This is a genomic window from Terrabacter sp. Ter38, assembly GCF_024519435.1.
Taxonomy (GTDB): domain Bacteria; phylum Actinomycetota; class Actinomycetes; order Actinomycetales; family Dermatophilaceae; genus Terrabacter.
Genome location: NZ_JALJRZ010000008.1, coordinates 57,187 through 114,857 on the forward strand (window position 1 = coordinate 57,187; position 57,671 = coordinate 114,857).

A 57,671-nucleotide genomic window follows, 5' to 3' on the forward strand; every position below is an offset into this window, starting at 1 on the left:
CGGCAGCGGGTTCGCCCAGGGCCCGGGCGGCCGCCGCCATCCGGGAGATCCGCTCGCGGTCGGTGGCGAGCCCGAGCAGCACGGCGTCGACCCACTCGGGGGTGAGGTCGGCGTCGTCGACGAGGAGGCCACCCCCGGCGGTCACGACGTCGGCGGCGTTGACGCGCTGCTCGCCGTTGCCGACGGGCAGCGGGACGTAGACGGCCGGCAGGCCGACGGCCGTCAGCTCGCACACCGTGTTGGCGCCCGATCGTGCGACGACGAGGTCGGCGGCGGCATACGCCAGCTCCATCCGGTCGGCGTACGGCACGACGACGTACGGAGCCCCCTCGGCCGGTGGCTCGGGGACGAACTCCTTGCCGAGCCCGGTCACGTGCAGCACCTGCACCCCCCCGCGGCTCAGCTCGGCCACGCGGGCCCGGAAGGCGTCGTTGAGGCGCTGGGCGCCGAGCGAGCCGCCGGTGACGAGGACGGTGGGCCAGTGCGACTGGAGCCCGAAGTGCTCGAGGGCCTCGGCACGGACGGCTTCGCGGTCGAGCGTCGCGACCTCACGGCGCAGCGGCATGCCGATCCGCTGGGCGTGCGGCAGGGAGGTGACGGTGAAGGTCGTCGCCACGGCACTCGCCCAGCGGGCGCCGAGACGGTTGGCCAGGCCCGCACGCGCGTTCTGCTCGTGGACGACGATGGGGACGTGCCGGCGCCGCGCGGCGAGGTAGGCAGGGGTGCTGACGTAGCCCCCGAAGCCGACGACGACCTCCGCACCGGTCTCGTCGATGGCGGCGCCGGCCGCGTCGACGGCCGCCTTCAGACGACCCGGGAGCCGGAGCAGGTCGGCGCTCGGGCGACGCGGCAACGGCACCTTGGGCACGACCCTGAGGTCGTAGCCCCGGGCCGGGACGAGGCGGGCCTCGAGACCCTCCTGCGTGCCGAGCGCCGTCACCCGCAGGTCGGGGTGGCGCCGACGAAGGGCGTCCGCGAGGGCGAGCAGCGGCGACACGTGGCCGGCACTGCCTCCCCCGGCGAGCAGGACGGAGGTGGGCGAGGACAGGGGGATCACCGGCTTCTGCGACGTTGCGGGACGGACCTGACGCGGGACGGAAGCACCGCGAGCGACCGACGGACGAGACTCGGGCGAGCGTCGAGCAGGGCCTTGCAGCCCGGTTCGTGGCGCGCGAAGGACAGCAGGATGCCGAGGGCCAGGAGGGTCGTCACGAGGGAGGACCCTCCGGCCGAGACGAGCGGCAGCGGGACACCGATGACCGGGAAGAGCCCGATGACGGCACCGATGTTGATGATGGCCTGGCCGAGCAGCCACGCCATGATGCCGAAACCGGCGATGCGCACGAACCGGTCCTGCGTGCGACTGACGAGCCGGAAGCAGGCCCAGGCGAGGATGCCGAAGAGCAGCAGCACCATGAGCGTGCCCGGCAGCCCGAGCTCCTCGCCGATGATCGCGAAGATGAAGTCGTTGTGCGCCTCGGAGAGCCACTCCCACTTCTCCTTGGAGGCACCGAGACCCACGCCCCACCATCCGCCGTCGGCGAGGGCGTAGAGCCCGTGGACCGACTGGCCGCACCAGCCGTCGGGGTCGGCGTTGCAGGAGGGGCTCAGCCAGTTCGCGATGCGGCTCGTGCGGTTGTTGCTGCCGGTCACCATGAGGGCGACCCCGAGGACGGCGAAGCCCCCCGCGATGGCGAACACGCGCTTCGGAGCGCCTGCGACCAGGAGGACCGCGGCGACGATCACGAGCACGACCATCGCCGTGCCGAGGTCGTGCCCGGCGAGGATCAGGCCGATGACGATGGTGGCGATGGGCACGAGATAGGGCAGCACGACGTGGAGCATGCTCGCCATCCGCGACGACTTGTTGGCGAAGATGACGGCACCGACGAGCACGAGGCCCACCTTGGCGAGCTCGGCGGGCTGGAACTGGACTGGTCCGACGGCGAGCCAGTTGCGGTTGCCGTTGACGCTCCGCCCGAACGGGATGACGGCCGCGAGCAGCAGGACGGAGACGATGATCGTCGGGAAGGCGAGGCGCTTCCACGTGGCCACCGCGACGCGGCTCGCGACACCGGCCGCGACGGCGCCGATGGCGGCGAAGAGCAGCTGGCGCAGGAACACGGTGTACGAGGCCTCGTCGGCGAGCAGCTGCTCGACGCTGGAGGCCGAGAAGACCATGATCAGCCCGAAGACCACGAGCGTCGAGGTGGCGCCGAGGATGAGGTAGTACGTCGTGAGCGGCGACTCGAGCTTGCCGATGACCGGCAGCGACCGGTGCGTCGTCGCGGTGTCGGCCGCACCCTTGGTGCCTGCGGCCGTCTTGTCGCCGGCGGTGGTCGCGCTCACTCCAGCCCCCCGTGTGCCTCGAGGTGCCGCCGGACCGCCTCCTCGAAGGCGTCGCCGCGGGCTCCGTAGTTGGTGAACATGTCCATCGACGCGGCGGCAGGGGCGAGGAGCACGACGTCGCCCGGCTGGGCGAGTCGGGCAGCCTCCCTGACGACACGGTCCATGACTCCAGTGTCGGTGTCGGACACGTCGACGACCGGGACATCGGGCGCGTGTCGGGAAAGGGCCTGGGCGATCTGGTCGCGGTCGGCGCCGATGAGCACGACGCCCCGAAGGCGCGAGGCCATCTCCTCGACGAGGCTGTCGACGTCGGCTCCCTTGAGCAGGCCGCCCGCGACCCACACGACGGAGTCGAACGACCGGATGGCCGCAGCGGCCGCGTGCGGGTTGGTGGCCTTGGAGTCGTTGACGAAGCGCACGCCCTTGACCGTCGCGAGCTCGGCGATCCGGTGCCGGTCGGGCCGGAAGGCCCGCAGGCCGTCGCGCACGGCGATGGGACCGACGCCGTACGCACGGGCCAGCGCAGCGGCCGCGAGGGCGTTGGCGACGTAGTGCGGCGCCACCGACGGGGCGTCACCTCGCAGGTCGGCGATGGTGCACAGCTCGGCGGCGGAACGCTGGCGCTGCTCGACGAAGGCGCGGTCGGCGAGGACGTCCTCGACGACGCCGACCATCGAGGGCGCCGGGATGCCTGTCGTGAACCCGATCGCACGGCACCCCTCGACGACGTTGGCCTCCATGACGAGCTGCTCGGTCTGGATGTCGGCGACGTTGTAGATGCACGCCAGGTGGGTGTTCTCGTAGATCTTGCCCTTGGCCCGGAGGTACTCGGCGTAGCTGCCGTGCCAGTCGATGTGGTCGGGGGCGACGTTGAGCACGGCGGACGCGACGGCCGAGACCGAGCGCTGCCAGTGCAGCTGGAAGCTCGAGAGCTCGACGGCCAGCACGTCGTAGGGCTCCGGGTGGAGCACCGCCTCCAGCAGGGGCGTGCCGACGTTGCCGGCCGACGTGGCGCGCAGGCCTGCGGCGCGCAGGATCGAGGCGAGCATCTTGACGGTCGTCGTCTTGCCGTTGGTGCCGGTGACCGTGAGCCACGGGGCGGCGCCCTCCTGGGCGCGCATGCGCCAGGCGAGCTCGACCTCTCCCCACACGGGTATGCCGGCCGTCGCCGCCGCGAGCATGAGCGGGTCGTGCGGAGGGACCCCGGGCGAGGTGACGACGAGCTCGGTGCCGGGCGGCGGCTCGACGACGTGCTCGGGGCCCAGGCGCACGTCGACGTCGAGGATCTCGAGGATCGTCGCGCGCTCGCGGATCGCCTCGGTCTCGTCGCGGGAGACCGCCGTGACGCGCGCGCCGCGGTCGGCGAGGGCGTCGGCCGCCGCGAAGCCGGAGACCCCGAGGCCGACGACGAGGACGGTGATCCCGGACCAGTCGGCGTCGCGGTGGGTCAGGCCCTCGCGCGGCTCGTAGAGCGGGTCGAAGCTCACTGGGACCCCACCACCCACTCGGCGTAGAAGACGCCGAGGCCGAAGGCGACGAAGAGCCCGGCGATGATCCAGAAGCGGACGACGACCGTCACCTCGTTCCACCCGACCATCTCGAAGTGGTGGTGCAGCGGTGCCATCCTCAGCACCCGTTTACCGGTGGTCTTGAACGAGGCGACCTGGGCGACCACCGACAGCGTCTCGAGGACGAACATGCCGCCGAGGATGATGAGGAGCAGCTCGGTGTGGGTCGTGATGGCGAGGCCGGCGAGCGCGCCTCCGAGGGCGAGGGAGCCGGTGTCGCCCATGAAGATCTTTGCGGGCGTCGCGTTCCACCAGAGGAAGCCGAAGCACGCGCCCATGCCTGCAGCAGCCACGAGGGCGAGGTCGTGGGAGTCGCGCACCTCGTAGCACTTGATGCCCGGGTTGGTCTGGCAGTTCTGGTTGAAGGTCCAGATGCTGATGAGGACGTAGGCGCCGAAGACCATCGTCGAGACGCCCGTCGCGAGACCGTCGAGACCGTCGGTGAGGTTCACGCCGTTGGACGCGCCCGCGATCATGACGTTGGCGAAGACGACGAAGAGGATGACCCCGACGACGGTGCTGCCACCGAGCGCGAGGCTGATGTTCGTGTCGCGCACGAACGACACGAGCAGTGAGGCGGGATTGCGGTACTGCTCGTTGGGGAACTGGAGCGCCAGGCCGGCGAAGGTGATGCCGACGAGGGCCTGCCCGAGGAGCTTCTGCTTCGAGCGGAGGCCGAGGCTGCGTTGCTTGCTGATCTTGATGAAGTCGTCGAGGAAGCCGACGAAGCCGAGACCTGCGGCGAGGAAGAGCACGAGCAGCCCACTGGCCGTCGGTGGGTTGAGGGTCAGCAGGTGCGCGAGGAAGTAGGCGCCGAGCATCGCCGCGAGGATGACGGCTCCGCCCATCGTCGGCGTGCCGCGCTTCGTGTGGTGCGACGTGGGCCCGTCGTCGCGGATGAACTGGCCGTAGCCGCGCTTGACGAGGTACTTGATGAACAGCGGGGTGCCGAACAACGAGATGAGCAGCGAGATCGATGCTGCGAGAAGGACACCCTTCACCGCGAGACCGCCTCTCCGGAGGTCGTGGGGACGGGTGTGGTGGTGCTCGCGCCGCCCTCGGAGGCGAGACGGTCGCCGAGCCAGCGCAGTCCGCTGTCGCGGCTCGACTTGAGCAGGACGACGTCGCCGGCGCGGACGCGCGTGGCGAGCAGGTCGTGGGCAGCGTCGGTGTCGGGCACCCACTCCGAGCCGGGGACGGCCTCGGCGAGCGGACGGGCGCCCTCGCCGACGGCCACGACGTGCTCGAAACCGCGGGACGCGGCATACGCCCCGACGGCTGCGTGCTCGGCATCGCTGTCGGGCCCGAGCTCGAGCATGCCCCCGAGGACGGCCCAGCGCTCCCCCGTCACGTGCATGGCCGCGACGGCGTCGAGGGCGGCACGCATGGAGTCGGGGTTCGCGTTGTAGGCGTCGTTGACGACGACCACGCCGTCGGGCCGGTCGGTGATCTCCATCCGCCAGCGGCTCACGGCCTCGGCAGCGCCGAGCCCGGCCACGACCTGGTCGAGCGACAGCCCGAGCTCGAGTGCCGCCGCGGCGACGGCGAGAGAGTTGCCGACGTGGTGGGCACCGCTCTGGCGGAGGGAGACCCGGGCCGAGCCCTGCGGGCTGACGAGGGTGTATGCCGCCCTCCCGCGCTCGTCGAGGGTCACCTCCTCGGCACGCACGTTCGCCTCGGGCGACAGGCCGACGAGCTGGACCCGGGAGGCGACGCCGGAGGCCATGGCGGCCACGACGGTGTCGTCGGCGTTGAGGATCGACAGCCCCTCGGCGGGGACCGCCCGGGGCAGCTCCGACTTGGCGTGGGCGATGTTCTCGCGCGACCCGAACTCGCCGATGTGGGCGGTGCCGACGTTGAGGACGATGGCGACCTGCGGCGGTGCGATGCGCGTGAGGTAGTCGATGTGGCCGATGCCACGGGCGCCCATCTCGGCGACGAGGAAGCGGGTGGTCGGGGTGACACGGCACACCGTGAGCGGCACGCCGATCTCGCCGTTGAGCGAGTTGACCGGCGCGACCGTCTCGGCCACCGACGACAGCACGGACGCGAGGAGGTCCTTGACGCTGGTCTTGCCCGACGACCCGGTGATGCCCACGATCCGCAGCTCGGGAGCACGGTCGACGACTCCGCGGGCGATCCGGCCGAAGGCCGTCTGGACGTCGTCGACGACGACGCACGGCACACCGTCGACCGGACGCTCGGTGAGGGCTGCGACGGCTCCTGCCGAGACGGCTGCAGCGACGAAGTCGTGCCCGTCGGCGGTCTCGCCGACCCGCGCGACGAAGAGGCTCCCCGGCCCGCAGTCACGGGAGTCCGTGGTCACGGGGCCGTCGACGACGACGGCCTCAGGCGTGTCGGTGCCGTGGATGGTGCCTCCGGTGAGGTCGCGGATCTCGTTGAGGGACAAGGCGATCACGACGTCACCCCCGACGAGCTGACGGCTGCGAGGGCGGCGCGCACGGCGTCGCGGTCGTCGAACGGGTGCTTCACTCCGTGGATCTCCTGACCCTTCTCGTGTCCCTTGCCGAGCACCACGACGGTGTCGACTGGGCGGTCCTTCCCCATGCCCACGACCGCGAGGGCGATGGCCTCGGAGATCGCGCTCGAGCGCGTGCCGCCGTCGATGATCTCGGATGCTCGCGCCGAACCGGCACCGACCTCCTCGCGCGCCCCGGCGATGACGGCCGCACGGATCTCGGCGGGGTCCTCGGACCGGGGGTTGTCGTCGGTGACGACGACGACGTCGGCGCGGCGGGCAGCGGCAGCCCCCATGGCCGGTCGCTTGCCCCGGTCCCGGTCTCCCCCGGCACCGAGGACGGCGATGAGGCGACCGCCGGTCGAGGCACGCAGCGCTGCGAGGGCGGCGTCGACGGCGTCGGGTGTGTGCGCGAAGTCGACGACGCAGCGGGGCCCTTCAGGGCCGCCGGGCGCGACGACCTCCATGCGGCCCGGCACGTCCGGGGCCACGGACATGGCGGCCTCGACCTCGCTCGGCTCGAGGCCGATGCGCAGCAGTGCGAGGGCTGCGAGCGCCGTGTTGGCGACGTTGAAGTGACCGGGCAGGTGCGAGACGAGGCGCAGGGCGCGGCCCGTGGACCGCTCCCGCAGGGTGAACCTGCCGTCGTCGCCCTCCTCGGCGCCCCAGTCGGCGTCACCGGCGCCCTCGGTCGTCGTCGCGAGGGTCGTCATCGGCACGGTGGCCTCGACCGCGAGGCGCCGCCCCCAGGCGTCGTCGACGCAGACGACGGCGGCCCGGGAGCGCTGCGGTGTGAAGAGGGAGGCCTTGGCCCCGAAGTAGTCGTCCATCGAGGCGTGGAAGTCGAGGTGGTCCTGCGAGAGGTTCGTGAAGAGCGCGACGTCGTAGACGACTCCGTCGACCCGGTGCAGCTCGAGGGCGTGGCTCGAGACCTCCATGATGCAGGCGTCGATGCCCCGCTCCCGCATGAGCCCGAGGAGGGCGTGCAGGTCGGTCGCCTCGGGCGTCGTGCGCACCGACTCGAAGAGCTCGTCACCGATGCGCGTCTCGACCGTGCCGATGAGCCCTGTCCGCTGACCGTGCGCCCGCAGCGCCGACTCGACGAGGTAGGCCGTCGTCGTCTTGCCGTTGGTGCCCGTGACCCCGAGCATCGTCAGCGACTCGGAGGGCCGGCCGTAGACCTGCGCCGCGACGTCTCCGAGCACGCTCCGGGGCTCCTGCGTGACGACGACGGGCACTGCGAGATCCGTCAGCTCGGCAAGGCCGGCCGTGTCGGTGAGGACCGCGACGGCTCCGGCGGCCACGGCGTCGGCGGCGAAGCGCGCGCCGTGCACGTTGAAGCCCGGGAGGGCCGCGTACAGGTCGCCCGGGAGCACGGCTCGGCTGTCGAGCGTGACCCCTGTCACGACGGCGTCGACGGCTCCGGAAGCAACGTCGGCCCGGATCCAGGGCGTCAGGTCGCAGAGGCGTACACCCGATGTTGCGGGTCGAAGGGGGGAAGGTGACACGTCATCCCAACTTACAGGCCATCCCGCTTCGCCCGCGCATTGCTGATGACCTCGGGGTCGTCGGACGACAGGGGCTTGTCGGCCCAGACGTGGTAGTCGAGGGCCGACTTGGGGCTGGGCGGGGCACCGGTGCGCTCGAGCAGGTAGGACATGACCTGGTTGAAGACCGGTCCGGCCAGCGCGCCACCGAACATGCCGGCGCTGGGCTTCTGGATGAAGACGGCCACGACGTACTTGGGCGCCTCAGCCGGTGCGAACCCGATGAACGAGGCGGTGAAGCCGTTGTAGCGTCCCAGCTTCTCGTCGTAGCGGTCGGCCGTGCCGGTCTTGCCGGCGACGCGGTAGCCCTTGATGCGGGCCGCGCTCGCGGTGCCGTTCTCGCCGGTGACCTCCTCCATCATCCGCGACAGCTTGACCGCGGTGTCCTCGGTGACGACCCGGCTCGGCGTCGTCGGTGTGGACGGGATGAGGGTGCCGCTGTCGTTGACGGTGCCCTCGACGAGCGACGGGGGCACGCGGACACCCTTGTTGGCGATGGTCTGGAAGACGCCGGCCTGCTGGATCGCCGTGACGGCGTAGCCCTGACCGAAGAGGATGGTGTAGCGGCGCGTCGAGACCCAGTCCTTGGCGCCGGCGAGCAGGCCCGCAGACTCCCCGGGGAAGCCGACCGGGGTCTTCGAGCCGATGCCGAACTTGCGGTAGTAGGCCTCCATGACGGCCGGCGGGACGCGCTCGCCGATGAGCATGGTCCCCATGTTCGACGACTTCGCGAGCACGCCCGTGGCCGTCATGTTCTCGACGCCGTGCGGCTCGTTGTCCTTGAAGGACGTGCCGGCCCGGGGCAGGCGCGGGGGCACGATGACCCCGGTGTCGGGCGTGATGACGCCCTGCTCGAGAGCGGCGGCCATCGTCATGAGCTTGCCCGTCGAGCCGGGCTCGAACGCGTCGTTGAAGGCGTAGTTGCCGAGGGAGGACTTCGAGGCGTCGCCGAGGTCGTTAGGGTCGAACGTCGGGTAGCTCGCGGCGGCGCGCACCTTGCCCGTGGCCACCTCGAGGACGACCGCGGTGCCGGACTCGGCCCCGACGGCGGTGACCTGCTTCGCGAGGGCGTTCTGGGCGTACCACTGGAGGTCGGCGTCGATCGTCAGCTTGACGTCGCGCCCGTTGGAGACGGGGGTGTCGACCCGCTGCGATCCCGGGATGATGTAGCCGTCCCGGGCCCGCTCGGCGACGCTGACTCCGGGGGTTCCCTTGAGCGCCTTGTCGAGCATCTGCTCGATGCCGCCCGCACCGCTCTGGTCGGAGGGGCGCACGAAGCCGACGAGCTGGCCGAGCGCCATGGAGGTCGGGTAGATCCGCTGGGCCGTGCGCTCCCCCGTGATGCCGGGGATGCCCAGAGCCCGGATCTCACGGTAGATGGCGGGGTTGACCTCCTTCTTCACCACGACGTAGCGCGTGTTCGAGCGGGTGAACAGCTTCGTCAGCGCCGACGGCGTCATGCCGAGGAGCGGCGCGAGGTCAGCAGCGGCGCGGGTGACACCGACCTCCTGCCGCACGCCGTCGATCTTCACGGTGTAGAGCGGGACGATCTTCGGGTCTGCGGCGATGGTGAAGCGCTCGACGGAGTCGGCGAGGACCTGTCCGTTCGTGTCGAGGATCTGGCCACGCATGGCCGGCGTCGTCGTCTTGACCGACCGCTTGAACAGCGCGGCCTGCTGGGTGGCCGAGGCGTCGAAGGCCTGGATGCGCAGCAGCTGACCGGCGAAGATCGTGAAGACGAAGAGGATGGCGACGAACATGACGCGCGCCCGGCGACGCGGGTTGGCGCGCGAGATCTTGAGCGGGCGACGAGGCCCGCGCGGTCCCCGGGGGCCTCGAGGACCCCGAAGTGCCGCGGCACGCTGTGCTGCGGGCCCGCGACCGCGGCTCGAGGCGGTCTGGGTCCGGGGAGCGCTCGTCCGCGACGCGGCTCGGGCGCTGCCGGACGGGCTGCCACTGCGGCTGCGAGGCGGCGCTGCGCCCCGCGCCGCCGGGGTCGCGCGCACCGACGTGCTCGCGCGGGCGCTCGCGGACGAGCCCGGCTTCGGGCCCGACCTCTGTCCGGACTTCTGGCCCTGGGAGCCGGCTGGACCGGTCTGCCGCACGGAGCCCGGCTGGGCGGACCGCCCCTGGCCGGTCCGACCCTGAGGGGGCCGGCCCTGGCCCGCGCGCGCCTGGCCCGCACGGCTCGTGCCCGTCGCGGAGGAGGCGCCACGGGCGTCCCCCGCGGGCGCAGCACCGCGACCGGTCCGTCGTGGATCGGTCGCTCGGTTCTGCGTCACGGGGTCACCTCACCGTCGTGTGCTGGGCCTGCCCTGCCTGGCCCGCCCCGGTGCCCGTGGCCTGCCCGGACGCTCCGGGCGTCGTGCCCAGTGTGGGTGCTGCGGGGGTCTCCGGCGTGGCACCGGGCGTCGTCGGCGTGGCGGCCTCGGACGGGGTGGCGGCCGTGGCCGAGGCCGCCTTGCTGGCCTTCGTCGCCGAGGACAGGACCTTCTTGACCTTGGCCGTCACGGCGGGCGGCGTCGGGCTGGTGACGATCGGGAAGGCGTTGTTCTTCGTCGCCGGCTCCGGCTCGCCCGACACGGTACCCGTGGAGAGGTCGATGTAGCCGCGGGTGTTCATCCGCACCATGCCGATCTCGGCGGCGCTGCGGGCGAGCGCGCCCGTGGCCGAGGCGCGGTCGATGTCCTCCTGGAGGTTGCCGGCCGTGTCGCTGAGGCGCGCGGACTCGCGCTGGAGGTCGCCGACCGCCAGCGAGCCCTGGGCGAGTGCCGTGTTGAGCAGGAGCAGGGCGATGAGCCCGGCCGTGAGCAGCCCGATGCAGATCGTCACGAAGGCGCCGTTGCCGGTGCGCGCGATGCTGCTCGGGATGACCCGGAGCGGCGTGGGGGCAGGGCCGCGCCGCGGCGCGCGGAGCGGCCGGGCCGTGGCGGTCATCTGGCTCATCGGGTGGGTCCCTTCCTGGTCCTGCTGGCTGAGGTGTGCGTGGAGGTGTCGCGCACGCGCTCTGCGACGCGAAGTCGGGCCGAGGCGGCCCGCGGGTTCGTGGTGACCTCGTCGTCGCCGGGCGCCTCGGCGCCGCGGGTGACGAGGGAGAGGTATGCCGCATGCTCGGCGAGCTCGACCGGCAGGCCTGCCGGGGTGCTGGAGGTGGCGCCGGCCGCGAAGGCCCGCTTCGTCGCCCGGTCCTCGAGCGAGTGGTACGAGAGGACCGCGATCCGGCCGCCGACCGCGAGGACGTCGATCGCCTCGTCGATGGCGCGGCGCCAGACCTCGAGCTCGTCGTTGACCTCGATCCGCAGGGCCTGGAAGGTGCGCTTGGCCGGGTGGCCGCTCTGTCGCTGCGAGGCGGCCGGGATGACGCGACGCAGCATGTCGACGAGGCGACCGGACGAGGTGTAGGGCTCGATCGCGCGGTCCTGCACGACGGCCTTGGCGATCTTGCGCGCGTAGCGCTCCTCGCCGTAGTCGCGCAGGATCCGCGTGAGGTCATCGGCCGAGTAGGTGTTGAGCACGTCGGCGGCGGTCTGCCCCGTCGACTGGTCCATCCGCATGTCGAGCGGCGCGTCGACGCGGTAGGCGAAGCCACGGTCGGCCTCGTCGAGCTGGAGCGAGCTGACGCCGAGGTCGAAGAGGATGCCGTCGACCGCGGGCACGTCGAGGTCGCCGACGACGTCCTTGATGTCGTCGTAGACGGCGTGCACCGGGCGGAAGCGGTCGCCGAACCGGGCGAGTCGCTCCCCCGCGAGAGCCAGGGCCTCACGGTCGCGGTCGATGCCGACCACGGTGCAGTCGCGGAAGCGCTCGAGGACGCCCTCGGCGTGGCCACCCATGCCGAGCGTGCCGTCGATGTGCACCGCCCCCGGCCGCTCCAGCGCGGGGGCGAGCAGCTCGAGGATCCGGTCGCGCATGACGGGGACGTGACGCTCCTGCGCCTGTCCTCGATCGCTCATGGTGCGTCCCTCTCACGCTCGTGCTGCGGGCCCTGAGTGGTGCGCCTGTGGCGTACGGGGCTGGTGTGACTCGTGTGACCTGTCGGCGGATAGAGATCCGCCGTGTCGGTGATGCGGTGGTGGTGGCCGGTCGGCCGGAATGGCAGCGAACAGGTGGAGGGAGCTGGTCGCGTGCCGGTCGGACGTCGTGCGGTCGGTGCTGCTCTGCGGGTGCCCGTCGACCTGGGCGCGGGTCCCCATCCGCTGCCTCGCCCGGGACGGGGGAAGTCGTCCCGGGTGTGGAGCGGCTGGAGGCCGGCGCTCAGGTGCTGGTCGGTCGTGGTGCGGCTGGTGTGGGTGATGCCGTCTCGGTCGTCGTCGGCGATGGTGGTCGTCCGGACTCAGAAGAGCCCGGGGATCACCTCCTCCGCCGTGTCGGCGAAGCTCTGCTCGGTCTGCTCGAGGTAGGCGTTCCAGACCGCGCTGTCCCAGACCTCGAGGCGCGCACCAGCACCGATGACCGTGACCTCGCGGTCGAGGCCCGCGTACTGGCGCAGGTTGGCCGGGATCGTGAACCGGCCCTGCTTGTCGGGGATCTCGTCGGACGCACCGGAGAGGAAGACGCGCATGTAGTCGCGGGCGACCTTGCTCGTCGTAGGGGCCTGGCGCATCTGGTCGGCGACCTTGACGAACTCGTCCATCGGGTAGATGAACAGGCTGCGCTCCTGGCCGCGCGTGACGACGAGGCCGCCGGCCATCCGCTCGCGGAACTTCGCGGGCAGGAAGAGCCGACCCTTCTCGTCGAGCCGGGGCGTGTGCGTCCCGAGAAACATGGTCCGCCACCTCCCCTTTGTCGACCCGAAGGCGTCCCCATTCCCTACCTTGTGGCTCCACGATACTCCACTTTGCTCCACCGTCAACGAACCTTGACCCTTTTTGGTCCGGCGCGTCCCGCGTTTGTGCAGGTCAGACGCAGTGGAGTGAAGTGGAGTAGATGGCGCACCACCGCCCTGTCGGACGCCCCACGGGCGGTGGGACGACGCCGGCCGGGCCATCCGGCCCACGCCGGCGTTCCTGCGGATCGTGCTCGGCAGCGGGTTCCGCACCACCGGGAGCACCACGAAACCGAACCGAACGGCCACCCCGGACGTCGGTGGTGGAGGAAAGTGGAGGTGGTGCCGGGAGCCCTCCCGGGGCCGTCGACCAACATGCCCACGGCCAAGGTCTCCATCCGGTCACGACCGGGGCAGCCCTACCGGTGTCGAGGGTCCATGGGAGAAGATCACCTGACGGTGTGCACAGCCCGCCACGAGCAGCGCTGCGCCACGACATGGGGACGACGACGGAGGACAGTGTGACGACGACGGACACGGGGCTCGGGACCACCGCATCGCCGGGCGCGGGCGCGGGCGCGACCTCGACCACGGGGGCGGCCGACCTCGACCTCATCCACGACGTGGCGGAGCGGCTCATGGGCGCCATGACGAGCGTCATCGAGGGCAAGCCTGAGGTCGTCCGCACGACCGTGACGGTCCTCTTCGCCGGTGGTCACCTGCTCATCGAGGACGTGCCCGGCGTCGGCAAGACGATGCTCGCCAAGACACTCGCCCGATCGATCGACGCGACGGTGCGCCGCATCCAGTTCACCCCTGACCTGTTGCCGAGTGACGTCACGGGCGTCAGCATCTTCAACCAGGACGCCCGCCGCTTCGAGTTCCGGCCGGGCGCCATCTTCGCCAACGTCGTCGTCGGCGACGAGATCAACCGCGCGTCCCCGAAGACGCAGTCGGCCCTGCTCGAGTCGATGGAGGAGCGTCAGGTCACCGTCGATGGGACGACCTACACGCTGCAGGCCCCGTTCATCGTCATGGCGACCCAGAACCCCATCGAGATGGAGGGCACCTATCCTCTCCCCGAGGCCCAGCGTGACCGCTTCATGGCCCGTATCTCGATGGGCTATCCGGCACCCAGCGCCGAGCTCGACCTGCTCGAGACGCACGGTTCGAGCTCACCGCTCGATGCCCTGACCCCCGTGACCGACGCGGAGACGATCAACCGCGTCGTGCACGCCGTCAGCCAGGTCCACGCGAGTCCCGCCATCCGCCAGTACATCGTCGACCTCGTGACGCGGTCCCGGTCGACGACCGCGTTGCGGCTCGGAGCGTCGCCGCGGGCCGCCTTGCACCTGCTGCGTGCGTCCCGCGCCTTTGCCGCGCTCGAGGGTCGCGACCACGTGATCCCCGACGACGTCCAGGTGCTCGCGGGGCCGGTCCTCGCCCACCGTCTCATGCCGTCGAGCGAGACCCAGCTCGCCCGCCGCACCACCGCCGAGGTGGTCACCGACCTGCTGCGCCAGGTGCCGGTGCCGCCCGCAGCGCGCTGAGCGGGAGCAGGCGCCCATGCGCTCGCTGCGCAGTGTCCTGACGACGAGGGGTAGGGCCTTCATGGGCTCGGGCGCGGTCCTCGTCCTCGCCGGTGTCATCTTCGGGTTCCGCGACCTCACCCGCTTCGGGGTGCTCCTCGTCGCGCTCCCCCTCATCTCCGCCGTCCTCGTGCGCACCCGCAAGACGCGGATGCGCATCGAGCGGCACAGCCACCCCGAGCGCATCAGCGTCGGCCAGGACGCACACGTCACGTTGTCGTTCGAGAACGTCTCGACGAACACGACGCCGATCTTCCTCGCCGAGGAGCGGCTCGACTACGTCCTCGGCGACCGGCCGCGCTTCGTCGTCGGCCGGATCCCGCCGGGCCGCGTCCGCGCCATCGACTACGCCGTCCGCTCGCACCTGCGCGGACGCCACCACCTCGGGCCCCTCGGGGTCCAGGTGCAGGACCCGTTCGGCCTCGCCAACCGCAACGCGGTGCTCGAGGGCACCGCCGACCTCGTCGTGCTGCCGGCCGTGCACCCGCTGTCGTCGAACCGCCAGCCGAGCGCGGGCGTCGGCTCCGAGGGCGAACAGGCTCATCTCATCGCGCTGCACGGCGAGGACGACGTCACGATCCGCGAGTACCGCGACGGCGACGACCTGCGCCGCATCCACTGGCCCGCGACCGCACGCACCGGCGACCTCATGGTGCGCCAGGAGGACCGCCCCGCGCAGCGTCGGGCCGTCGTGCTCATCGACCCGCGGCCCTCCGCGCACGGTGGCACGGGAGTGAGCAGCTCGTTCGAGTGGGCGATCACCGCGGCTGCGTCCGTCGCCGTGCACCTGTGCGACTCGGGGTATGCCGTGCACCTCGTCTGCGCCGAGACGGTCGAGACCTCCCGCGCAGCCGAGACCATGACGCCCGAGGAGATCCTCGACGTCCTCGCCGTGGCGACACCGCGCGACGACACGGGCGAGGACGAGATCCTGCGCGCCGGCCAGGCCCTCGCCGCCGCCGGCGGCTTCCTCGTGGCCCTCGTCGGACCGTCAGGACGCGACATCACGTCCCGGCTTGCGAGCCTGCGCCAGCCGGGCACCACCGGCCTGGCGCTCGTCCTCGACGCCCGCAGCTTCGGCACGACCGATGCCGAGGAGGCCGGCCCGCACGTCGACACGCTGCGCCTCGCGGGGTGGCGTGCCGTCTCGGTCCAGCGCGACGAGGACGTCGCGCACGTCTGGGCCGTCCTGACGGCCGCCACCGTGGGAGGCAGCCGATGACCCGCCGTCGCTGGAGGATCACCCTCCTGGGCGCCCTCGCCACCCTGGCCGCGGTCTACCCCATCACGAGCCTCTTCGTCGAGACCACCTGGCTGCCTCAGGCGGCCTTCGTCGTCGCCCTCGTCGCCGGCCTCGGCCTCGTCGCCCGTGGCCTCACCCGCTCGCGCGGACTCGTCGTCATGGTCCAGGTGCTCGTGACGGCCTACGTCATCCTCGCCCGCTACACCGGTGAGTCGTTCACCCTGTTCGTGCCGACACCCGCGACGCTCGAAGCGGCCAACAGTCTTGGTCTGCAGGCCCTCGAGACGATCAACCGCTACTCGGCCCCCGCGCCGATCAACGACGGCATCACGTTCTGTCTCATCATCGCCGTCGCTCTCGTCGCCATCGCGGTCGACGCCATGGCCGCCACCTGGCGGAGCCCGGCTGCCGCGGGACTGCCACTGCTGACGGCATACCTCATCACGGCGGCCAACGGCGATGCCGCGCTCGCGCTGCGCTTCTTCGTCGTGCCGGTCGTGCTCTGGCTCGTCATGCTGCACACGACCGCCCGGGCCCAGTTCGGGCGCTGGGGCACGGCCAGCGCGGCCGACGAGAGCGAGATCGACGAGGCGGCCCACGACCGCGACGCCCTGCGCTCGTTCACGGCGGGGGCGCTCAAGCTCGGCGCCGTCGGCGTGGTCGTCGCCCTCCTCGTGCCGGCCGTCATCCCGCACTTCCCACCGCGCTACCTCACCGAGGGGCTCGGCAGGTCGGGCGGCGGCGCCGGCGAGGGGTCCGTCGGGTTCAACGACACGCTCGACCTCTCACGCAGCCTGAACAACCAGGACCAGTCGCCCGTCCTGACGTACACGACGACGGCCTTCACGCGGTCTCCACTGCGAGTGCTCGCGACCTCGTACTACTCCCGCGGGCAGTGGAGCGTCGCCGGAGCCACCGGCGATCGACCCGACAACCCGTCTCCCCTGCCGCCGCTGGACAAGCGACGCGACTACGTCATCACTGTCACGGACAACACCCTCGCCGCGCCCCGCATCGCGGCGCCCTACCCCGTCGTCGCCGTCGCGATGGAGGGCACGCCGTGGAGCATCGACCCCGTCACGCGCGACGTGCGCGTCGACCGCGCGGTGAGCAGCTACCGGGTGACGTATGCCGATCTCGCGCCCTCCCCGCCGGAGCTGCGCGAGTCGGGAGCCCCGGACTCGCCGGACATCACCGACGACGACCTCAGCATCCCGGACCGGTCGCGCGACCTGATCCAGCAGTGGTCCGACCAGGTGACCCGCGGTGCGGACAACCCGCTCGACAAGGCGATCGCGATCCAGGACCACCTGCGCGACCCGAGCCGCTACACCTACTCCCTCGACCTCGGAGAGCAGCTGCGCGACAGCCAAGGGCGCCTGCTCGAGCCGATCCAGAACTTCTACCAGACCCGTCGCGGCTACTGCGTCCAGTTCGCGACGGCGATGATCATGCTCGCTCGGGCCCAGGGGATCCCGGCCCGCATGGCGATCGGCTTCCTGCCCGGCCAGCTCTCGGGCGAGCGCTACATCGTCCGCGCCAGTGACGCCCACGCGTGGCCCGAGCTCTACTTCCAGGGCTACGGCTGGCTGCGCTTCGAGCCGACCCCGGGTGCCCGGGCCGGCTCGCCGCCACCGTATGCCGTCCTCGGTGCGGGCTCGGGCCCGACGGGCGGCGGGCGCGCGGTGAGCGAGACGAACACCGCGAGCGGCACGGCCTCGGCCACGAGCTCGACCACGGCGGCGACGGCGGCCCCCGTGCAGACGGAGCAGACGTTCCTCGACTCCGTCGGGCACGTGTTCAGCGTGCGCAACGTCGTGCTGGCCCTCGCGCTGGTGCTCGGCCTGCTCGCGGCGTTCGCGATGCCGATCACCGCGTGGCTGCTCCGGCTGCGTCGCCGACGCGCCGCCGTGACCCAGCAGGATCTCATCGAGGCCGAGTGGGACGACCTCACCTCGCACTTCGGCGACCTCGGGCTCAGTGCGCCCGAGGGCGTCACCCTGCGCCAGCTGCGCGAGCGCTACGTCGTCGACGGCCACCTCGACGAGGAGAACACCACCGCCATGCGACGGGTCACGGCGACTCTCGAGAAGTCCCGTTACGACCGGCCCGAGCGCACGACGCCGCAGGAGGCCTTCCGGCTGCACCACGACATCCGGTCGATCCGGCGTCAGGTCGGCCGCACCCGGGCGTGGCAGGCCCGGGCACGGTCCTTCTTCTGGCCCGAGGCGGGCGTCTCGTTCTGGCGATCCCTCCCGGACCGCCTGCTCCCCCGGCGCCGCTGAGCCCGGCACACGGCATACGCAGGAACGGGGACACCGCAACGCGAAGGGAGCCCACGGCGACGGTCCTGCGGCGCTACGACGTCCCCGCACAGCTCGGGACACGTTTGTGGGCTTGCCCGGATTCACCGTGCCCGAAGTGGCCGTGCGGTCTCAGCGGTCAGGACGGCGAGCCGGCTGCCCTCGGCATCAGGACCGCACGCGCACCCACGTCACGAGGCCGGCCGGATGTTCTGGTTGACGTGGAAGAGGTTCGCGGGGTCGTAGGTCGCCTTGACCCTGGTCAGCCGATCGTAGTTGCCGCGGTATGAGGCCTGGATCCGGTCGTCGCCCTCGTCGTCCATCATGAAGTTGACGTAGGCTCCGCCGGCGGAGGTCGGGTGCAGTGCCTGCCAGTAACGTCGCGCCCACTCGGTCATGACCGGAATGTTGGCGGGATCCGGATCGATCCCGACGATGACGCCGGCCCAGCCGCCGTCGCGGTAGGCGAATGCCGTGTCCGACTGACCGACACGCATCGCCGCCCCGTCGATGGGGTAGAGGTGCATCGTCGAGGCGGCCGTCGGCAGCTGGCTGCCGAACGTGACGTGCGTCTCGATGGCGGCGTCAGTGATCTCCGTGAAGAAGTCTGCCTTCCAATACCAGTGCAGCCCGGCGGGGAACAGCGCATCAAACGCCTGCTGGAGCACGCTGAACGGCATGGGCCCGAGCCCGACGAGCAACGGCGAACCGAAGGCCTTGACCGGTGCGAGCACGTCGTCGGCCTGGGCATGCGGCCCGGTGTAGCACCACACGATCGCGCACGCCTTTTTGCCCCAGAGGTCCTCGGGGAACGGCGGCCCACCGGGGACGGTGATCAGGCCGAACCACCCGGACAGCTCCTCGGGAAGGGACGGCAGCAGCGCGCGATACCACTCGAGCACCTTCGTCGTGTCGGCGATGTCATAGATCACCGGCCCGCCGATCACGGTGCCGTGCTCGCCGATGTCGTGGCACGCGAACGTGAACGACGTGACGACCCCGAAGTTGCCGCCGCCGCCGCGCAACCCCCAGAAGAGGTCGGGGTGCGAGTCGGCGCTGGCCGTGACGAACCTGCCGTCGGCGAGCACCACATCGGCGCTCAACAGGTTGTCCACGGTGAGCCCGAAGCGTCGAGTCAGGTACCCGATACCGCCTCCGAGGGTCAGTCCGCCGACCCCCGTCGAGGACAGGAACCCGGATGGGGTGGCCATCCCGAACGCGACCGTGGCGTGGTCGATGTCGCCCCACGTGCAGCCCCCGTCGGCCCGCACCGTGTGCGCTCCGGGGTCGACCGTCGTGCTCCGCAGGCCGGAGAGGTCGATGACGAGCCCGTCGTCGACCACTCCCAGCCCGCCGGCGTTGTGGCCCCCGCTGCGGACGGCCAGGTCGACGCCGTGCTCGCGGGCGAAGTTGACGCACGCGATGACGTCGGCGACGTCGGCGACCCGGGCCATTGCGGCGGGGTGGCGGTCGATCATCCCGTTGTACACGGCACGCGCCGAGTCGTATCCCGGGTCTCCGGGTCTCGTCAGCGGCCCCCGCAGCGCTCCCGCGAGGTCCTCGTACGGGGCCGCCGTCGTGGCGGACCTGGTGATGGTGTCGGACATCGTCCCTCCTCAGGTGAAACGTCGAATGGAAGGACGCTAGGCAGTCGAGCGTTCGCGAACCGTTCGGCGCTCAGCGCTCGGCGAGGTCGTGCTCAGAGCGCTGTGCCAGTGCCTCCGCGCCCTGACGCCGCGCGAGCTCGAGGGCCGCCAGCAGCTTGTCGGTGCCTCGCTCGCTCGGGTCGAGGGCCGCGCTCATCCGGAGCACCTCGGGCAGCCACCACATGTCCTCCCGCGCATAGGCGTACGCCTCTGCCGCGCCGAGCACAGCCGCTGCCGCCCCGCGCGAGCCGGTGCGAGCGAGCACATCGGCCTCGAGAGAGAGCCAGAACGGTGTGCGCGCCCGGGACCCTCGCGCGGCGAGCCGGGCGATCGCGCCGTGGATGCGGCGTGCCCCGGCAGCGTCCTGCTGCGCCCACCCGCGGAGCATCTCGGCCCACTCGCCGTAGTAGGCGAACCGATGCCGCTCGACCAGGTCAGCCAGCTCGGAGGCGGCGTCGAGCAGGGCGGGGACGTCGCCGAGCAGGTGCTGGGTCAGACCGTCGTAGGCCAGCGCGACCGCGAGCGAGTACGGGTGGTCACGGGTCCGGGCGCGCTCCACCGCTGCGGCGGCTTCCGAGCGGGCGTCGTCGGCACGACCCATGAGCCACAGCGCGTGGGCGAGCCAGGCCTGAGCGTGCACCTCGGGTCGGGTGCCGACCATGAGCGACAGGGGTGCGTCCTGCGTCAGGGCGACGGCCGCACGGAGGTGCGTGGCTCCGACGCGCGGCCGCCCTGCCGAGAGCTCGACGCTGCCCATGGCGAAGTGGGCCTGGCCGGCCAGCGGGGTACCGGGTCGGGCCAGTGCCAGCGCCCTGACCGCGGGCTCCCTGCTTCGCGCCTGCTCTCCCTGGACGTACTTGACGGCCCAGAGCCCTACGAGGCTCTGGACGAGGGTTTCCTCCTCGCCCAGCCGTTTCGCGAGGGAGATGGTGCGCTCGAGCATGCTCTCGAGGCGTTTCGAGGAGTACCCGAAGGCGGCGTTGAGCGGTGGCGCCAGTGTCACGAGCAGGTCGAGCACCTCGCGGTCGCGGCTGCGTGTGTCTGGGCCGGCCTCGACGATCGCGAGCGCGCGCTCGTAGTGCCGGACCGCGTCGGTGTTCGCGAACACCGACGCCTCGGTCGCCGCCGCCCGCAGGTAGTGCTCGATGGCCCGATCGGGCTGACCGCCACGCTCGTACTGTTCCGCCAGCTGGGCGGCGATCACGTCGAGCGTGTTTCCTGTCGACTGCTCGAGGCCTTGGGCGATCCGCCGGTGGGTGAGCCAGCGTCTAGGTGGTGTCACCCGTGCGTAGGCCGCATCGCGGAGCAGGTCGTGCGTGAAGTCGTAGCCCGCCCGCTGCTCGCGGACGATCCGGTGCTGCCAGAGCTCGTCGACCGCGCTCACGACGGTGTCCGCGTCGAGGTCGCTTGCCCGGGTGAGAAGGTCCAGGGTGAAGTCGCGCCCGACGGCGGCCGCGAGACCAGCGACCTCGCGTGCCGTGGGAGACAGCTGGGCGAGTCGGTCGTCCAGGACCTTGCCGACCCTGGCCGCCTCAATGGACGGATATGCGCCGGCGGCGAGTGTCGCCTGGATGACGAAGAAGGGCAAGCCGGCCGTCGTGTCGTTGAGGAGGGAGCGTTCACCGGCCGCAAGGTGGCGCCCGAGCAGCGCCTCGGCGAGAGCGATGGTCTCTTGTGGTGGCAGGGGCAGGAGTGCCACCTCGAGCAGGGCCTTCCACGACCTGATCCCACGGACCAGTTCGAGCACCACCGCGTTCTCGCTCAGCTCCTCGGCCCGGGCCGTGCACACGACGAGGACGGGTTCGGTGCGCGCGAGCTGGAGGAAGAAGGCCAGCCACGTCGCCGTCTCGTCGTCGCACCACTGCATGTCGTCGAGCACGAGCAGCGTGGGCCGGCCGGTATTGAGGACGGCTCGAGAGAGACCCTCGTAGAACCGGTGTCGGCGCCAGGACTCGACGACGGCGTCCCCGGGACTGATCTGCCGGGCAGGGAGGCCACCGCGAGCACGCCCCGGCAGCAGACGCGCCACCTCCGACTGCCACACCGGGTCCAGGCCGCCGAGCGCGCCCTGTCGGTCGAGCTCTCGGAGCCAGTCCGCGACCGGCGCCAAGGCCACCCGGGCGGACTGGCCGAAACAGCGCGTCGACACGACGACGCACCCCTGCGCACGGACCGTGCTCGCGAGCTCACGGACGAGGCGCGACTTGCCCACACCTGACTCTCCGAGGACCAGGGCCAGCCCGCTCTCGCCCGCTGCCGCCTCGTGCCATCGGGACGTGATGGCCTCCATCTCCGTTCCGCGGCCGGTGAAGGGCGCCCCCCGAGCGCGGTCTCGGCGCACGGCGTTGAGGCCGTCGCGCTCGCGACCTGGCACCAGGTCCTCGATGAGCGACGTCGTCGCGTCGTCCGGTGCCACCCCGAGCTCGTGGTCGAGCGTCTCGACGCAGCGGTGGTACGTCGTCAGTGCTGAGGCGCGATCCCCCGCCTCGAGCTCGAGCGCGATGAGAGCCTGGTAGCCGACCTCCTCCAGCGGGGCCAGATGGACGCGCCGACGGGCGACCGTGCGAGCGGCCTCCAGCTCCCCCGCCTCCCGAAGGCCTTGCGCTGCAACGTCGCAGAGCTCGACACAGTCACGGTGCAGGTCACCCCTCGGGCCGACGACACACTCGTCGAAGATCCCGGGAAGGAGCTCCCCGACGTAGGCTGCGAGAGCCCCGAGGGCGTGCTGGACGGCCTGTGCGACCTCGCCGGCCGCGAGTGCCGCGCGGGCCGCGTCCCTCTCGTGGTAGAAGATCCGCAGGTCCACCAGACACACGGGGTTGTCCTCCCAGGTCAACGTCCGGTTGCCGACCACGAGGGCCGGACAGTCCAGCTGCAGCCGCAGGTCGTGGAGCTCACGACGGAGGTTGGTTCGCGCTTGGCTGTCCGTGGATGTCGGCCAGAGTGCTGCCGCGAGCCGCTCCCGGGGCTGGGGGACACCGGCCTGGATCACGAGCAGGGCGAGGAGCTCGAGGCACCGCACGGAGACCGGTCGGGCACTCCGGTCGGAGGTGTTCAGAAGGCGACGGTCACCGAGGAGATGGAGTTCCCACATCCGCGCTCCTTCCGACGTCGGGCACCGCTCTGATCCAGTCTGGCCCCGTCGGGCGGGAGCGCCATGGTGAGCGACGAATGTGCCCTTCGTCCGGTGGTGTCCGCGCGTCCCTGCCTGGCGGCACGGCCACGTGCGCACAGCGCCCGGAAACCACCCCGGGAACGACGAAGTGGGGTCCCTCCGGCCAGAGAGGACCCCACTTCACCCTGCCCACGTGACAGGAACGCCTATCTGTCAGTCGAGGTAGTCGCGCAGCACCTGGCTGCGACTCGGGTGACGCAGCTTGCTCATCGTCTTGGACTCGATCTGGCGGATGCGCTCGCGCGTGACGCCGTAGACCTTGCCGATCTCGTCGAGTGTCTTCGGCTGACCGTCGGTCAGACCGAAGCGCATCGAGACGACGCCGGCCTCCCGTTCGGACAGGGTGTCGAGCACCGAGTGCAGCTGCTCCTGCAGGAGCGTGAAGCTGACGGCATCGGCCGGGACGACCGCCTCGGAGTCCTCGATGAGGTCACCGAACTCGCTGTCGCCGTCCTCACCGAGGGGCGTGTGCAGGGAGATGGGCTCGCGGCCGTACTTCTGGACCTCGACGACCTTCTCGGGCGTCATGTCGAGCTCCTTGGCCAGCTCCTCCGGGGTGGGCTCGCGGCCCAGGTCCTGGAGCATCTGACGCTGCACGCGGGCGAGCTTGTTGATGACCTCGACCATGTGCACCGGGATGCGGATGGTGCGAGCCTGGTCGGCCATGGCGCGGGTGATCGCCTGGCGGATCCACCACGTCGCGTAGGTCGAGAACTTGTAGCCCTTGGTGTAGTCGAACTTCTCGACCGCACGGATGAGGCCGAGGTTGCCTTCCTGGATGAGGTCGAGGAAGAGCATGCCGCGGCCGGTGTAGCGCTTGGCGAGCGACACGACGAGACGCAGGTTGGCCTCGAGCAGGTGGTTCTTGGCCTTCTTGCCGTCCTGGGCGATCCACCACAGCTCACGCTTGAGCTTCATGTCGATCTTGTCGCCGGAGTTGAGCTTCTCCTCCGCGAACAGCCCGGCCTCGATGCGCTTCGCGAGCTCGACCTCCTGCTCGGCGTTGAGGAGGGCGACCTTGCCGATCTGCTTGAGGTAGTCCTTGACGGGGTCGGCCGTGGCGCCGGCGGTGACGACCTGCTGGGCCGGGGCGTCGTCCTCGTCGTCGTCACGGATGACGAAGCCGGACTCCTCGGTCTCCTCGGTCTTCGCCGCGGCGGGGGTGGCCTCGTCACCGTCCTCGGCGTCGTCGTCCACGTCGACGGGCTCGACGACGACCTCCTCCAGCTCGCCGACCGGCGCGTCGTCGGGCTCGGCGGCGTCGCCGGCGACGACGGTGCCGTCGGCCGACGCCGTGGCCTTCTTCGCCGCGGTCTTGCGGGTGGCGGTCTTCTTGGCGGCGGGCTTCGCAGCTGCCGCCTTGGCGACACCGGCGTTCGTGGCAGCCTTCTTCGCCGTGCGGGCCGCGGCCGCCTTGGGGGCGCTGGCCGCGTCGTCGTCGGTGGCTGCAGCAGCCCCGGCCGGCGCCGCCTTCGCCGTCGTCTTCTTGGCGGCGGTCTTCGTCGTCGCGGTCGTCGTCCGCGTCGCGGACTTCGTCGCCGCGGCGGTGGTGCTGCGTGCGGTGGCCACAGTGCCTCCCTTGGTCCCTGTTCGGGTCTTCTTCGTCGTGCTGGAGTGCGGCGCGTCGACGACGATCTCGATGTCGTGGGCCTCGAGGGTCGTGAGGACCGGCTTCATCTGCTTGAGGTCGAGTCCTGCATCGACCTGGGCACGCGCGATCTCCGTCCCGGTGATGGTGCCGCTGGTGCTGCCCTTGACCAGGAGCTGCATGATCGCCTCGTGCTGGAACACCTTCGGCAGGGTTTTGGGAGCTCCAGCGGTTGTTGCCTTAGGCACGGATGCAGTCGCCTTTCGTCGCAGGTCTCGTCAGATGGTCGACCCGAATCCGGGCATGCACCATCACAACGAACGAGAGTGGGGGTTGGTGCCGGAAGAGCTTGGCCTGTCGGAGTCGATCCCTGTTTCGAGCTCTCGGTGCGCCTCGTGCGATCCGGTACTCGGACATTATAAAACGGCGCACGCCCTCCGGGCGAACGCGCGTCCAACCCCGCGTGCCGCGCACGGTCGTCCGGCCCGCACGAACCGGGCCGGACGAAGGGCCGGAAGGGCTCAGTCGCCCTTGACCGCGAGCACCGGACAGCTCGCGTCGAGCAGGATGCGCTGCGCGTTGGACCCGAGGATGAGCTTGCCGACAGGGCTGCGGCGACGCAGGCCGATGACGATGAAGTCGGCCTTCTCCTCCTCGGCGACGGAGATGAGGTCCTCGGCGGGGTCGTTGCCCCGGACGAGCTGGCGCACCTCGTGCTCCAGACCCTGCTCCTCGAGGAGCGTCTGGACCCGGGCGAGCTCGCTCTCGAACTGGCTGGCCTCGTTCGCGTCGAAGTCCTTGCCGCCCCGGTGGGAGCTGATGACGACGAGCTTCGCTCCACGCAGGACGCACTCCTCGGCGGCTCGCTTGAGCGCCGCACGACCTTCTTTGGTGGCGACATAACCAACGACGATGGCCACTTTCCCGGACCTCCTTGGGACGGAAACAACCAGTGCTCGCACCGTACCCGATTACCAGGCCTCCGGCTCGTCCCGAGCGAAGTATCGGCGCGACGTCGGCGACGCGGACGACGACCCCCGACAGCACCGAGGACCGGCGAGCCTCCCCGGCTCGCCGACGGGCTCAGTCCAGACGCCGCTCGAGCGCGTCGCGGACGATGCGACCCACCTGGTCCTCCTCGATGAGGAAGCCGTCGTGCCCGAACTCCGAGGTGATGTGCGCACGCCGGGAATGCGGCAGGGCGGCGTGCAGCTCGTCGGAGAGCCGGGGCGGGTAGAGGCGGTCGGTGTCGACCGAGACGATGGTGCACTCGGCGCGGACGCGTTGCAGGGCGGCCTCGAGCCCACCGCGGTCGCGCCCGACGTCGTGCGAGTTCATCGCCTCGGTCAGCACGACGTAGGAGTTGGCGTCGAAGCGCCGGGCCAGCTTGCCCGCGTGGTGGTCGAGGTAGGACTCGACCGCGAAGCGGCCGCGGTCGCCGGAGCGCAGCGGGTCCTCACCGAGCTGGGGCTCGCGTCCGAAGCGGGTGCCGAGCTCGGTCTCGGTGCGGTACGTGATGTGGGCGATCCGGCGGGCCAGGCCCAACCCGGTGTCGGGACGCGTGTGGCCCTCGTAGTAGTCGCCGCCCGCGAAGTCGGGGTCGTTGCGGATCGCCAGCAGCTGCGGCTGGCACCAGGCGATCTGGTCGGCGGTCGCGTACGCCGTCGACGCGAGCACGATGCAGCGGTCGACGTCGTCGGGGTGGGTCACGGCCCATTCCACCGCACGCATCCCACCCATCGAGCCCCCGACGACGGCCGCGAGGCGGCGGATGCCGAGCCCGTCGAGGAGGCGTCGCTCGACGGCGACCTGGTCGCGGACCGTGACGTAGGGGAAACGGCTGCCCCAGGGACGACCGTCGGGCGCAGGGCTCGCGGGGCCGGTGCTGCCCTGGCACCCGCCGAGGACGTTGGACGCGATGACGAACCACCGCTCCGGGTCGACCGGTCCGCCGGGCCCGATGAGGGCGTTCCACCAGCCGGGCGAGGCGTGTCCGTCGTCGGCCTCACCGATGACGTGGCTGTCGCCGGTCAGCGCGTGTTCGACGAGGATGACGTTGTCGCCGGCCTCGTTGAGCCGGCCCCACGTCTCGTAGGCGATGCGGACGTCGGGCAGCACTCCCCCGCGCTCGAGCTCGACGTCCCCGATGTGGGCGAACTGCCGCCGGCCGACCGGGTCGCCGTCACGCCAGGCGCCGTCGGGCCGGCGGGTCCCCGGCGTCGTCGGGTCGACGTGGCTCGTCACCGCGCGGTCCCTCGTCGCCGTGTCGCCGGTCTGGCCCGGGCCAGCGGTCCCGGGCCGCGGACGGCGGCGGGTGCTCTGCGTCCGGTGGGTGACGGTCATCGGGGTACTCCTCGGTCCTCGCGCTTGCACGCACCCGGGGACGGGGCGGCCTGGTCTTCACCCGGGGCACCCCACCGCGAAGGAGGGTTGCCGACCAGCGAGCCGGGGCTTGTCGCTGGTACTCATGACCTGCTCCAACCATACGCGAGGCCTCACGGAGAGGCCGCGGGCCGTTCCACGACATGGACTGGCGGAGCCGCCGCCCGAGACGCTCAGGCGCATTTCCGGGGCCGGAGTCCGACGTCGAGGGCCTGCCGCAGCAGCCGCCCGAGCCCGTCCTCGGGCTCCAGCTCGAGCGCACGGTCGACCGCGACCCCGGCCCGCGCACCGTCGCCGCACCACCACGCGACCGACGCGAGGAGCGAGAGGAGGGGGGCCGCCTGATCCGCAGGAGTGAGGCGGCAGACCTGCTCGAGGCGGGACAGGACGAGTCGTGGCGTCGCGGCGTCGTCCCACTCCTCCCAGCCGCTCGGCACGGCGTCGTCGCCGGGCCACGACCCGGGAGCCGCGTCAGGGGCTGCGGCGGGGACGGCCCCAAGGTCGTGCGAGCCCTGGTCGTCCCGGTCAACCGACGCCCCGAGCGCCTCCAGGATCCCCACGGCGTCCAGCTCGTCGAGCAGACGTCGTGCCTCGAACACGTCGCGCGGCAGCTCGTCGTCGGCCTCGTCGTCGCCGTCGGCGTTGGCGTCGTCGTCCTCGTTGTCGTCGTCGTCCTCGTCGTCCTCGTCGTCCTCGTCGTCCTCGTCGTCCTCGTCGTCCTCGTCGTCGGCCTCGCCCGGGACAGACGAGGGCGGTCCCGCAGCCAGCAGCCGGAGCAGGGCCCGGAGCGCGTCGGGGTCGCCGTCCTCGAGGTGTTCCTGCACCGCGGTCCCCGACCCCTCGTCGGGGTCGGGGTCGCCCGGGTCCTCTCGTGGTCCCCGGGAGCGACCCGGCTCGGTGACGTCGGGCGTCCGGACGCCGGCCGCCTCGCGCTCGCCCGCGGCGGGGGCGAGCCGGAGGTCAGGACCGAGCAGGACCCCGAGGGGTGCCGCGAGGTCGTCGGACAGGACGTCGGCCGGGGCCATCCCGGGGCAGAGCCACGCCAGCAGGGCGTCATGGAAGCGCGGGTCGCGGAGCGGACCGACGAGGGACGGGAGCCAGTGCTCGACGCCGTACCCCTCGATCTCGCCGTGCAGCACCCCTCCCCAGGCCACGAGGGAGTCGTGGACGAGGAACTGGCGGGCCGTCGGGTCGCCGCCGTCGAGGACTCCGAGCGCCGCGCCGGGACGGCGCGCCCGTCGTGCCGGTCGGCGACGCCCCACCCGGCCGTGCTGCCCGTCCGTGAGGCTCACCCGGCCGGCCGGCCTCCTGAGAGACCCGCCGGCTGCGACGTAGCGGCGTTGCCAGTCCTCGATCGCGGCTACCGCGAGGTCGTGCCGGGGCTCCGTGGGGGCGAGCGGCTCGACGAGCCGCTCCAGCCCCTCTCGGTCCGGCAGGACGGAGTGCCCGAGGGCCACGTAGCACGCGACGGCCGGCACGTCCGCCTGCTCCGGGAGGAGCCAGCCCTCCGAGGGGCAGCAGTCGCACCCGACCGAGCGCCAGCGGCCCTCGAGGACCGCGAGTCGCTCCCGCACGACGACCCTGTGGTCCTCGACGCCCATGGCGAGAGCCTCGAGCAGCGGCAGCGATTCGTCGCGCACCTGCTCGAAACCCACGAGCGCCACCGAGGACGGGGAACCCTGGAGCAGGGTCGGCACCGTCTGGGCGGCGGCCTCGGCGGCCAGGGTCTCGTCGACGAGGTCGAGCCGCGCGACGAGCCCGAGCCGTTTGCCGTGGAAGCACACCACGACGACGCTGCGCTCCGGCTGGAAGCCCAGGTGGAAGGGGATGATGGTCAGCAGCTCGGCCGGCCCGGACAGTGAGATCTTCGGCATGTCCCGAGACTCGCCGTACGCACCGGGGACCGGGAGACCCCGATCGGCACCTGTGGAACGAGTGCCTGTCGGGTCAGGGGGTGTGGATCGCGGACCCAGCGACGGGGTCCCTCACGCAGCAGGACGCCGTGCGGCCGGCGAGGGCCGGGCTCAGCGCTCGAGGCGCTTGCGCACCGACTCGAGCACGTAGTCGGTCGCGGCCTGGCGCGTCCCTTCCGGGAGTCGAGCACGGTCGTCCGAACCGGAGTCGCCGGTGGCGGACCTGCCCCTGACGCGCGTGACCCGACTGACGAAGCGGCCCGGTGCGGCAGCGCCCGTGGCGTCACGGTCGCGGCGCAGCCCGTCCTCCGCCCCTCCGGCCCACGTAGAGGTCGCCGGATCGCGCGGCACGGCGACCGGCTCACCCCGCACCGTCGTGCGCGACGCCTCGGTCGCGCGGTCTCCAGTCGGCGCCCGGCTCGCAGAGTCACGCCGGGGCCGCGGGCGGTGCCGACCCTCACCGACCTCCCAGGCGATGAAGCGCTCGGTCTCCTCGAAGAAGGCCTTGACAGCCCACGAGATGACGACGGCGTCGTCGGCCGCACCGATGACCGGCAGGACCGCCTCGGGCAGCAGATCGACGGGCGACGCGACGTAGGCGACCGCGCCGGCGACGAGGCCGAGGCGCTTGAGGGTCGTGCCGGCATACGTCCCGTCCACCGTGGCGCGCACGAGGCGCGGCACGGCCTGCAGCCGCTCCGGCAGGCTGGGCGAGCCGGGGCGCGTGGAGGCGCGCACGACCGACGCGACGGTCGCGGCCATCTTGATCCGGGATGCGGGCTTCATGCCCGGCCCAACGAACGGGCGTGGCGTGCGATTCCCCGGTCCGGTCGGCGACGCGCGACGGTGATCTGCGTGTTCCCCACGGTCAGCCCTGCCCAGCCGGTCGGTCAGCGACCGAACGTCTCGACGGGTGGGAACTCCTTGGCCGCCTGCTTGCCGATGCGGTTCAGCATGTAGACGTCGACCACGGCGCCGATGAGGCCCCCGACCACGGGCACGAGGCGCCCGAGCCGGGCGAAGGTCCCCTGCCCGATGCGCCCGAGCAGGCGGAAGCCGACGGCCTTGTTGAGCACCATGAGCGCCGGGGCGGGCAGCCGGTCGAAGGCGACGGACGACAGCTTGCCTCCGCCTGCCTGCAGACCGGCCTTCTTGAGGAGGTCGTCGCTGTCGGCGCCGGCGAGGGTCAGCAGGATCGCGGAACGGATCTCGGGCTGGTCGATGTCGTAGCCGCGCACCTTGGCCGTCGCCGCCGTCATGCGGGTGGCCAGCAGGTAGAACTCGAGCACGTTGGCCGGCAGGGACAGGGGCATCGTGAAGAAGCCACCGAGGCCGGTGACGAAGCCGCCGATGGCGCCGAGCTGCCGGTGGTCGCGGACGATGATCCGCAGCGCCTGGTCGCTGTCGCCCCTGGCGTGCTTGAGCGCGTTGGCGGCGATCTCGTGGGCGGGGTCGAACGGTCCCTTGCCGTCGATGCCGACGTCGAGGAGACGCTCGACGAGTCGGGTCGCGGCTCCCGTGAGACCTCCCTCGGCCGGCATGGCAGCCCGCTCGAGCGCGCCGGCGTCCTTGGCCGTGCGCAGCTTCACCGCGGTCGCGTCCGATGCCTCGACGGTCTCGTCCCTGCCGTAACCCAAGATGCCCACCGGCTCCACCCCTTCGTCCGTCGTCCCTGCGTGGCGGCTGTCGGTTCGCCGCCGACGACACCGTATGCCGCCCGGGTCGCTCGTGGCACTCACGTACCCAGTCGAGCCGGCCGGGGGACCCCGGGAGACGACGTCGCCCCCCTCTCGTAGGGTCGCTCCCATGGGTGAGAGGCACGAAGACAGCGCGACGATCCTCGGTGTCCCGCTGGCCGACCTCCGGCGCGACCGCACGTCGGTGAAGTGGGGGCGCTACGAGCCCGACGTCATCCCGATGTGGATCGCCGAGATGGACTGCGCGCCGTGCCCCGCCGTCGTGGACGCCGTGAGCGCCGCCGTGGCCCGGGGCGACACGGGCTACGCCCTGACGCAGGAGTATGCCGCCGAGGTCGCCGCGTTCGCCGACGCCGAGTGGGACTGGCGCTTCGACCACGACCGCACGACCCGCGTGGCCGACGTGCTGACCGGCGTGACCCACCTGCTCGGGCTCCTCACCGACCCCGGTGGCCCGGTGGTCGTCAGCCCGCCCGTCTACAACGCCTTCTACGAGGTCATCGAGGCGTGTGGACGGCGGGTCATCGAGGCGCCGCTCGGTCCAGACCACCGGCTCGACCTCGACCGCCTCGCCGACGTCTTCGCCGAGGTGACCGCTAGGGGCGACCGCGCGGCATACCTGCTCTCCAACCCGCACAACCCGACCGGCACGGTGCACACCCGCGACGAGCTGGCGGCCCTCGCCCGGGTCGCCGACGAGCACGGCGTCCGGGTCGTCTCCGACGAGATCCACGGTCCACTCGTGCTGCCGACGAGCACGTTCACGCCCTACCTCTCCGTCGCGGGGACCGAGCGCGGCATCACCGTGACATCGGCCTCCAAGGCGTGGAACCTCGCAGGACTCAAGGCCGCGATCATCGTCCCGGGGGACGATGCCGTCGACGACGTGCGCCACCTCCACCCCTGGGTCACGTTCGGCGCGAGCCAACTGGGCGTCATCGCGCAGACGGCTGCCTTCCGCGACGGGCGCGAGTGGGTGCACCGCCTCGTCCGCGAGCTCGACTCCAACCGGCGTCTGCTCGCCGAGCTCGTCGCAGCGCAGCTGCCCGGAGCCCGTCTCGTCGTGCCCGAGGCGACCTACCTCGCGTGGATCGACCTCTCCGGGCTGGGCCTCGGCGACGACCCCACCGGCGAGGTGCTGCGCCGCGCACGCGTCGCGCTCTCCCCCGGTCCGATCTTCGGCTCCGGCGGCGCGGGGCACGCGAGGCTCAACTACGCGACCTCCCCCGACATCCTCCGCGAGGCCATCGAGCGGATCGCGGGCTGCCTTGACTGACAAGGCTTCCGGTCCACCGCTCGTCGCGCTCGTGGTCGGCTCCCGAGGGGCGTATGCCGTCGGGCCGGACGTCGACGAGGCGTGGCCGCTCGGCGACGTGGTGCGCCGGTTCGTCGACACGACGACCAGGCTCGGTCCGCGCTGGGTCGTGTGGTCGGCCGCCTCGACCCTGCGGCCCGTCGTCGGGGCCGGTGTCGACGTCTCCCGCACGTGGGACCTCGCCGAGGCCCACCGCATCGTCCACGGCGGCTGGTGGGCGACGCCCGGTCATGTCGTGGCCGGGTGCCTCGGGCTCGACGAGGCCGAGGTGCCCGCACCACGCGCGCCGCGGCTGAGCGGCTTCGACGGCGATCTCTTCGACGTCGTTGCCGGCGAGGACGCGTCCCTGCTGACGGATGCGGGTCACCTCCGTGCGGACGCCCTCGCGTGGGCGACCGACGAGGCTCGGCTGCGGGAGCTGGCGGTGCTGGCCCTCGACTGCCGGTCGGCGCAGCTCGAGGCCCTCCTGCGCATCGGCGGCGCCCACGCGAACCGCCTCGAGCGCACCGTGTGGTCCGAGTCCGCCGCGGCCGTGCTCTGCCTCGAGCTCGAGCGCGACGGGCTCCCCGTCGACCGGCCCGCCGCCGAGGACCTCATCGCGGCGTCCGCCGGTGCGCGACCCCGCGACGAGGCCGACGCGGCGCACATCCGGGCCGAGCGCGACGCCGCCGTGCTGCGCCTCGCCCCGGGCCGTGAGCGCACCGACCTGCGCAACCCGGGCCAGGTGCGCGACCTGCTCCTCTCGGTCGGTGTCGACGTCCCCAACACGCGAGCCTGGGTGCTCGAGCCCTACCGGCACACCCACCCCCTCGTCGACGCACTGCTCCGGTGGCGCAAGGACGAGCGGATCGCGACGACCTACGGCTACCGCTGGCTCGACGACCACGTCGGCGCCGACGACCGGCTCCGTGGCGGGTGGACGGCGTGCGACGGAGCGGCCGGGCGCATGACCGCTCAGAACGGGCTCCACAACCTGCCGGCTCCCCTGCGGCCGGCCATCTGCGCTGCCCCCGGCCACGTCTTCGTCCGCGCCGACCTCGGCCAGATCGAGCCACGCGTGCTCGCCGTCGTCAGCGCCGACCGGGCGTTCGCCGAGGCCACCCGTGCCGACGACCTCTACGCTCCCGTCGCCGCCAAGCTCGGCGCCGACCGGCCCAAGGCGAAGGTGGCGGTACTCGCCGCGATGTACGGCCAGCGGTCGGGCGCTGCGGGCGAGGCCCTCAAGGACCTCGAGCGCGCCTACCCCGTGGCCATGGGGTTGCTCGACCGGGCGTACGCCGACGGGGTCGCCCGCCGGCCGGTGCGGACGTGGGGCGGGCGGCTGATCCGCTTCGGCGGCGTGCCCGTGCCCGCCCTCGAGCCCGGTGCGCCGGAGCCCTCCGGGAGCGCCGAGTTCTCGGCGACGGGCGCCGACGGCGCCCGCGGCCGTTACGCCCGCAACGCCATCATCCAGGGCTCGGCGGCCGAGCTCTTCAAGGCCTGGGCGGCAACGGTCCGGCACGCGGTGCGACCGCTCGGCGGCCAGATCGTCCTGTGCCTGCACGACGAGCTGCTCGTCCACGTGCCCGAGGAGCACGCCGCGGCCGCGGCCGCCGCCGTCGAGGGCACCCTGTCGAGCGCCGCTCGCACATGGGCGGGCACCGACGAGGTCCGCTTCGTCGCTGACACCTCGGTCGTGCGGCGCTGGAGCGAGGCCAAGGCCTGACCCGAGAAGGCGGGCCCGAGGAGTGCTCGGACCCGCCGTGGTCAGCGTGGTTCAGCCGCGGTCGTCGCCCGGCTCGTCCTCGGTGACGTCCTTGAGGAACGCCTCGAACTCGGCGCCGATCTCGTCGGCCGTCGGCAGGTCAGAAAGGTCCGTGGCGAGCAGGTTGCGCTGCTGTCGACCCTCGAGGAACGTGTCGTACTGCTGCTCGAGCGCGTGCACCACCGCGGAGATCTCGTCGGACTCCTCCATCTGGCGGGTGATCTCGGCCCGGTTGAGTCCGGCCGTCGCGGCGAGCTCGCGCAGGTCGAGGTCGAGCCCCGTCGCTGCGCGCACCCGCTCGAGTCCGAGCACGGCCGCATCGGCGAACTCGCTCTGACCGAGGTAGTGCGGCACGTGGACGGCGAAACCGATGGCGTCGAGACCCGCCTCGCCGAGCCGCAGCTCGAGCAGCGACGAGAAGCTCGCCGGCACCTGGATCGTGCCGAACGCCGGGTCGTTGCCGGTCACGAGGCGCGGATTCGTTCCGTGAGCGGTCACGCCGAGCGGTCGGGTGTGCGGGACGGCCATGGGGATACCGTGGACGCTCACGGTGAGGTCGACGCCGAACGCCTTGACGAGCATCGTGGTCGCCTCGACCATCCGGTTCCACTGGTAGTCGGGCTCGGGGCCGACGAGGAGCAGGAACGGCACCCCCTCCTTGTCCACGACGCGGTGCAGCAGCAGGCTCGGGTCGTCGTAGCTGCTCCAGTGGTCGCGGTCGAAGACCATGACGGGACGGCGGCCGCGGTAGTCGAGCAGCTGGTCGACGTCGAAGGAGGCGATGACGCGCGACTCGTGCGTCTCGAGGATGTGGTCGGCCATGAGTCGCTGGGTGTGGCCGGCGTCGATGAATCCGCCGAGGGCGACCACGAGCACCGACGCCTGCAGCTGCTGGAGCTGGCTCGGTGAGGTGTCGCTCTCGAACTGGAAGAGCTCGGTCGGGTCCTGCACGGGTCTGGCCTTTCGTCGTACGGGGTCCTTCGTGCAACGCCCGGCTTCGTCCCATGATTCCCCACGTCCGGGCGCGGCAGGGGTCAGGCGTCCACCTTGGCGATCGCCTTGAGGATGCGCTGCGGCGAGACGCTGTATGCCGTCCCGACCGTCTGCGCGAAGAGCGAGACCCGCAGCTCCTCGATCATCCAGCCGATGTCGACGACGTCGGCGGCGCCGCGCTGGGCAGGCCGCAGCGTGTCGAGCAGATCGGCGTACCGTCCCTCGACGAGGTCGACCTGTTCGAGGGCCTGGGCGTCGCGCGCCAGGTTGGCCGGCGCCTTGTCGAGGCGGTGCGTGATGCCCCGCAGGTAGCGGTCGAGGTCGGGCAGGCGGCGCAGCCCGGTGTCGGCGACGAAGCCGGGGCGCACCAGCTCGCGCAGCTGCGCCCGGACGTCGGCGAGCATCGGCCGGATGGCCGGGTTGCTCGACCGGTCGAGCTCGGCGAGCCGGTTCGTCAGGGCCAGGTGCTTGGCGAGGATCGGCTCGACGAGCCCCACGACCTGCACGACCTTGGCGGTCGTGTGGGTGCGCACGGCAGACAGGGCCCACTCGAAGTCCTCGCGGGTGCGCACCGTGTGGTCCGCCCGGTCGGTGACGGCGTCGTCGCGGATCGCGTCGACGGCCGCGGCGAGGCAGTCGTCGAGCAGCGCCGGAACGCTGCCGTGCGGGTTGTGGCCGAGGGCGAGCTTCTGGGTGTTCGTCAGGCGGGCGAGGATCTGCTTCCACGGAGGCGAGATGCCGAGCAGGAGGAGTCGCCGGACCCCGAGCCGATGCTCGGCGTCGGCCTCGGCGCGCGTCGGGAGCACCCGGACGTCGACGGCCGCGCCCGTGTCGACGAGGGCGGGGTAGCCGTGGACGCCCTGCGCGCTCTCGAACGACTCGGCCACGCCTTCGTCGGGGAACGACGTGAGGCCTGCTCGCTCGAGTCCGGAGCCGGCGCGGCTGACCTGACGGCGCAGCTGCGGCGCAGCGGTGTCACGGACCGCCTCGAGGTCCTTGCCGGTGGCGACCGGTCGGCCGTCGGCGCCGTCGACGCTGAAGGTCACCTGCAGGTGCGGCGGGATGCGCTCGACGTCGAAGTCCGCAGGACTGACGGCGACACCCGCCCGGCGCCGCAGGACGGTCGCGAGCGCCACGAGGAGCGGTCCCGACGTCGGCTCGAGCTCGGGCAGCACGGCCCGGGCGTGGTCGGGCGCCGGAACGAGGTGGCGGCGGATCCCCTTGGGCAGGCTGCGGATCAGCGCGGTGACCAGCTCCTCGCGGAAGCCCGGGACCTGCCAGTCGAAGCCGTCGGGTGTCACCTGGTTGAGTCGCTCGACGGGGATGTGCACGGTCACGCCGTCCTGTGCCGATCCCGGCTCGAACTGGTAGGTCACCGACAGGACGTTCTCGCCCTGGGTCCATGTCGTCGGGTGGTCCTCGTCGGCGATGCTGCCCGCGCTCTCGCGCAGGAGCAGCTCCTCGGTGAAGGTCAGCAGGTCCGGTGTCTGGCGCCGTGCCTTTCTCCACCACGAGTCGAAGTGACGTCCCGAGACGACGTCGGCGGGAATCCGCTTGTCGTAGAAAGCGATCAAGGTGCTGTCGTCGACGACGATGTCGCGGCGCCGGGTGCGGGCCTCGAGCTCGCCGAGGCGCTCGACGAGGGCGGCGTTCTCGCGCAGGAAGGCGTGCTCGGTGTGCCAGTCGCCCTCGACGAGCGCGTGCCGGACGAAGAGGTCGCGGGCGAGCTCGGGGTCGATGCGGCCGAGGCCGACGACGCGCCCGACGACGAGCGGCACGCCGTAAAGCGTGACCCGCTCGGTCGCCACGGCCGAGCCCCGCTTGCCCGACCATCGCGGCTCGGAGTACTGCCGCTTCACGAGGTGCTCGCCGAGCTGTTCGGCCCAGATGGGGTCGATGCGGGCGTTGACCCGGGCCCACAGGCGGCTCGTCTCGACGAGCTCCTCGGCCATGACGAACTGGGGCTGCTTGCGGAAGAGCGCCGACCCCGGACTGATGCCGAAACGCGTGCCGCGCGCACCGGCATACTCCCGCTTCTGCTCGTCCCGGACGCCGACGTGCGAGAGGAGTCCGGCGAGCAGCGACTGGTGGATCGCGTCGACGTCGATCTCGCCCTGGGCCACGTGGGTGCTCCCGCGGCTCAGGTCGAGACCGGCCTGCTTGGCCGCCTGCTTGACCTGGCTGTGGAGGTCCTGCCACTCACGGATGCGCAGGTAGTGGAGGAACTCGGCCTTGCAGAGGCGGCGGAAGGCGCTGCTGCTCAGCTCGTGCTGCTGCTCCCTGAGGTAGGCCCAGAGGTTGAGCCACGTGACGAAGTCACTCGTCTCGTCCGCGAAGCGCTTGTGCGAGGCGTTGGCGAGCTCCTGCTTGTCCTGCGGTCGCTCTCGCGGGTCCTGGATCGAGAGGGCCGCGACGATGACGAGCACCTCGCGGAGCACGCCACGCTGGTCGGCCTCGATGACCATGCGCGCGTGCCGCGGGTCGATCGGCAGCGTCGCGATGGTGCGGCCGTATGCCGTCAGGCGGCGTCCCGGACGTCTCCTCCCCCGGGCGGCCGGCTCGTCGTCCTCGGGGGCGAAGGCCTGGAGCTCCTCGAGGAGCCGGACGCCGTCGGTGATCTGGCGGCTGTCCGGCGGGTCGACGAAGGGAAAGCGTGCGATGTCACCGAGCCCGAGGCTCGTCATCTGGAGGATGACCGAGGCGAGGTTGGTGCGCAGGATCTCGGGGTCGGTGAACTCGGGGCGGCTGTCGTAGTCGTCCTCGGAGTAGAGGCGGATGGCGATGCCGTCGGAGACGCGCCCGCAGCGACCGGACCGCTGGTTGGCGGACGCCTGGCTGACCGGTTCGATGGGCAGGCGCTGGACCTTGGTGCGCTGGCTGTAGCGGCTGATGCGCGCCGTGCCGGTGTCGATGACGTAGCGGATGCCCGGGACGGTCAGCGAGGTCTCGGCGACGTTGGTGGCCAGCACGATCCGGCGGCCGGTGTGCGGCGAGAAGACGCGGTGCTGCTCCGCCGCGGAGAGCCGTCCGTAGAGCGGGACGACCTCGGTCACGGGCAGCTTCAGGCCATTGAGCGCGTCGGCGGCGTCGCGGATCTCCCGCTCGCCGGAGAAGAAGACGAGGATGTCGCTGCTCGTGCCGGAGTGGCGCTCGGTCCACAGCTCCTCGACGGCCTCGCAGACGCCCGTCACCATGTCGCGCTCCTCGGCGTCGGGGCGGTCGGGGTCGACGAGGGGTCGGTAGCGGATCTCGACGGGGAAGGTGCGGCCCGAGACCTCGATGATCGGGGCTGGCTCGCCCGTCGCCGGGTCGGCGAAGTGCTCGGCGAAGCGCTGCGGGTCGATCGTCGCCGAGGTGATGATGACCTTGAGGTCGGGGCGCCGAGGCAGCAGCTGCTTGAGGTAGCCGAGGATGAAGTCGATGTTGAGGCTGCGCTCGTGGGCCTCGTCGATGATGATCGTGTCGTAGCGGCGCAGCTCGCGGTCACGCTGCATCTCGGCGAGCAGAATGCCGTCGGTCATGACCTTGACGAGCGTGTCGCGGCTGCTCTGGTCGGTGAAGCGCACCTGGTAGCCGACAGCGGTGCCCAGCTCGACGGCGAGCTCCTCGGAGAGCCGCTCGGCAACGGCTCGCGCCGCGATGCGTCGCGGTTGGGTGTGCCCGATGACGCCGTCGAGGCCGCGACCGAGCTCGAGGCAGATCTTCGGGATCTGGGTCGTCTTGCCCGACCCCGTCTCACCGGCGATGACGACGACCTGATGGTCCCGGATCGCCGCGGCGATGTCGTCGCGGCGCTCGACGACCGGCAGGTGCTCCGGATAGGTGATGGTCGGGACGGTCGCCGCCCGGGCGGCGCGGCGGGCTTCCCGCTGCTCGGGTGTCAGGGTGCGGCCGCCCTGACGGCGCGCCGGCGTCGTGCGGCCGTGGTCGCGCCGATCACGCTCCGTTGTCCTCTCGCGCTGGGGCGGCCGGTCGGTCGGGCCCTGGGCGGCTGGGGGCGTCGAGGGTGCGGTGGTGGCCGGGGGCGCGGTGGTGGCCGAGGGGGTCTGCGCCGAAGACGACTCGGTGCCTGCCGGCCGACGACGTCCGCGTCGACGGGGTGGCCGCGAGCGCGCGGGTGCGTTCGCAGGCTCGTCGGACATGCTCGACAGGATAGGCGGGCGGCGAGGATGACTCCGAACGGATATCCCCGGCCGCCCCGTGCGGTGTCGGTGAAGACCTCGTCGAGGTCTCGCGGGGCTCGGGTCGACGCACCCGTGACTCGCCTAGCGTGGAGCCATGAGGGGAACGGGCGTGCACAACGAGGCCGGCAGGACGCGGACCGGGTCCGTCGTGTCCGCCGCATCCCTTGCGCTCCTCGCCCTCCTCGCCGGCGGCTGCGCGAGCCCGCCACCTGACTCCATCACCGATGCGGACGTCCCACCGGCCTCGTCGGCCCCGACCGAGCAGACGCCGACGGCTCTGCCCACCGAACCTCCGCTCGTGCTGCCGCCCAGTCGGAACGCCGGGACGCCGACGGGGCCGGTCGACCCGGCGGCGCCGCTCTTCCCGGACGGACCGTGCCAGCCGAGCCAGCTGGACGTCTCGGCGAGCCCGGTCGACCCCGCACTGGGCTACCGGCAGATGCGGGTGCGGGTCACCAACTCCAGCCGGGTCCCGTGCGTGCTCACCGGGTATGCCGTGGTGTCCGCCCGAGGACCCTCTGGGACCGTGTTCGCCAACCCTCGCGGTCGCCTGCACGATCCGGAGACCTCGAGCGCGCGGACGGTGCCCCTCGATCCCGGTGACATCGCCCATGTCGACCTCGGGTGGCGGGGCGACCTCGCCGCCGCCGGTGTCGAGCAGACCGCGTCGATGACGATCGTCGTGAGCGAGGGGTCGTCACCGGTGGCCGTCCCGCTGGACCCGACCTCGCCGGTCGACATCGTCGACGGCACCGAGATCCGGGTCGGCGGTTGGCGGCCCGGTGCCGACTGACGGCTCCGGGTGGGTCACCCGTCCGTCGACCGCTCCCCGACCCACTGGACGTGGAGCCGTGTCCGCCGAGCCCGAGCCCGGGCCCAAGGCTCCCGGGTCGGGACTCGGCAGCTGCACGGAACGCGCCGAGGCCCGGGACGGTCAGAGGTGCGACGACTGCGGCACTCGAGGACCTACCGTGGTCCCACCCGTCTGAAGCGAGGCATCGTTGTCCGATCCCGACCACACGCGCCCGGCCCTCCCGGACCCCCAGCGGGACCGGCACGTCTCCTTCCCGGACGACGCGCCCGGCGCCGGCCCCGCACCGTCGGGGCCGTCCCTGCCCCCGGAGGCATGGGCGCCTCGGTCGTCGGCCACCGCTGCGCCGTCACCGGCGCCGTCCTCGTGGCAGGCCCCCGTGCCGCCGGTCCTCACCACCTCGCCGGTCCGGCGACCGCCCCGGCGACGCCTGCCCGGCTGGGCCGCGTTCTTCCTCGTCGGACCGCTGCTCCTCGGTCTCTCGAACCACGACGCCGCCGCCGAGAGCTACGAGTGCTGGACCTACGACTCGGGCGCAGGACCTGGCGTCCAGGACTGCGACAGCACGATGGACGGGACGCTCGACGGCACGTCCGACGGGACGTCCGACGGCAGCGCAGACGCCCCCGGATCCGTGATCGGCGTCTACGCCCGGGACATCACGGCCTCCACGGCCTTCGCCCCGATGCTCGGTGGGACGCCCGAGGTGTTCCCGGTGCCGGCGGACGCCACCTCACTGACCGTCGAGGTGGTGTCGACGCCGAGCTCGCCCGGTGCGGGGCTCGTCGCGGGCGTCGACATCACCTCGGGCGGCGACGTCCTCGACGGGCACCAGGGGCCCGGCCCATACGCCGCCAGGATCAGGCTCGACACGCGGCCGTCCGAGCTGCGGGTCACGGCGACCGTGATGACCGGGCTGGGCACGATCCAGTGCCGGGTCTACGCCGGCCGGCAGCTCGTGGCCGTCGACACCTCCGATCATCAGGTCGTGTGCAGCCCCTCCCTGTGACCGGGGTCAGGGATGGTCAGCCGCACTAGATTGGGCCGAACGCACGAGACGAGGGGACTGCGTGTCCGAGACTCCGCCGCACCAGCCCGACCCGACCCGCGACACGACGGGAGATCGGACACCCGGGCCGACCGACCCTTCGGCCGGGTGGACCGGCGCCGGCGGCATCGACCAGGTCGGGTCCGTCGACCCCACAGACCTGCCCACCGGGGCCGGGGCGCCCGCGGACACGACGGCATACGACACGACGTTCGGTCTCGAGCCACCGCCGGCGACGAGCTGGGTGCCGCAGAAGGTCGGGGCCGGCCACGCGACGCCGCCACCGCCGCCGGCCGCTCCCACCCCTCCCCCAGTAACCGAGCGGCTGCGGACCGTGACCCTGCCGGGGGCCGCGGGACGCTCGCTCGGCGGGCGCCTCCGGGCCTGGCACGTCGTGGCGATCCTCGTCGGGCTGCTCGTCCCCCTCGGGTTCTGGGCGTCGACGAGCCTCGTCGACGATCTCGACCCGGTCGCCCGACCTGCCATCAGCATCACCCGCAACCGGCCCGTCGTGACCCGCACGCTCCAGGCCCCGACGATCACGCCCGTGGCGCCCGGCGCCAGCCCGACCCCGTCGGTCCCCGGTGCGACCGCGAAGCCGACCGCCCCGACCCGCGGCGTCCTGACCTCGCCCCCCACGCTCCTCCCGGTCCCGGCCGTCCCCGTGACCCCCGTACCTTCGGACGCCCGGACCATCCGCTTCGAGGCGTATGCCGAGACGGGCGCCCGCATCGAGGTGTCCCTGTCGGACGCGACGCACCAGCGCTACGACTACCCCGCGCAGATCGCGCCGCTCGCCTTCGAGGTGCCGGTCAGGCCGGGCGCGACGAGCAACGACTACTTCAGCCTCCGGGTGCGCACGAGCGACCCGACCGGGTCAGGTGTCCGCGGCGCCGTGTCGTGCCGGGTGCTCGTCGACGGGATCGTCGTCACGGCGCAGCAGGGGCAGGGCTATGCCACCTGCTACATCAGCCCGTACTTCGACATCCAGCGCCGCTGAGCCGCGGTCGGCGGGCCACTCACACCGCGGTCGGTCAGATGTCGGCGGCGTCGGCCGAGGCGCGGGCCGCCTTGCGGCGCTTGTTGATCGCGATCCGGGCAGCCATGGCCTTCTCGAAGGCGAGGTGCCAGAACCTGCTGATGACGAGCTCGCGCTCCCCCACCATCTCGACGACGTCGGCGCCGGCGCCGAGCTTGAAGAGCAGCAGGCCAGTGAGCGGGCTCGTGGCACCGAGGGAGGTGTTGAAACCCCTGAAGTCATAGGACTCGCACCCGGCCGCGGCGGCGTCACGCATCGCCTGCCACTGCAGCGCGTTGGAGGCCCGGGCGTCGCGGTTGCGCTCGGTCGAACCGCCGTAGAGGTAGGAGAACGTCCGACCGAAGCGGATCATCAGCGCCGAGGCGAGCACGTCGCCGTCGACGTGGGCCTCGTAGAAGCGCGCCGACACCGGGCCGTCACCGTCCGTGCCGTCCGACGCGAACGAGCGGGCCATGACGTCGAAGTACGCCTTGGGTCGGGGCAGGAAGTTGTCGCGGTCGGCCGACTCGACGTAGAGCGCGTGGAAGGTGTCGAGCCCCTCGGGCCCGACCGCGCGCACCTGGACGCCGGCCTTCTCGGCCTTCTTGACGTTGCGCCGCCACTGCTGGTTCATGCCCTTGAGCAGCTCGGCGTCGGAGCGGCCACGCAGGTCGACGATGCAGAGCAGGCGGGGCTGACCCACCGCGACGCCGTCGGCGCCGAGCGGGAGCCAGTGGTTGCGGTCGAGCCACGCCTCGAGGGTGCGGGCGGCCGGGTTGTCGACCGCCGCGGGGAGGGTGGTGAAACTGAGCAGGCCGTTGTCGACGACCTGCTTCTTGACCGGCTCGCGGTCCCAGACGCGGGAGACGACGGGGTAGCCGAGCCGGAGCGCGAACGCCTTGTTGGCCCTGGCCCAGGCGACGAGCGGGTCGAGCCACGCCGCCGGGTCGGTCGCCACGACGTCCCACGGCAGGCCCGGGCCCTCGGGCAGGTAGGCGTAGGACCGGGACAGGCGCGGGATGGTCCGCGAGAGGACGAGACCGGCACCGATGCGGGCCCCGGAGGCGTCGAACCAGCCTAGGTGCGTGCGCCGCCAGCCTGCCTTGGCCCGTCCCCAGGCGGGCGTCTGGAGGAAGCTGCCCCCGACCTCGAGGAGCGTCTCGACGGCCTCGTCGGCGCTGATCTCGCGCACCGTCAGCGGGCCGGCGGCCGGGGTCACCGGTGGGGTCGGCGCAGGGGCAGGGGTCTGCTCGGTCATGGCGGCAACCCTATCGGCGGCGCGTCACTCCACCGACCGCGCCACCTCGGCGTCGGAGGCGGCGGTGGCCCGGGCCGTGCGACGGATCCACCACAGGCCGACGAGCGGGAGCACGAGTGGGACGTAGCCGTAGCCTGCACCGAAGTGGGACCAGACGGTCTTCTCGGGGAACGCCTCCGGCCGCAGGACGCTCCAGGTCCCGACCACGAGCACGCCCACGAGCTCGACCGTGAGGGCGAGGGTCGCGAGGCGCACGGACGCCCGGTCGCCGCGGGCCAGGCCGATGGTCGCCACGAGGTAGATGAGCGCCGCGAGCGCCGAGAGGAGGAACGGGACGGGGGCCCGGTCGAAGTACTCGGTGATCTGCAGGATCGACCGTCCCGTCGCGGCGAGGGCGAGGAGACCGTAGACGGCGACGAGCACGCGACCGAAGCCGTGCCCGGTGTGCGGCCGCTCCGTGACCGGCGGCTCCGACGAGGTCGCAGGGGTGGGTGGTGGCTCAGACATTGAGGCTCCAGACCTGCTGCAGGCGGGCGACGAGGATCGCGACCACGAGGGCGCCACCGAGTACGACGGCCATGGCCCACTGCGTCTTCTCCTTGACGGCGATGACGATCGTCGCGGGGATGACGAGCAGGACGGTGAAGAGGTAGGCGATGAAGGTGGCCCGCTCGGCGCCGTCGTCGATCGCGGACGCCTTCGTGAGCCCGACGACGAGCTGCACGACGAGCGCGAGCTCGATGGCGGCGCCCACGATGATGAGCGGGTCGTCGACGAGATGGCCCCGGAGCAGGTGGTGGGCGGCCAGCAGGCCGAGCAGGCCGCTCGCGACGAGCAGCACGACGGTCAGGGGTTGGAGCACGCGAGAAGCCTACGGCGTCCATCCGTGCCCCCGACGCGGCACCGACGGTTGGACCGGGCGGTCAGCCGTGCCGGCGCGGACGGTAGTTTCGTCCCGAAGCACCCACCGCACCGCCCCGAGCGTCCAGACCTCCAGACCCTCCAGACCCGTCCAGAAGGAGCCGTCGTGTTGATCCGCCCCATCGCCGTCGACCGCGCGGCGGGGGTGCTGCTCGGCGAGGCTTGCGGCGACGCCCTCGGCGTGCCCTACGAGATGGCGGCGCCCCCGGTCGGCGAGGCCGTCATGAAGGGCGGTGGCCTCGGGCCGTACGAGCCGGGTGAATGGAGCGATGACACCCAGATGACGCTCTGCGTCGCGCGCATCGCTGCCCAGGGCATCGACCTCGCCTCGCCCGAGGGCCTCGACGGCGTGGCCGACGCGTTCACGGCCTGGCTCGACGGCGGCGCCACGGACGTCGGCATCCAGACGCACTCGGTGCTCACCGAGGCGAAGGAGCTGACCGGACGCTCCCACGAACGCCTGACCCGGGCGAGCGAGGCGCTGCACGCCCGCACCGGGCTGACTGCCGGCAACGGCGCGTTGATGCGGACACCCATCGTCGGCCTGTCGGCGCTCGACGACCGAGACGCGACGGCCCGCGCGGCGCGCGCCATCGCCCTGCTCACCCACGCCGACCCGCTCGCCGGCGACTCGGCGGTGCTGTGGTCGGAGGCCATCCGCGTCGCCGTCACCGAGGGGCGTCTCGACCTCGCGGCCGGTCTCGACCTCGTGAGCGCCGCGCACGTCGGGCGCTGGGGTGACTGGATCGAGGCGGCGACCGGCGCCGAGCCGGGGCAGTTCGGCAACAACGGCTTCACGGTGACGGCGCTACAGGACGCCTGGGCCGCCATCACGACGACCGACCGAGGCGACGGCTCGGCGATGCATCTCCAGCGGGGACTGCAGGCTGCCGTCCGGGCGGGCCACGACACCGACACGGTGGCCGCCATCGCGGGCTCGCTGCTCGGCGCCCGCTACGGCGCGTCCGCGGTGCCGACCCAGTGGCGTCGCATGGTGCACGGGTGGCCGGGGCTCCGCGCCCACGACCTCGTCGAGCTCGCCGTGTCGACCTCGGCAGGCGGACGGCGCGTCGGCGAGTGGCCGTCGGTCGTCACGATGGGCGATGCGCGGATCCCGACGTTGGGCATCCCTCACCCCATCGACCCCGACATCGTGCTGGGCACCATCAGCGACCTCGGACGCGTGCCCGAGCTCGACGTGCAGGCGATCGTCTCCCTCTGCGCCCTCGGCCTGGAGGACATCCCCGCCGGCGGCATGACGGCCCGCGACCACATCGAGTTCTGGATCAACGACGAGGAGCAGGAGGAGAGCAACCCCCACCTCGACTTCGTCCTCGACGACGCCTCGTCAGCGCTGCGACAGTTCCGTGCCGAGGGCAAGCGGGTGCTCGTCCACTGCCGACAGGGGGTTCAGCGCACCCCGGCGGTCGCACTGCGGTATGCCGTCGACCTCGGTGTCGCTCCCGAGCTCGCCGAGCGGTCGATCCGGGACGCCCTCCCGGGCATCCGCGGGGAGGGACGGCTCTGGGACGTCGCCGCCCACGGGGCCTGAACCCGGACCGGGCCGCGGTCTACAGTGCCGCCATGAGCGAGCTCGACCACCGCCGCCTCGGCGTGGACCTCTACAACGCGACATGGGAGCTGCTCGAGCAGACCGAGCGGTCGCCGGAGGACGACGACGAGATGCTGGCCCGCGCGCATGCGTCGATGTACCACTGGGGGAGGTTCGAGGGGGTGCAGCCGGAGAACATGGGCCGGGGTCACTGGCTCGTCTCCCGCGTGCATGCCGTGCTCGGGCAACCCGATGCCGCTGCGTACCATGCACGGCGGTACGTCACGATCGCGCGCGCCGGTGCCGGCGAGGGCTGGGACCTCGCGGCCGCCCTCGAGGCATCCGCGCGGGCTGCGGCGGTCGGCGGCGACTTCGACGCCGCCGAGCGCTTCGAGGCCGAGGCCCGCGAGGTGCTCGCCACGATGGACGACCCGGAGGACCGCGCGGTCGTCGAGAAGGACCTCGCCTCGCTCCCTCGCCGCGTCTGACGCCCGAGGCGCGGGGTCGCTGCGATCGACGCAGGCCCCGCACCGGTCGCCACAGGGCCGCGGGCTCACGGCTCAGACGCTCTTGGCCTCGTCGACGTAGCGGCACAGCGCGTTGACGGCGCGCAGCTCCTCCGGCGTGTGGACCTCGGCGTCGGTGAGCAGGGGGCTCCCCACGATGACCGCCATCGCCTTGGCGCGGGAGATGGCGACGTTGAGCCGGTGCAGGTCGTAGAGGAACGACACGCCACGCGGCGCGAGAGCCGCCGTGGTGCTCGCCATCGAGTAGATGACGACCGCGCCCTGCTGGCCCTGGAACTTGTCGACCGTGCCGACCCGGGCGCCGTCGGGCAGCTCGGCCGCGAGGGTCGCGACGTGCGCGTTGTAGGGCGCGACGACGAGGACGTCGGCGAGACCGATCGGACGTGAGTCGCCGTCTGCGGTGGTCCAGCTTCCGCGCAGCAGGTCGTCGACGAGGGCACGGACGACCCGCGCCTCCTGGAGGCTCGACTGTTCGCACAGCGTGTCGTGCTCGACGGGGACCCAGCGCAGCCCGTCGCCCGACAGGGCGCCGGGCGCCTCGACGCGGAGCTGATCGCGACCGGGCGCCGACTCGAGCCGGCCTTCGTAGGCGAGCTGCGAGACGAATGCCGTCAGGCTCGGGTGCATCCGGTGCGTACGGTCGAGGAAGACACCGCGCTCGGCCGGGATGACGTCGTGGACGAGCCCGTCGTCACCGGCGCGGAGGTGGTCGAGCGCCGAGACACCGGAGCCGTAGGGGTGGACCGCCTTGGTGGGCTGGGTCAGCTGTTGCGGGTCACCGAGCAGGACGAGCGAGCGCGCGGCCGGGGCGACGGCCACGGCGTTGGCCAGCGAGAACTGACCGGCCTCGTCGATGACGAGCACGTCGACGGCATCGACCATGTCGTCGCGCGACCAGAGCCAGGCGGTGCCCCCGACGAGGGTCGCCTCCCCGCTGACGAGCGCGGCCGCGATGGCGGCGTTGTCGGACGTGTGGCGGATGAGGGTGTTCGGGTCGTCCGGCTCGTCGCCCTCCTCGACGTTGGTGCCGTCCTTGTGCCAGGCGGGACGGGCCACCTCGTCGAGGAGGTTGAGCACGACGGCATGGGACTGCGCGGTGACGCCGACGCGCAGGCCGGCGTCGAGCAGCTCGCGGATCAGCGCCGACCCGGCATACGTCTTGCCGGTGCCGGGGGGCCCCTGGACGGCCAGTACCTCGCCGCGCAGGCTGCGACCGACGCGGACGACGACGTCTTTCGGCGACTCTCCGGCACGGGGCGCGAGCAGGTCGGTGGCCGGGACGACCCGCTCGACGAGCCGCGTCGCGAGGTTGGACCCCCCGGCCAGCGCAATCTCGCCGGTGCGGGCGATGCTGGCCCGGAGCGCCTGGTCCATGACCGGCCCGGGTCCGCCGAGGCCGCGCGGACGCGGCGGCTCCAGCGACTTCTTCATCGACAGCTCGACCCAGCCCTCGATCGGGTCGAGGTCGACGACCTTGCCGACGGGTGCGTGGGTGTCGACATCGGGGACGTACTTGCCGACCGACACCTTGCAGTCCTGAGGCGGGAAGGGGTAGCGCCAGACCTTGGAGAGCTTGACGATCCGCATCTCCTCGGGCTCGCCGAGATCGCCGATCGCGGTGCCGTCCTCGACGAGCTCGGCCGTCTCGAGCTCCTTGTAGCGGAAGAAGTCCCACCACTCCGGGCGCTTCTCGCGCCGGTGCCACCCGGCGAGGCCTGCGAGGAGCAGGTGACCGTCGGCGACCAGCCGCTCGGAGAGCGCGATCTCAGCACGCTCCTCGTCGCTGATCTCGCGCAGCTGCTCGGGAACGGGTCGGCTCAGCGTGTGCCCCGCTCGGGCGAGCTCGGCGCGTCGCTCCTCGAGCCACTCGTGCAGCGCGAGCGTCGAGCGGACGTCCTCCTCGTTGTAGCGCCGGATGTCGTCGAGGATCGCCTGGTCGGCCGACCCGTCGTCGCGACCGGCGAGCCAGCGTTCGTACTCGACGACCGACGAGAGACCGTCGGCGACACCGGCGCCGTCGGCGGATCGCGTGTGGCCCCAGTAGAACTCCTCGAGCTTCTTGATGGAGTAGGAGCCCTTGCTGATGCGCACGCCCTGGCGCACGACGGCGTAGAGGTCGACGAAGACCTCGTGGCGCAGCAGCTGGTCGAGCTCGGCCTCGCGCGTCGCGTGCTGGCCGACGAGCCTCTTGAGAGCGGTCGTCTCGTAGGGGGCGTAGTGGTAGACGTGGAGGCCCGGGAAGCGCCGCCACCGCTCCGTGAGCCAGTCGACGAGATCGGTCGTCAGGCGCCCTTCCTCGGCGAGGTCGTGGGCCCAGAACTCGACGAACTCCCCCTGCCGTGTCCAGATGCCCGCGAGGTACTCGCGCCCCCCACCGCCCTCGGCCCACGGGTCCCCCTCGAAGTCGAGGTAGACGTCGCCCTCGTCGGGCTCGGGCAGCATCTGCAGACCCCGGGCCGGCTCGGGGTCGAGCAGCTCGTACTGCGCCTGGCCCGTCTCGCGCTCGGCGAGCTGGAGGCGGGCCTGCTGCAGCAACCGACGCCGGCTGGCGATGGACAGGGCCGGGGCCAGCCGCTCCTCGCTGGACTCGGCCAGCGAACGAAGGGTCGGGATGCCGAGGTCGATGAGCGCGGCGCGGTGGTCGGCGCGCATGCCCGCGACCTGGATGAGGTCGTCGCGGTCGAGCCACTCCTGGGCACACCGCTCCTTCCAGCGGCACTGACCGCAGTGCTGGACGCGCGCGGACTCCGTCTGTCGCGGGTTGGCGATGGCGTCGAGCAGCTCGGCACGGCGTCGGCGGGCGTAGGGGGCCACGTCGACGAGCCGCCACGGGTGCGACTCGGTGTCGCCGGTGACGACGGTCAGCCACTGGGGCGGGACGCCCTGGAGCAGCTCGAGCCGGGCGGCATACGTCGCCATCTGGAGCAGCGCGGGGACCTTGAGCCGCCGCGCCAGCTTGGTGTCGGCGATGTCGTAGCGCCACGGGCCGAGGTCGCTCGGCTCGTCGACGCGCAGGAGGAAGTCCGCCAGCCCCACCCAGTGCCCGTCGAAGAACGTCGCCTGGTAGATGACGTCGACGCCCCGGCGCATGGCCTCGAGCGTCGCCGCCTCGGCCTCGACACCCCGGACCCCCAGGGCCGCGATGTCCTCGACGACGTGTCCCTCGGCGACGAGACGCTCGAGGTAGGCGCGCTCGTGCTCGAGCCCCTTGGCGAAGACGAGGTTGAGCGAGTCGTCGGCGCCGCTCGCCGCGCCGCCGGTCCCGGCGCTCGTCCCGTGGCCGGCGTCGAGGGCCTCGAGGTCGAGCGTCGTGATGTGCGCACAGGCCACGTGCTTCGTCAGGTCCGTGGGACTCAGGACGAGGTGACCGTCGATGCGCTGCATGGCGCCGAGTATGCCGTCCGGCACCGACACCCTCGACACCCCGCGAATCAGTTTGCCCGGAATGCGCACCAGCGGCTCGAACGGGGATAGGTTGCATCCGGCGTGGCAGGCAAGTTCGGGGGCGAGCGTCCCTGCGCCCGCGGTGCGCAGGTGCATCGCGGGCGAATGGAGCCACGCAAGGAGGATCAGTTGTCCGACAACACTCGGGGACCATGGCGCTCGCGCCGTGGCGTGATGAGCTCGGTGAGCGCAGGAGCCATCGCGGCCCTGGCCGCCACCACCCTCGGGGCCACGCCGGTGTCGGCGAGCCCTGACCCGTCCGTCAAGCACCGCAGCAACGCCTCGGTGCCCGACGGCCTCACGAGCGCCGGCTCCCTCGGCCTCGGCACCCAGCGCGTGGCCGCTGGCGACAAGGTGGACGCCGGCCTGCGCAAGGCCACCGGCCCCGTCGACGTCATGATCGAGCTCGACGCCGCGCCCGCGACGACGGCGTTCGGCCAGGCTCGCGGACGCGGCCTCGCTGCCGCCAAGAGCGCGGCACGCACCCAGACCTCGACGGTCAAGGCAGCCCAGAAGGGCGTCGAGTCCCGTTTCGCGGCCACGGCGACGAAGGCACGGACGCTCTACAAGGTGCACGCGGCCTACGCCGGAATCGCGGTTCGTACCGACGCGACGAAGCTCACGGCCCTCGCCGGGCTCCCCGGTGTCAAGGCGATCCACCGGCTGACGCCCAAGGCGCCGACCAACTCCTCGTCCGTGCCGCTCATCGGCGCGCCGAAGGTGTGGCAGGCGATGTCGCAGACGGGCAAGGGCGTCCGCGTCGGCATCATCGACACCGGCATCGACTACACCCACGCCGACTTCGGCGGCCCCGGCACGGTCGACGCGTTCACGGCTGCCGGCGCCTCCAACACCTTCACGCCGACCGCCAAGGTGGTCGGTGGCTACGACTTCGCGGGCGACGCCTACAACGCCGACCCGGCCTCGGACACCTACGACCCGAACCCGCAGCCCGACCCCAACCCGCTCGACTGCAACGGCCACGGCTCGCACGTCGCCGGCACGACCGCCGGGTTCGGCGTCGCGTCCGACGGCACGACGTGGACGGGTGGCTACAGCTCGAACATCGACCCGTCCAGCCTCGACATCGGCCCCGGTGTCGCCCCCGAGGCGAGCCTCTACGCCCTCAAGGTCTTCGGCTGCGACGGCTCGACCAACGTCGTCGGGGAGGCCCTCGACTGGGCGGCCGACCCCAACGGTGACGGTGACCTGTCCGACCGCCTCGACGTCGTCAACATGTCGCTCGGCAGCTCCTACGGCTCGCCCGAGGACCCCGACGCCGTGGCCGCGAACAACCTCGCCGCGCTCGGCACCGTCGTCGTCGCCTCGATGGGCAACTCCGGCGACGTCTACGAGGTCGGCGGCTCCCCGGGCGACGCGCCCCGCGTGCTCGCGGTCGCCGCGTCCGACGACGGCAACGACGTCGTCGACGGCCTCAAGGTCGACTCCCCCGCCGGCATCGAGCCGGCCGACACCGTCGACGGCACACAGGACAACGTCTTCGCGGCCCTCAAGTCCGTCGCCTACGACTGGACCTCCAAGCCCGGCGTCACGAATGTCCCCGTCGTCACCGTCGGCGACTGGTCCCAGGACCCCGACGCCGCCAACAACACCGACGGCTGCTCGCCCTACTCCGTGTCCGACCAGGCCAAGGTGACCGGCAAGGTCGTCATGCAGATGTGGCTCGACGGCACGGGCCGCCGCTGCGGCTCGGCCGCACGCGCCCAGCGCGCGCAGGACGCGGGCGCCGTCGGCGTCATCTACGGCAGCGACGTCAACGCGTTCTCGGCCGGTGTCACCGGCGACGCCGACATCCCCGCGATGCTCACCGTCAACCAGGCGACGGTCGCCATCAAGGCGCAGCTCGACGCCTCACACGAGGTCCGCGTCACGATGACGAACGACCTCCGCAACGGCGTCTCCATCCGCAACCCCAAGGCGATCGACCAGCTCGCCGGCTTCTCGTCGCGAGGCGTCGGGGTGGCCGGTGGCGTCAAGCCCGACGTCGCGGCTCCCGGTGTCACGACCTTCTCCGCGGCCGTCGGCACGGGCAACGAGGGCGTCGCCGAGAGCGGCACCTCGATGGCCTCACCGCACGTGGCGGGTGAGGCCGCGCTCGTGCGCGGCTCGCACCCGACGTGGACGGTCGAGGAGGTCAAGGCCTCGATCATGAACACCGCGACCCAGGACGTCTTCGTCGGTCCGAACCACACGGGCGACGTCTACGGTCCCGAGCGCGTGGGTGCCGGTCGCGTCGTCGCCGATGCCGCCGTCGGCACGAGCACCCTCGCGTACGTCACCGACGACAAGGGCGCCGTCAGCGTCTCGTTCGGTCCTGTCGCCGTCACGGCGCCGACGCAGACCCTGACGAAGACCGTGCGCATCGTCAACAAGCGCCCGGTCACGTCGGCGGCCTACGTGCTGTCCTACGACGCGGCGCACCCGACGCCGGGTGTGACGTACTCGTTCAGCCCGTCCCAGGTCCGCGTGCCGGCCAACGGCTCCGTCGACGTCTTGGTCACGGCGACCTTCACGCGTTCGGCGCTGCGCGCCGTCACCGACCCGACGACGGTCGCCGACCCGCTCGAGATCGGCATCCAGCGCAGCTACCGCGCCGACGCCAGCGGCCGCATGCTCCTCGAGCCGGTCCAGGGGACGTCCGGCGGCACGCTGCGTGTGCCGGTCTGGTCCGCTCCGCGCGCGGCGTCGACGATGTCGTCGCCGTCGAGCACGACGGTGACCAGGCAGTCCGGCCTCCCGGCCGGCATCGCCACCTCGATGCTCCCGCTCACGGGCACCGGCATCGACCAGGGCAGTGGCACCACGTCGTACGTCTCCACGGTCTCGACGTTCGAGCTGCAGGGCACGAGCCCGCGCCGCGCGGACTGCTCGTCGACCCGCGTCGTCGACTGCAACGCGACCGCCGACGACCGGGGGGCCGACCTGCGCTACGTCGGCGCGGCCTCCGATGCCCCGATCGTGCCGAGCCTCGACCAGGCGATGCTGACGTTCGGGATGAACACCCACGGCCCGTGGCGCACGCCGGCCACGTCCACGGAGTTCGACGTCTTCCTCGACACGAACGCCGACGGCACGGCTGACGCGGTGGTCTTCAACGCGCGGATCTCGACGACCGACGACTTCGACTACTTCGTGGCCGATCTCGTCGACCTGCGGGCGGGCGCCGGCTTCGGTCACACGCTCGACCAGCAGCTCGTCAACGGTGTCGACGGGTCGTTCGACACGAACGTCTTCAACAGCGACTCGCTCGTCATGCCGATCTCGGTCGGGGTCCTCAAGGACGCCGGGCTCGTGACGGGTGCCGCGCCGAAGGTCCGTTACTGGGTCAGCTCGTACGCCCAGGGCGCCTCCGTCGACGCCGTCGGCTCTGCCGCGAAGCCGATGACGATCAGCCTCGCGTCCCCCGGCCTGTCGGCGTACGGCGACTTCGGGACCCTCCTCAACAGCGACCTCCCGGGCGAGAAGCTCGAGGTCCGTCGCGACGAGGCCACGGCTGCGGTCGACAAGCCGCAGGGTCTGCTCCTGCTGCACCACCTCAACACCAACGGCTCGCGGGCCAAGGTCGTCACGGTGCGCACGAGCTCGACCACGAAGCTGACGGCCAGCCCGTCGAGCTTCACCCAGGGCGGCAAGACGGTGCTCACGGCGACGGTGTCCCCGTCGAGCGGCACCGGCACCGTGAGGTTCGACTGGAACGGCAAGGCGCTCCGGACGGTTGCGGTCTCTGGCGGCAAGGCGGTCCTGCCGGTCACCGGCCTGCCGCGAGGCACGCAGACGTTCGTCGCGCACTACTCAGGTGACGCCACGACCCTCGCCAGCACGTCGGCGGCGGTCAAGGTGACCGTCAAGGGCGTGGCGTCGGCGACGGCGCTCGCGTCGAGCAGCACGAGCTACCGCTACGGCGGCCGCCCGACGCTGACCGCGACCCTCTCACCGTCGACCGCCACGGGCACCGTCACCTTCCGTGACGGCACCCGGGTCCTGGGCACGTCGACCGTCTCGAAGGGCAAGGCGTCGCTCAAGGCGCCGGTGCTCTCGCGCGGCACGCACTGGGTGACGGCCACCTACAACGGGTCCGGACGCTACTACCCGTCCGCCTCGTCGAAGGTGACGCTCCGCGTGGGCTGAGCGGTCACCTCGCACCATCCCGACGACGTATGCCGTCCGGCCACCTCGGCCGGGCGGCATACGTCTGTGCCCGGCGGCAGGAGGTTGCTCGCGCGCGCTCGCTGCGCGCAGCAGGAAGGCGGCCCTCCGAGGAGGACCGCCTCGCTGCTCGGGCCCGAAGGTCCGTGCTGGTGGCCGCATCAGGGACGCGGCCACCGACCCGACTCACCGCAGGAGGCCGTTACCGACGTGGCGGCCCCACCACTTGCCAAGGCCCCAGGTGTCCCCGGCGAGCGTCGTGGCGAGAACCGCGACGCCCAGTGCCTCGATCCAGTGGCTGTCGATGAGCGGGTTGGTGTAGACGCCGGTGGTGCCGAGGGGGAACTCGGCGAGGTACATCAGCGCCAGGAGGAGTGCAGCGGTCCAGGCGGCGATCTTGAGGCCGGCGCCGGCGAGGAGGGCGATACCGATGCCGAGGAGGCCGGCCATGAACAGCCAGTCGGCCCACGGGCCGGCGATGTTGTTGAAGAAGGAGGCGAACGGGCCCTCGGCGTGCTTCATGAAGCCCTGGGCGGGCGTGCCGCCGTGGATCCACGCCTTGGCCGACGGGGTCATGTAGCCGAGCCCGAACAGCTTGTCGAGGAAGGGCCAGAGGAAGGTGAAGCCGAGCACGATGCGCAGACCAGCGAGGAACTTGCGGGCCACGGCCGAGCGGACCACCTCCTCCTGGAAGGTGACGACGCCCTGGGTGGGGTCGTGCGTGGTGACCGGCGCACTACCTTCGGTGTGCGTGTCGCGCGGGATGGTGCCCATGGAACTCAACTCCAGAACTCGGTGTGTGTTCCGGCAGCTTCTCTGTCGGTACTACACAGCGTAGTAGTAGTTGGGTCACAAGGATCCCTCATCCTGGTGTGATCTGGCGGACACCGTTCTGCTGCCGTAGGTTTCCGCGTCCCGAGGCGGCAGAGCGCGCCGCGTCAGCGGCGCGAGCGGATGAGGGTCGGGACCTCGAGCTCTCCTGGGGCGTCGGCGAGCTCGCGCACCAGCTCGGCGAGCGCGTCGAGCGAACGGCACACGGCGGCATACGACCCGTCGAGACGGATCGGACGGCAGAGGATCCGGGTGCCCGCGTTGCGGATGACGATCTCCGACTCCGGCGCGCGGTCGCTGTTGCAGTGGATGAGCAGGCCGGTCGGCAGACCCATCGCCGTGGTGTAGGCGACGAGCTCGAGGTAGTCCCGCGAGGCCATGTAGCCGTCGGCACCCATCGAGTACTTCGCGTCGCCGACGAGGACGACCTCGCTGCCGCGGCGCACGACGAGGTCGGGGGCCATCGTGACGGCCCGGCCCTCGTCGAGCCAGACGTCCTCGTCGCGCTCGATGCGCATCTCCGGGGCGAGGCGCAGGTCCAGCTCCTGGGCGATCCAGCGTTGGAAGAGGTCGTCCATGTCGACCATGAGGCTGTTGGCCTGCTGGTCACCGGCTTCGTGGCTCAACGACATCGCTTGCAGGACAAGGCGACTGAGCCGCATCGCGTCCTCGTAGTGCTCGTTGAGGCGTGTGATCGGCAGCGGTGCCGCGTGCTTCGTCGCCGGGGTGTCGGCCACGCCGTCGAATCGGCCGAGCACGCGCAGGGCCTCTCGGCGGACGTGCGGCGCGAGCTGGGGCCACGACAGCATCGCCTGAAGCGTGCAGCGGAAGAGCTGGTTCTCGACGATGTCGGCCGTGAAGTCGTCGAAGCGGCACTGCGGCTCGGCGGCGCTCCACGGACGGCGCGCGAACTCCTCGACGAGCAGTCGGCCCCGGATGGTGCGCATCCGCTCCTCGCGCGGGACGTAGCCGTGCACGAGACCACGCATCGTCGATGAGTCGATGAGCCGGATCGCGAAGTAGGCGACGCCGTCGATGAGCTCGTCGGTGTCGCTCCACGTCACGTGCTCGTGGTCGAACGCGTCGGGCGAGACGCCCGCGCCGAGCATCGCGAAGAAGTTCGTGACCGAGACCTTCGGCGTGACGCGCACGACGAGGCCGGGCACGGCGAGCGCGCCCACCCAGCTCGTCGCACCGATCGTGACGACGTCGGGGTCGGCGGTCGCGTGGATGACGAGCCGCTCCCCCGCTGCCGCGACGAGAGCCGCTCGGGTCTCGCGGGACAGGCGGACCGGAGCCGAGCGTCCGTGCTCGGGGATCGGGGCCAGCTCGATGGTCATCGGCGCGTCGACTCCACGGTCACGGCCTCGTCAGGTCGAACTGGCCGTAGCGGGCTCGGACGTTCTCCCAGCGGAACTGGGCCAGCTCGTGCTCGCGCCCGTAGAGCTGGTCCTCGATGAACGGGTAGACGTTGTAGTCCCAGATGCGGCGCAGGGTCGCCTCGTCGCCGTCGAGCCCGGGGCGCATGAAGTAGCTGTGGCCGATCTGCAGGTGCGGGCCGCGCAGGGCCCGGCGCAGGTCCTCGTTGACGCGGTCGACGAGCTCGGCCACCCACACCGGCCCGTCGTGGACCTCGAGCCACCGGCGCAGCAGGCCCTCCATCGGCCCGTCGTGCGGCATGAACGGCACGAAGTCGAAGCGCCGGCGCAGGGCCGCGTCGACGAGCGCGATGGACCGGTCGGCGGTGTTCATGGTGCCGATGAAGTAGAGGTTGGGCGGCAGCTCGAAGCCCTCGTCGGGGCGGTAGCTCGTCTTGACCGAGTGCGAGCGGTACTCGAGCAGGAAGAGCAGCTCGCCGAAGACGCGCGGGAGGTTCGCGCGGTTGATCTCGTCGATGATCATGATGTGCGGCGTCAGCGGGTCGGCCTCGGCCGCCTCGGCGAGGAGGGCGAGCGGACCCTTGCGCAGCTCGTAGACCATCTGGCCCTGGTGGTCGATCTGCGGCCGGAAGCCCTCGAAGAAGTCCTCGTAGCTGCTGCTCGGGTGGAACTGGACGATGTCGCGCTTGGCCGGGTCGGGCTGCAGGGCCTGCGCGAACCGCTGGGCGAGGTAGGTCTTGCCTGTGCCGGGAGGCCCGTAGAAGATGACCTGCTTCTTCTCCTCGAGCAGGCCCTGGATCTCGCGGAGGAAGTCCTCCTCGATGAGCAGCTCCGCGGCGGCCTCGCCGAGGGCGTCGTGGTCGGGCATGAGCGCCTTGTCGGAGCGGCGCATGAGCCAGTAGGCGAGCTGCGCCTGACCCCAGGGGTCGTCCGGCAGCAGCGCGTCGAGCGTCTGCTTGAGCAGGGCGTTGGTCTCGACGTGCGTGCGGCCGCGGGACTTGCCCTCGGTCCAGCGCGCCGGTCCGCCGAGGCGGCCGAGCATCGCGATCTTGCCGGAGTCCCCGCCCAGGGCGAAGAGCGGGAGCCAGTGCTCGGGGTGGGCGATGGCGAAGAGCTTGAGCACGACGCTCTCGCCGAAGCCCTGCACCGGGACGTCGTCGGAGCCGAGGACGCGGTTGATCCGCTCCTCGTCACGCCCCTCGCCCCAGAGCAGGTCGCGCACCATGACACGCAGCTCGTCGATACCGGCGGCGTCCAGGGCGTTGATGCTGCTGATGAGGACGGACTGCGCGCCGATGTCGCCGTAGCCGCGCGTCGACACGATCCGCTTGAAGGTCGGCAGATCGAAGGCCTCGAGACCCTCACGCGACAGGCAGGCGGCGAAGACGCGGCGCTGCTCCTGGTGCCAGGCGTCGCGCTCGCTCGGGTAGGGCCGCTCGGACTTGAAGATCTCGACCTCGCTGTCGAGGTCGACGATGGAGGCGAGCTCGAGGCTGGGGTCGTCGAGGGGGCCGCGCTGGCTGGACGTCATGAAGCGCAGCAGCGGCGTCAGCGCCCGTGCGGTCGCGATGACGTCGTCGGCGAAGTCGGCGCGTCCGACCGCCTCGTCGCCCTTCCACCAACGGCCGACGAAGGCCTCGCCGCCGGGGTACTCGCGCCCGACGGGCTCGAGCCGGTCGGTGCGGCCGTCCTCGTGGACGCGCAGGAAGCTGAGGCCGCGCGGGAGGTGCTCCTGGACGATGGTGCCGACCTCGCGGTGCTGCTGGTCGCTCTCGCCCTCCCAGCCGCCGTGCAGTCCGAACGCGACGCCCGACGGGGTGACCCAGAGGCGGAAGCCGGGGGCGCCGGCGCCTCCGACGAGGATCCACGCGGCATACAGGTCGGAGCGGTAGGCGGCGTCCTCGCCCGTGTGCTGCTGCAACGCGAGGGTCGGGGCCTCGAGGTAGAGGCCCGTCTCGGCGGAGAGGCGGTCGATGAGGCTGTCGCTGATGTGGTCGGCCTCGCCGCGCAGCTGGCGCGCGAGATCGGCCGCACGCTCCTCTCGGCGGCTGTCGCCGTAGCCGGTGGACGGGCGGAAGTCCGCCGCGATCTCGGCCGCCTCAACACAGACGTCGAGCACCTTGGGCGCTATCCCGACGAACGCCTCGGTCTCCTTGAGGTACCAGAGGATGCGGGCGGCGTACTTCGGGTCCTCGGGCCGCAGGGCTGCGCAGAGGTCGGCGAAGGCGACGTAGC

38 protein-coding genes and 1 riboswitch (2 of these 39 only partly in view) are annotated in these 57,671 nt (G+C 72.0%); of the genes, 11 read left to right on the plus strand and 27 right to left on the minus strand.

From position 1 onward, the window contains the following. The 10 genes from murG to mraZ form a co-directional block, all read right to left on the minus strand. A protein-coding gene (gene murG / locus NR112_RS16195) for an undecaprenyldiphospho-muramoylpentapeptide beta-N-acetylglucosaminyltransferase (RefSeq protein WP_256795342.1) crosses the window boundary here: on the minus strand, positions 1–1,057 show its 5' portion. 56 nt of this gene lie to the left of the window's left edge; only the first 1,057 of its 1,113 coding nucleotides appear in the window; it begins with the start codon at positions 1,055–1,057; the stop codon falls past the left edge of the window. Then, positions 1,054–2,349, minus strand: coding sequence for a putative lipid II flippase FtsW (ftsW, locus tag NR112_RS16200; RefSeq protein WP_256795343.1), 1,296 nt, complete (start codon positions 2,347–2,349; stop codon positions 1,054–1,056). The genes murG and ftsW overlap by 4 nt, the downstream gene beginning before the upstream one ends. Then, positions 2,346–3,836: a UDP-N-acetylmuramoyl-L-alanine--D-glutamate ligase gene (gene murD, locus NR112_RS16205; RefSeq protein WP_256795344.1), complete on the minus strand. Its 1,491-nt coding sequence runs from the start codon at positions 3,834–3,836 to the stop codon at positions 2,346–2,348. Before murD ends, ftsW begins: the two co-directional genes overlap by 4 nt. Further along, a complete protein-coding gene (gene mraY, locus NR112_RS16210; RefSeq protein ID WP_056776242.1) occupies positions 3,833–4,918 on the minus strand; it encodes a phospho-N-acetylmuramoyl-pentapeptide-transferase in 1,086 nt (361 codons plus the stop codon). Before mraY ends, murD begins: the two co-directional genes overlap by 4 nt. Beyond that, positions 4,915–6,336 (minus strand): UDP-N-acetylmuramoyl-tripeptide--D-alanyl-D-alanine ligase, encoded by a 1,422-nt coding sequence (gene murF, locus NR112_RS16215; RefSeq protein WP_256795345.1) that lies wholly within the window; start codon positions 6,334–6,336, stop codon positions 4,915–4,917. Before murF ends, mraY begins: the two co-directional genes overlap by 4 nt. Further along, the gene (locus tag NR112_RS16220; RefSeq protein ID WP_374512680.1) at positions 6,333–7,904 is read right to left on the minus strand and encodes a UDP-N-acetylmuramoyl-L-alanyl-D-glutamate--2,6-diaminopimelate ligase; all 1,572 of its coding nucleotides are present in this window, start codon (positions 7,902–7,904) and stop codon (positions 6,333–6,335) included. Before NR112_RS16220 ends, murF begins: the two co-directional genes overlap by 4 nt. A gap of 11 nt (positions 7,905–7,915) precedes the next feature. Continuing rightward, positions 7,916–9,703, minus strand: coding sequence for a penicillin-binding protein 2 (locus NR112_RS16225; protein WP_256795346.1), 1,788 nt, complete (start codon positions 9,701–9,703; stop codon positions 7,916–7,918). A gap of 526 nt (positions 9,704–10,229) precedes the next feature. Then, entirely contained in the window at positions 10,230–10,889 is a 660-nt protein-coding gene (locus NR112_RS16230; RefSeq protein ID WP_256795347.1) for a hypothetical protein, read from the minus strand. Beyond that, entirely contained in the window at positions 10,886–11,896 is a 1,011-nt protein-coding gene (gene rsmH, locus NR112_RS16235) for a 16S rRNA (cytosine(1402)-N(4))-methyltransferase RsmH (RefSeq protein ID WP_256795348.1), read from the minus strand. The genes NR112_RS16230 and rsmH overlap by 4 nt, the downstream gene beginning before the upstream one ends. A 380-nt stretch (positions 11,897–12,276) precedes the next feature. Beyond that, positions 12,277–12,708, minus strand: a complete 432-nt coding sequence (gene mraZ, locus NR112_RS16240; RefSeq protein ID WP_256795349.1) for a division/cell wall cluster transcriptional repressor MraZ — start codon at positions 12,706–12,708, stop codon at positions 12,277–12,279. A 497-nt stretch (positions 12,709–13,205) separates the two neighbouring features. Here mraZ and NR112_RS16245 point away from each other — a divergent pair, with 497 nt between their 5' ends. The 3 genes from NR112_RS16245 to NR112_RS16255 are packed head-to-tail and all read left to right on the plus strand — an operon-like array spanning position 13,206 to position 17,825. After that, complete coding sequence (locus tag NR112_RS16245) at positions 13,206–14,258, plus strand: MoxR family ATPase (protein WP_256795350.1); 1,053 nt, start codon at positions 13,206–13,208, stop codon at positions 14,256–14,258. Positions 14,259–14,274: 16 nt separating this feature from the next. Then, positions 14,275–15,519, plus strand: coding sequence for a DUF58 domain-containing protein (locus NR112_RS16250; protein ID WP_256795351.1), 1,245 nt, complete (start codon positions 14,275–14,277; stop codon positions 15,517–15,519). Next, entirely contained in the window at positions 15,516–17,825 is a 2,310-nt protein-coding gene (locus NR112_RS16255) for a DUF3488 and transglutaminase-like domain-containing protein (RefSeq protein ID WP_256795352.1), read from the plus strand. Before NR112_RS16250 ends, NR112_RS16255 begins: the two co-directional genes overlap by 4 nt. A gap of 209 nt (positions 17,826–18,034) precedes the next feature. Here NR112_RS16255 and NR112_RS16260 read toward each other — a convergent pair whose 3' ends face one another. From NR112_RS16260 to NR112_RS16295, 8 genes are all read right to left on the minus strand, one after another. Then, positions 18,035–19,450 carry an FAD-binding oxidoreductase gene (locus NR112_RS16260; RefSeq protein ID WP_256795353.1) on the minus strand — a complete coding sequence of 472 codons (1,416 nt, stop codon included), beginning with the start codon at positions 19,448–19,450 and terminating at the stop codon, positions 18,035–18,037. Between the two features lie 70 nt (positions 19,451–19,520). Continuing rightward, positions 19,521–22,583, minus strand: a complete 3,063-nt coding sequence (locus tag NR112_RS16265; RefSeq protein WP_256795354.1) for an AAA family ATPase — start codon at positions 22,581–22,583, stop codon at positions 19,521–19,523. A 234-nt stretch (positions 22,584–22,817) separates the two neighbouring features. Beyond that, positions 22,818–24,434, minus strand: coding sequence for an RNA polymerase sigma factor (locus NR112_RS16270; RefSeq protein ID WP_256795473.1), 1,617 nt, complete (start codon positions 24,432–24,434; stop codon positions 22,818–22,820). Positions 24,435–24,773: 339 nt separating this feature from the next. Next, positions 24,774–25,172 (minus strand): universal stress protein, encoded by a 399-nt coding sequence (locus NR112_RS16275; RefSeq protein ID WP_256795355.1) that lies wholly within the window; start codon positions 25,170–25,172, stop codon positions 24,774–24,776. Between the two features lie 163 nt (positions 25,173–25,335). Continuing rightward, the gene (locus NR112_RS16280) at positions 25,336–26,595 is read right to left on the minus strand and encodes a homoserine O-acetyltransferase (RefSeq protein WP_256795356.1); all 1,260 of its coding nucleotides are present in this window, start codon (positions 26,593–26,595) and stop codon (positions 25,336–25,338) included. 15 nt (positions 26,596–26,610) lie between these two features. Then, positions 26,611–26,725, minus strand: a riboswitch (SAM riboswitch). A gap of 82 nt (positions 26,726–26,807) precedes the next feature. Continuing rightward, positions 26,808–28,508, minus strand: a complete 1,701-nt coding sequence (locus tag NR112_RS16285) for a DUF4192 family protein (protein WP_256795357.1) — start codon at positions 28,506–28,508, stop codon at positions 26,808–26,810. A 150-nt stretch (positions 28,509–28,658) separates the two neighbouring features. Then, positions 28,659–29,333 carry a YkvA family protein gene (locus tag NR112_RS16290; protein WP_256795358.1) on the minus strand — a complete coding sequence of 225 codons (675 nt, stop codon included), beginning with the start codon at positions 29,331–29,333 and terminating at the stop codon, positions 28,659–28,661. A gap of 104 nt (positions 29,334–29,437) precedes the next feature. Continuing rightward, positions 29,438–30,193 (minus strand): EcsC family protein, encoded by a 756-nt coding sequence (locus NR112_RS16295; RefSeq protein ID WP_256795359.1) that lies wholly within the window; start codon positions 30,191–30,193, stop codon positions 29,438–29,440. A 160-nt stretch (positions 30,194–30,353) separates the two neighbouring features. On the opposite strand from NR112_RS16295, the gene NR112_RS16300 reads away from it, so the two are divergent. Continuing rightward, entirely contained in the window at positions 30,354–31,520 is a 1,167-nt protein-coding gene (locus NR112_RS16300) for a MalY/PatB family protein (protein ID WP_256795360.1), read from the plus strand. Continuing rightward, the gene (locus NR112_RS16305; RefSeq protein WP_256795361.1) at positions 31,513–33,264 is read left to right on the plus strand and encodes a DNA polymerase; all 1,752 of its coding nucleotides are present in this window, start codon (positions 31,513–31,515) and stop codon (positions 33,262–33,264) included. The genes NR112_RS16300 and NR112_RS16305 overlap by 8 nt, the downstream gene beginning before the upstream one ends. 51 nt (positions 33,265–33,315) lie before the next feature. Here NR112_RS16305 and NR112_RS16310 read toward each other — a convergent pair whose 3' ends face one another. Together NR112_RS16310 and hrpA are read right to left on the minus strand one after the other, a co-directional pair. Then, entirely contained in the window at positions 33,316–34,254 is a 939-nt protein-coding gene (locus NR112_RS16310) for a PAC2 family protein (protein WP_256795362.1), read from the minus strand. An 83-nt stretch (positions 34,255–34,337) separates the two neighbouring features. Next, the gene (gene hrpA, locus NR112_RS16315) at positions 34,338–38,438 is read right to left on the minus strand and encodes an ATP-dependent RNA helicase HrpA (protein ID WP_256795363.1); all 4,101 of its coding nucleotides are present in this window, start codon (positions 38,436–38,438) and stop codon (positions 34,338–34,340) included. A 136-nt stretch (positions 38,439–38,574) separates the two neighbouring features. Between hrpA and NR112_RS16320 the strand changes: the two genes are divergently transcribed. The 3 genes from NR112_RS16320 (at position 38,575) to NR112_RS16330 (ending at position 41,339) form a co-directional block, all read left to right on the plus strand. After that, on the plus strand, positions 38,575–39,273 hold the full coding sequence (locus NR112_RS16320) for a DUF4232 domain-containing protein (protein ID WP_256795364.1): 699 nt from the start codon (positions 38,575–38,577) through the stop codon (positions 39,271–39,273). 397 nt (positions 39,274–39,670) lie between these two features. Then, positions 39,671–40,300, plus strand: a complete 630-nt coding sequence (locus NR112_RS16325) for a hypothetical protein (protein WP_256795365.1) — start codon at positions 39,671–39,673, stop codon at positions 40,298–40,300. A gap of 61 nt (positions 40,301–40,361) precedes the next feature. Beyond that, positions 40,362–41,339 (plus strand): hypothetical protein, encoded by a 978-nt coding sequence (locus NR112_RS16330; protein ID WP_256795366.1) that lies wholly within the window; start codon positions 40,362–40,364, stop codon positions 41,337–41,339. A gap of 34 nt (positions 41,340–41,373) precedes the next feature. Here NR112_RS16330 and NR112_RS16335 read toward each other — a convergent pair whose 3' ends face one another. Genes NR112_RS16335 through NR112_RS16345 form a run of 3 tightly spaced genes read right to left on the minus strand, consistent with a single transcriptional unit; the run spans position 41,374 to position 43,477 of the window. Then, complete coding sequence (locus NR112_RS16335) at positions 41,374–42,615, minus strand: peptidoglycan bridge formation glycyltransferase FemA/FemB family protein (RefSeq protein ID WP_256795367.1); 1,242 nt, start codon at positions 42,613–42,615, stop codon at positions 41,374–41,376. A 24-nt stretch (positions 42,616–42,639) separates the two neighbouring features. Next, on the minus strand, positions 42,640–43,122 hold the full coding sequence (locus NR112_RS16340) for a hypothetical protein (protein WP_256795368.1): 483 nt from the start codon (positions 43,120–43,122) through the stop codon (positions 42,640–42,642). Next, entirely contained in the window at positions 43,115–43,477 is a 363-nt protein-coding gene (locus tag NR112_RS16345) for a hypothetical protein (protein ID WP_256795369.1), read from the minus strand. The genes NR112_RS16340 and NR112_RS16345 overlap by 8 nt, the downstream gene beginning before the upstream one ends. Before the next feature lie 165 nt (positions 43,478–43,642). Here NR112_RS16345 and NR112_RS16350 point away from each other — a divergent pair, with 165 nt between their 5' ends. Both NR112_RS16350 and NR112_RS16355 read left to right on the plus strand, forming a co-directional pair. Beyond that, positions 43,643–45,088, plus strand: a complete 1,446-nt coding sequence (locus NR112_RS16350; protein WP_256795370.1) for an ADP-ribosylglycohydrolase family protein — start codon at positions 43,643–43,645, stop codon at positions 45,086–45,088. A 32-nt stretch (positions 45,089–45,120) separates the two neighbouring features. Then, positions 45,121–45,576 carry a hypothetical protein gene (locus NR112_RS16355; protein WP_256795371.1) on the plus strand — a complete coding sequence of 152 codons (456 nt, stop codon included), beginning with the start codon at positions 45,121–45,123 and terminating at the stop codon, positions 45,574–45,576. A 72-nt stretch (positions 45,577–45,648) separates the two neighbouring features. Here NR112_RS16355 and NR112_RS16360 read toward each other — a convergent pair whose 3' ends face one another. Continuing rightward, positions 45,649–48,999, minus strand: a complete 3,351-nt coding sequence (locus tag NR112_RS16360) for a TM0106 family RecB-like putative nuclease (RefSeq protein ID WP_256795372.1) — start codon at positions 48,997–48,999, stop codon at positions 45,649–45,651. 243 nt (positions 49,000–49,242) lie between these two features. Between NR112_RS16360 and NR112_RS16365 the strand changes: the two genes are divergently transcribed. Then, positions 49,243–53,208 carry a S8 family serine peptidase gene (locus tag NR112_RS16365; RefSeq protein WP_256795373.1) on the plus strand — a complete coding sequence of 1,322 codons (3,966 nt, stop codon included), beginning with the start codon at positions 49,243–49,245 and terminating at the stop codon, positions 53,206–53,208. A gap of 204 nt (positions 53,209–53,412) precedes the next feature. On the opposite strand, the gene NR112_RS16370 is transcribed toward NR112_RS16365, so the two are convergent. The 3 genes from NR112_RS16370 to NR112_RS16380 form a co-directional block, all read right to left on the minus strand. Continuing rightward, entirely contained in the window at positions 53,413–54,000 is a 588-nt protein-coding gene (locus NR112_RS16370) for a DoxX family protein (RefSeq protein ID WP_256795374.1), read from the minus strand. 164 nt (positions 54,001–54,164) lie between these two features. Continuing rightward, positions 54,165–55,397, minus strand: a complete 1,233-nt coding sequence (locus tag NR112_RS16375) for an McrC family protein (RefSeq protein ID WP_256795375.1) — start codon at positions 55,395–55,397, stop codon at positions 54,165–54,167. A 19-nt stretch (positions 55,398–55,416) separates the two neighbouring features. Beyond that, positions 55,417–57,671: the 3' portion of an McrB family protein gene (locus tag NR112_RS16380; protein ID WP_256795376.1), read on the minus strand. 562 nt of this gene lie beyond the right edge of the window; only the last 2,255 of its 2,817 coding nucleotides appear in the window; its start codon lies off the right edge, out of view; the stop codon is at positions 55,417–55,419.

Bases quoted from the DNA above. Each gene is read 5' to 3' on its own strand.
- NR112_RS16225 (WP_256795346.1), bottom strand. From the start codon at position 9,703: ATGTTCGTCGCCATCCTCTTCGTCTTCACGATCTTCGCCGGTCAGCTG.
- NR112_RS16230 (WP_256795347.1), bottom strand. From the start codon at position 10,889: ATGAGCCAGATGACCGCCACGGCCCGGCCGCTCCGCGCGCCGCGGCGC.
- rsmH (WP_256795348.1), bottom strand. From the start codon at position 11,896: ATGAGCGATCGAGGACAGGCGCAGGAGCGTCACGTCCCCGTCATGCGC.
- mraZ (WP_256795349.1), bottom strand. From the start codon at position 12,708: ATGTTTCTCGGGACGCACACGCCCCGGCTCGACGAGAAGGGTCGGCTC.
- NR112_RS16245 (WP_256795350.1), top strand. From the start codon at position 13,206: ATGGGGACGACGACGGAGGACAGTGTGACGACGACGGACACGGGGCTC.
- NR112_RS16250 (WP_256795351.1), top strand. From the start codon at position 14,275: ATGCGCTCGCTGCGCAGTGTCCTGACGACGAGGGGTAGGGCCTTCATG.
- NR112_RS16255 (WP_256795352.1), top strand. From the start codon at position 15,516: ATGACCCGCCGTCGCTGGAGGATCACCCTCCTGGGCGCCCTCGCCACC.
- NR112_RS16260 (WP_256795353.1), bottom strand. From the start codon at position 19,450: ATGTCCGACACCATCACCAGGTCCGCCACGACGGCGGCCCCGTACGAG.
- NR112_RS16265 (WP_256795354.1), bottom strand. From the start codon at position 22,583: ATGTGGGAACTCCATCTCCTCGGTGACCGTCGCCTTCTGAACACCTCC.
- NR112_RS16270 (WP_256795473.1), bottom strand. From the start codon at position 24,434: ATGCAGCTCCTGGTCAAGGGCAGCACCAGCGGCACCATCACCGGGACG.
- NR112_RS16280 (WP_256795356.1), bottom strand. From the start codon at position 26,595: ATGACCGTCACCCACCGGACGCAGAGCACCCGCCGCCGTCCGCGGCCC.
- NR112_RS16285 (WP_256795357.1), bottom strand. From the start codon at position 28,508: ATGCCGAAGATCTCACTGTCCGGGCCGGCCGAGCTGCTGACCATCATC.
- NR112_RS16290 (WP_256795358.1), bottom strand. From the start codon at position 29,333: ATGAAGCCCGCATCCCGGATCAAGATGGCCGCGACCGTCGCGTCGGTC.
- NR112_RS16300 (WP_256795360.1), top strand. From the start codon at position 30,354: ATGGGTGAGAGGCACGAAGACAGCGCGACGATCCTCGGTGTCCCGCTG.
- hrpA (WP_256795363.1), bottom strand. From the start codon at position 38,438: ATGTCCGACGAGCCTGCGAACGCACCCGCGCGCTCGCGGCCACCCCGT.
- NR112_RS16320 (WP_256795364.1), top strand. From the start codon at position 38,575: ATGAGGGGAACGGGCGTGCACAACGAGGCCGGCAGGACGCGGACCGGG.
- NR112_RS16335 (WP_256795367.1), bottom strand. From the start codon at position 42,615: ATGACCGAGCAGACCCCTGCCCCTGCGCCGACCCCACCGGTGACCCCG.
- NR112_RS16340 (WP_256795368.1), bottom strand. From the start codon at position 43,122: ATGTCTGAGCCACCACCCACCCCTGCGACCTCGTCGGAGCCGCCGGTC.
- NR112_RS16355 (WP_256795371.1), top strand. From the start codon at position 45,121: ATGAGCGAGCTCGACCACCGCCGCCTCGGCGTGGACCTCTACAACGCG.
- NR112_RS16360 (WP_256795372.1), bottom strand. From the start codon at position 48,999: ATGCAGCGCATCGACGGTCACCTCGTCCTGAGTCCCACGGACCTGACG.
- NR112_RS16370 (WP_256795374.1), bottom strand. From the start codon at position 54,000: ATGGGCACCATCCCGCGCGACACGCACACCGAAGGTAGTGCGCCGGTC.
- NR112_RS16375 (WP_256795375.1), bottom strand. From the start codon at position 55,397: ATGACCATCGAGCTGGCCCCGATCCCCGAGCACGGACGCTCGGCTCCG.